The sequence below is a fragment of the Providencia sp. NPDC089933 genome (assembly GCF_049545585.1).
In the GTDB taxonomy this organism is placed as follows: Bacteria; Pseudomonadota; Gammaproteobacteria; order Enterobacterales; family Enterobacteriaceae; genus Providencia; species Providencia huashanensis.
Genome location: NZ_JBMWDT010000018.1, coordinates 46,827 through 88,891 on the forward strand (window position 1 = coordinate 46,827; position 42,065 = coordinate 88,891).

Annotated in this window: 24 protein-coding genes; 16 read left to right on the forward strand and 8 right to left on the reverse strand. The window is 38.5% G+C overall.

All coding sequences use genetic code 11. The features are described from left to right. Positions 1–198: 198 nt before the first annotated feature. Positions 199–1,029 (reverse strand): vitamin B12 ABC transporter substrate-binding protein BtuF, encoded by an 831-nt coding sequence (btuF, locus tag ACPEH5_RS19925; protein WP_131680967.1) that lies wholly within the window; start codon positions 1,027–1,029, stop codon positions 199–201. A 71-nt stretch (positions 1,030–1,100) separates the two neighbouring features. Further along, positions 1,101–1,793: a 5'-methylthioadenosine/S-adenosylhomocysteine nucleosidase gene (gene mtnN / locus ACPEH5_RS19930; RefSeq protein WP_048608086.1), complete on the reverse strand. Its 693-nt coding sequence runs from the start codon at positions 1,791–1,793 to the stop codon at positions 1,101–1,103. 244 nt (positions 1,794–2,037) lie between these two features. Between mtnN and dgt the strand changes: the two genes are divergently transcribed. From dgt to relA, 3 genes are all read left to right on the forward strand, one after another. Next, complete coding sequence (gene dgt, locus ACPEH5_RS19935; protein ID WP_423727143.1) at positions 2,038–3,564, forward strand: dGTPase; 1,527 nt, start codon at positions 2,038–2,040, stop codon at positions 3,562–3,564. 173 nt (positions 3,565–3,737) lie between these two features. Then, a complete protein-coding gene (gene rlmD, locus ACPEH5_RS19940; protein WP_166687295.1) occupies positions 3,738–5,069 on the forward strand; it encodes a 23S rRNA (uracil(1939)-C(5))-methyltransferase RlmD in 1,332 nt (443 codons plus the stop codon). A gap of 16 nt (positions 5,070–5,085) precedes the next feature. Continuing rightward, a complete protein-coding gene (gene relA, locus ACPEH5_RS19945) occupies positions 5,086–7,320 on the forward strand; it encodes a GTP diphosphokinase (protein WP_281110630.1) in 2,235 nt (744 codons plus the stop codon). A gap of 44 nt (positions 7,321–7,364) precedes the next feature. Here the strand turns inward: relA and ACPEH5_RS19950 are convergent, their stop codons facing one another. After that, complete coding sequence (locus ACPEH5_RS19950; RefSeq protein ID WP_129466332.1) at positions 7,365–8,009, reverse strand: hypothetical protein; 645 nt, start codon at positions 8,007–8,009, stop codon at positions 7,365–7,367. Positions 8,010–8,372: 363 nt separating this feature from the next. On the opposite strand from ACPEH5_RS19950, the gene mazG reads away from it, so the two are divergent. The 5 genes from mazG to ACPEH5_RS19975 all read left to right on the forward strand — a co-directional run bounded on the left by mazG (position 8,373) and on the right by ACPEH5_RS19975 (position 20,516). Further along, positions 8,373–9,167 (forward strand): nucleoside triphosphate pyrophosphohydrolase, encoded by a 795-nt coding sequence (gene mazG / locus ACPEH5_RS19955; RefSeq protein ID WP_129466331.1) that lies wholly within the window; start codon positions 8,373–8,375, stop codon positions 9,165–9,167. A 474-nt stretch (positions 9,168–9,641) separates the two neighbouring features. After that, positions 9,642–11,279 carry a glutamine hydrolyzing CTP synthase gene (gene pyrG / locus ACPEH5_RS19960; RefSeq protein WP_042848176.1) on the forward strand — a complete coding sequence of 546 codons (1,638 nt, stop codon included), beginning with the start codon at positions 9,642–9,644 and terminating at the stop codon, positions 11,277–11,279. Between the two features lie 65 nt (positions 11,280–11,344). After that, positions 11,345–12,646, forward strand: a complete 1,302-nt coding sequence (eno, locus tag ACPEH5_RS19965) for a phosphopyruvate hydratase (RefSeq protein ID WP_042848174.1) — start codon at positions 11,345–11,347, stop codon at positions 12,644–12,646. 230 nt (positions 12,647–12,876) lie between these two features. Then, positions 12,877–18,831 (forward strand): TcdA/TcdB pore-forming domain-containing protein, encoded by a 5,955-nt coding sequence (locus ACPEH5_RS19970; protein ID WP_166696574.1) that lies wholly within the window; start codon positions 12,877–12,879, stop codon positions 18,829–18,831. A gap of 299 nt (positions 18,832–19,130) precedes the next feature. Then, entirely contained in the window at positions 19,131–20,516 is a 1,386-nt protein-coding gene (locus tag ACPEH5_RS19975; RefSeq protein ID WP_042848171.1) for an SLC13 family permease, read from the forward strand. Positions 20,517–20,591: 75 nt separating this feature from the next. On the opposite strand, the gene ACPEH5_RS19980 is transcribed toward ACPEH5_RS19975, so the two are convergent. Further along, on the reverse strand, positions 20,592–21,530 hold the full coding sequence (locus ACPEH5_RS19980) for a filamentous hemagglutinin N-terminal domain-containing protein (RefSeq protein WP_042848169.1): 939 nt from the start codon (positions 21,528–21,530) through the stop codon (positions 20,592–20,594). A gap of 837 nt (positions 21,531–22,367) precedes the next feature. On the opposite strand from ACPEH5_RS19980, the gene ACPEH5_RS19985 reads away from it, so the two are divergent. After that, a complete protein-coding gene (locus ACPEH5_RS19985) occupies positions 22,368–28,175 on the forward strand; it encodes a TcdA/TcdB pore-forming domain-containing protein (RefSeq protein ID WP_423727144.1) in 5,808 nt (1,935 codons plus the stop codon). 60 nt (positions 28,176–28,235) lie between these two features. Here ACPEH5_RS19985 and ACPEH5_RS19990 read toward each other — a convergent pair whose 3' ends face one another. Both ACPEH5_RS19990 and ACPEH5_RS19995 read right to left on the reverse strand, forming a co-directional pair. Continuing rightward, on the reverse strand, positions 28,236–31,394 hold the full coding sequence (locus tag ACPEH5_RS19990) for an efflux RND transporter permease subunit (protein ID WP_042848167.1): 3,159 nt from the start codon (positions 31,392–31,394) through the stop codon (positions 28,236–28,238). Between the two features lie 15 nt (positions 31,395–31,409). Then, complete coding sequence (locus ACPEH5_RS19995) at positions 31,410–32,597, reverse strand: efflux RND transporter periplasmic adaptor subunit (RefSeq protein WP_042848165.1); 1,188 nt, start codon at positions 32,595–32,597, stop codon at positions 31,410–31,412. Positions 32,598–32,731: 134 nt separating this feature from the next. Between ACPEH5_RS19995 and acrR the strand changes: the two genes are divergently transcribed. The 3 genes from acrR (at position 32,732) to mscK (ending at position 37,235) form a co-directional block, all read left to right on the forward strand. Then, positions 32,732–33,382 (forward strand): multidrug efflux transporter transcriptional repressor AcrR, encoded by a 651-nt coding sequence (acrR, locus tag ACPEH5_RS20000; RefSeq protein WP_042848164.1) that lies wholly within the window; start codon positions 32,732–32,734, stop codon positions 33,380–33,382. A 12-nt stretch (positions 33,383–33,394) separates the two neighbouring features. Further along, complete coding sequence (locus ACPEH5_RS20005) at positions 33,395–33,748, forward strand: DsrE/DsrF/TusD sulfur relay family protein (protein WP_042848163.1); 354 nt, start codon at positions 33,395–33,397, stop codon at positions 33,746–33,748. A gap of 106 nt (positions 33,749–33,854) precedes the next feature. Then, positions 33,855–37,235 (forward strand): mechanosensitive channel MscK, encoded by a 3,381-nt coding sequence (mscK, locus tag ACPEH5_RS20010; protein WP_131680963.1) that lies wholly within the window; start codon positions 33,855–33,857, stop codon positions 37,233–37,235. On the opposite strand, the gene ACPEH5_RS20015 is transcribed toward mscK, so the two are convergent. Both ACPEH5_RS20015 and priC read right to left on the reverse strand, forming a co-directional pair. Further along, positions 37,232–37,408, reverse strand: a complete 177-nt coding sequence (locus ACPEH5_RS20015) for a DUF2496 domain-containing protein (RefSeq protein ID WP_042848160.1) — start codon at positions 37,406–37,408, stop codon at positions 37,232–37,234. The genes mscK and ACPEH5_RS20015 overlap by 4 nt on opposite strands. Before the next feature lie 27 nt (positions 37,409–37,435). After that, positions 37,436–37,984 (reverse strand): primosomal replication protein PriC, encoded by a 549-nt coding sequence (gene priC, locus ACPEH5_RS20020; protein WP_042848158.1) that lies wholly within the window; start codon positions 37,982–37,984, stop codon positions 37,436–37,438. 143 nt (positions 37,985–38,127) lie between these two features. On the opposite strand from priC, the gene apt reads away from it, so the two are divergent. The 4 genes from apt to recR all read left to right on the forward strand — a co-directional run bounded on the left by apt (position 38,128) and on the right by recR (position 41,690). After that, complete coding sequence (gene apt / locus ACPEH5_RS20025) at positions 38,128–38,679, forward strand: adenine phosphoribosyltransferase (protein ID WP_042848155.1); 552 nt, start codon at positions 38,128–38,130, stop codon at positions 38,677–38,679. A 111-nt stretch (positions 38,680–38,790) separates the two neighbouring features. Then, positions 38,791–40,713 carry a DNA polymerase III subunit gamma/tau gene (dnaX, locus tag ACPEH5_RS20030; RefSeq protein ID WP_281110628.1) on the forward strand — a complete coding sequence of 641 codons (1,923 nt, stop codon included), beginning with the start codon at positions 38,791–38,793 and terminating at the stop codon, positions 40,711–40,713. A 48-nt stretch (positions 40,714–40,761) separates the two neighbouring features. Then, the gene (locus tag ACPEH5_RS20035) at positions 40,762–41,091 is read left to right on the forward strand and encodes a YbaB/EbfC family nucleoid-associated protein (RefSeq protein WP_004260403.1); all 330 of its coding nucleotides are present in this window, start codon (positions 40,762–40,764) and stop codon (positions 41,089–41,091) included. Next, positions 41,091–41,690 (forward strand): recombination mediator RecR, encoded by a 600-nt coding sequence (recR, locus tag ACPEH5_RS20040; protein WP_042848149.1) that lies wholly within the window; start codon positions 41,091–41,093, stop codon positions 41,688–41,690. Before ACPEH5_RS20035 ends, recR begins: the two co-directional genes overlap by 1 nt. Positions 41,691–42,065 lie beyond the last annotated feature (375 nt).

Below are 42,065 nucleotides of genomic sequence, written 5' to 3' on the forward strand. Positions count from 1 at the left end.
CTGTAATCTGTAATCTGTAATCTGTAATCTGTAATCTGTAATCTGTAATCTGTAATCTGTAATCTGTAATCTGTAATCTGTAATCTGTAATCTGTAATCTGTAACCTGTAACCTGTAACCTGTAACCTGTAACCTGTAACCTGTAACCTGTAACCTGTAACCTATAACCTATAATTCTCGGATTTTAGTTACTAATTATCAATTAGATAGTGAGTTTAGCTGTTCGCACAGTTGTTCGGTTGCATTCACAATCCTTGGGCCTGCTCGATGAAACCAATCTTCGTTTAACCGAATAACAGGGACATTGAGTTGGGGATGCCAAAATTCTTTCACTGCTTTTTCCTGTTCTGCTGAACCTGTCATGATAATCACATCTGGTTTGCGGGTAAGTACTTGCTCACGGCTGACTTGCGGCCATTGCACTGTACTATTAGCAAAAATATTTTCACCACCACAAAATTCCACAACATCATTTTGCAATGTCTGATTACCAGTACTAAATAAAGGCTGGATACCTAATTGAATAAACACACGTTTTGGTTTGTTGATTAAGGCTTTTTTATTTTGATAAGAGGCTAAGGTTGCCCGCATCATTTCAATATTGTGTTGTGCAATTTTGGGGTTAGGACTGTATTGTGCTAATTCAGTAACTGAATTAATCACTTCATCGATGCTTTGCGGGTCGAAATAAATAATAGGAATACCAAAAGATGCGAGTTGTTCGAGAGGGCGCTGTGGGTTTCCTCCTCGCCATGCAAGAATTAAATCCGGTTTAAGTGCGATAATACGCTCCACATTTAGCCCTTGCCAATCAGCAACTTGTTCTATTTTTTTTGCTTGTTCTGGATAGTCGGAGTAAGCACTAACTGCAACTAAATTATCACCTAATCCAGCCGCGTAGGCGAGTTCGGTGTTTGCTGGTGATAAACTAATAACCCGTTGTTTGGGGGTAGCTAGAGCAGAAAAAGTAACCAACAAGGTACATAACAAGGTAACAGTGAAGGAATAAAAATGAGGAATTCTTTTCATGACTATCATTTATCTTAGCTGCAATGAAAAAGCATAACGGAATGTTAGTTATGCTTTTTCATAGGAGAAAATTAAGCGAGTTTTGTTAAAATCGCGTTGATCATCAGTGAAGATTGGCGAGCAGCAATAGGTAAAAACTCATCAAAACTGGTATGAGACTCTTTATCGGCTACATCAGAAATGGCGCGAACGACAACAAATGGTACGCCAAACTGGTGGCAAACTTGCCCTATCGCAGTCGCTTCCATCTCAACTGCAGCAACTTGAGGGAACATGGCTTTGATACGAGCTAATGGTTCTGCTCCATTAATAAAAGCATCACCACTACAGACTAAACCACGTACTGCATTCATATCCAATAAATTAATGCACTGTTCCGCAACGTTTATCAGGTTGCTATCCGCGACAAAAGCTGGTGGGCATTGTGCCATTTGGCCTGGCTCATAGCCAAACGCGGTGACGTCGGCATCGTGATAACGAACTTCAGTAGAGACAACAATATCACCAACATTTAAACGAGGATCTAACCCACCTGCGGACCCAGTGTTGATAACTACATCAGGTTGGCAATGTTCTAGTAATAATGTTGTACCGATTGCAGCCGCAACTTTACCAATACCTGATTTTAATAAAGCAACGTCAACACCATTAATTTTTCCGGTATAAATTTCACAGCCTGCGCGGCTGATCGTTTGGCAATTTTCAATTTGTGAGCGCAAAATAGCAACTTCTTGCTCCATTGCACCAATGACCCCAACTTTCATTTTGTCTCCTTCACCATATTCCCCTACTTAGTGTTTACAACACATTATTTAGGGAAAATAGAATTTTGTTGTGTTATTGCTTTGATCTTCGAGCGCTATCGCAACTAATATTGCAATATCTCATGTTTAAGCAATGAAATTACAAAGCTGTACGAAGTGTAGCATTGAAAGTTGAGGCGTGAAGTATTTTTCCTGCACTTTGGTTATATAATGACTAATAAATTTAGATAAGGGAGAGGAAAGAATGGGGGAGATTAACTTTCTTAAAAAGCTAAGCTTTCAGCGTAATTATACGAGTAGCGCAAAGAATCAAAAAGTTTCGGAAAAAGATGAAGACGCCGTTAATCGCTTATTTGAAAGTGATCGGGGGCGTATCATTAATTCTGCTGCCATTCGTCGCTTACAACAAAAAACACAAGTTTTTCCGTTAGAACAAAATTCTGCTGTACGTAGCCGATTGACTCACTCACTAGAGGTTCAGCAAGTGGGGCGTTACATTAGTAAAACCGTTTTGGGTGAATTAAAAAAGAGAAAGTTATTAGAAACCTATGGGTTAGATGAAAGGTGTGACGCCTTTGAAAGCCTCGTTGAAATGGCTTGCTTAATGCATGATATCGGCAACCCACCTTTTGGTCATTTTGGTGAAGCTGCAATACAGCGTTGGTTCAGTAAATTATTGGCTCCCGGCTATCTTTATACACCAGACTCTCCTGATCCATGCCAAATACACGCCTTACAATTGACAGGTAATGAAAAGCAAGACCTTTTTCGTCGTCAATTGAAGTACGATTTGTGTTCATTTGAAGGCAATGCTCAAGGGTTGCGTATGGCTCATCGGTTGCTCAAATTAAATTTGACCTACGCACAGATTGGTTCAATTTTGAAATATACTCGCGGGGCTTATGATTTAGCTCCGATCCCTGCAGAATTTGACTATTTAATGAAAAAACCGGGTTATTATTGGTCTGAATCAGATTTTGTCAGTGAATTGACAAAAAAACTCGATATGGAGAAATATTGTCGCTTCCCTCTCTCTTATATTATGGAAGCGGCTGATGATATTTCATATTGCATTGCTGATCTGGATGACGCTGCTGAAAAAGGTATTTTTACCGTCGAAAAATTAATCGATTATTTAAAGGCAGAATGGGGTCCTATTGAACCAAACGATTTGTTTGACCAAACCATTATGCGTGCTTATAACAATATTAGTGATAATCACACAAGGCGCATTCAACAAGATCAGTTTTTTATGTACTTACGCGTCAATATTACGAGTAAGTTATGCCATTACAGTGCTCAACAGTTTATAAAAAACTTACCTGAAATTTACCATGGTAATTTTAATAGCGCATTACTGGAAGATAAAAGCCCTGAGCATAGGTTATTGAAAGTATTAAAAACAGTGGCATTTAAGCATGTTTTTAACCACCATGAAGTTGAGGAACTAGAACTTCAAGGGTATCGCATTATTAGTGGGTTACTCGATTTCTATAGCCCATTATTAATGATGAGCAGAACAGATTTTGCGGAACTAGTGGACAAAAACTATCATAAGCATTTTTTTATTGAAACTCGTTTATTCCATAAGTTATCTAATAAGCACCGCTTATCTTATACTGAAGCGCTTGAAAAAATTTCTGCGACCAATGAGTCTGACCGCTCAATCCTCGAGTTTTATTACCGGGCACGTTTAATACAAGACTATATTAGTGGGATGACAGATCACTATGCCTATGAAGAATATAGAAAATTTATGGTCAGCAACTAACATTATATTGATGTTATGTAATAAATTCGCAAAGTATTCAATAAAATGATAGGAAAAACAGGTATACTAAGGGGACAGGTTTTTCCTTATTAATAGGCGGAAAAAGCAACGTGTTGAAACGGGAAAAACGGCAATCATTATTTTTATAACTTAATACTCCGTAGTGACTACTTATGGCTCAATTTTACTCTCCGAACCGCCGTACTACTTCACGCCGTCAAATAACGGTTATTGCTGAAAGCCTTGATGCTGCTGGGCAAGGTGTCGCTCGTGTCGATGGCAAAACGATTTTTGTGGCAGGTTTATTGCCTAATGAAGAAGCTCAGATTGAATTAACAGAAGATAAACGTCATTTTGCAAAAGCGAAGGTTATTAGGCGGTTGAGTACCAATCCACAAAGGGTTAAGCCACGCTGCGGTTACTTTGAACAATGCGGTGGTTGCCAACAACAGCATGTTGATATTGAACTACAAAGGGAGAGTAAAGCCCTTGCTTTACAGTATGTAATGTTACGCGAAACGGGGGTAGATAAACCAGCAACCCCGGTTATCAGCGGTGAGTCATATGGCTACCGTCGACGAGCACGCTTGGGTTTGCAATACCATTCTAAAAGCCATCGGTTAGTCATGGGCTTTCGAAAAACTCAATCGAATACTTTGGTTGATATAAAACATTGTCCTGTTTTATCACCCGATCTAGACATATTGCTTGAGCCGCTTTCACAATGTCTCAACCAACTCAGTATTGCCGCGAAACTGGGGCATGTTGAATTAATTTATGCGGATAACTGCAAAGTTGTATTGATCCGGCATTTGGCTCCTTTGCTATCTTCAGATAAACCAAAACTCATTGATTTTGAAAATCAGCACGGAGTGTCTATCTGGTTAGCAGGTAATGATGAAAACTTACATACGCTGACTGAGACTTCCCCATTACCTGAATATCAAGTCGCAGGGGAAAGGTTGAGATTTAATCCGTCAAACTTTATTCAAGTTAATGCGCAAGTTAACCAACAAATGGTCGAGCAGGCGTTAGCATGGTTGGATATCAACAGTGAAGACAGGGTATTAGACCTGTTTTGTGGAATGGGTAATTTTACACTGCCTATTGCTCGGCTTGCGAAATCTGTCGTTGGGGTTGAAGGTGTTGAAAATTTAGTCGAACAAGCACGAAACAACGCTCAGCTCAATACTATTTATAATGTAGCATTCTATAATGAGAACTTAGAAGCACAAATTCATACACAGCCATGGGCAGCTCAAGGGTTTAATAAAGTGTTATTAGACCCTGCAAGGGCCGGAGCTGCTGGTGTAATGGAACATTTAATTAAACTGATGCCAGAAAAAATTGTCTATGTTTCATGTAACCCCACAACATTAGCTAGGGACAGCAAGGTTTTACTTGGTGGGGGTTATCAATTATTACATTTGCGGATGTTGGATATGTTTCCGCACACTAGCCATTTAGAATCAATGGCATTATTTATCCGTCGCCCAGAGGTTTAATCGGTAGGGAGAATATATGGTTGCAGTAAGAAGTGCACATCTTACCCCAGCAGGTGAGTTTGCCCCAGAAAATTGGGTTAATGGTTTAGGTTTGGGCAATAAGCAATCAGAAGAAAAGCTCATCCATACCTGGCAATACTGTCATGACAAATTAGCTGGACAAGAAAAAGCGCCTTTATTGCTATGGCGCGGCATTGAAATGACCGAGATACTCTCTACATTGAGTATGGATATCGGTAGCTTACAAGCAGCTTTGCTTTTCCCTTTAGTCGAAGAAGGGGAGCTAAAAGAGCAAGATGTGATTGATGAGTTTGGTAATTCTATTAACGAACTTGTTAAGGGCGTGTTGGAAATGGACGCAATTCGCCAGCTCAAAGCCACGCAGTCGAGTGAAACAAGCTCGATACAAGTGGATAATATCCGTCGTATGTTACTGTCGATGGTAGAGGATTTCCGCTGTGTTGTCATAAAATTAGCTGAACGCATCGCACATTTACGTGAGGTAAAAGATGCAACAGAAGATGAGCGCGTATTAGCCGCTAAAGAATGTTCAAATATCTATGCGCCTTTAGCAAATCGTTTGGGGATAGGGCAGCTAAAATGGGAACTAGAAGATTTTTGTTTCCGTTATTTACACCCTGATGAGTATAAAAAAATTGCTAAATTACTCCATGAGCGCCGTATCGATCGTGAAGAATACATTGATAACTTCGTAGGGACATTACGAAAGTATATGTTAAAAGAGAGTATTCAAGCTGATATCTACGGTCGCCCTAAGCATATTTACAGTATCTGGCGCAAAATGAAGAAAAAATCTTTAGCGTTTGATGAACTGTTCGATGTGCGTGCAGTGCGTATTGTCGTCGAACGCTTGCAAGATTGTTATGCTGCTCTAGGGATTGTACACACCCACTTTCGTCATTTGCCGGATGAGTTTGACGATTATGTGGCGAATCCAAAACCAAATGGTTATCAATCGATTCATACGGTGGTACTTGGGCCAAATGGTAAAACCCTTGAAATTCAAATACGAACTCGTCAAATGCATGAAGATGCAGAGTTAGGGGTTGCAGCGCACTGGAAGTATAAAGAAGGCGCAACGGGTGTTGGCAAGGGCAGTAGCTATGAAAACCGCATTGCATGGCTGCGTAAGTTAATTGCATGGCAAGAAGAAATGGCCGATTCTGGTGAAATGCTGGATGAGGTGCGTAGCCAAGTATTTGATGACCGAGTCTATGTCTTTACACCTAAAGGTGATGTCGTTGATTTGCCAACGGGTTCGACGCCACTTGATTTTGCATATCATATCCACAGTGATGTGGGTCACCGTTGTATAGGGGCTAAGATTGGTGGTCGCATCGTGCCATTTAGTTACCAACTACAAATGGGGGATCAAATTGAAATTATTACGCAAAAGCATCCAAATCCTAGTCGTGACTGGTTAAACCCTAACCTTGGCTATGTTACCACTAGCCGTGGACGAGCGAAAATACAAAACTGGTTCCGTAAGCAAGATAGAGACAAAAATATCCTTGCGGGTCGCCAAATATTGGATAGCGAGTTATCTCACCTCGATATTAGTCTTAGAGAAGCAGAAAAGCTGTTGATAGCGCGGTATAACGTTCATTCATTAGATGAAGTTTTAGCGGGTATTGGTGGTGGTGATATTCGTATCAACCAATTAGTTAACTTCCTACAAAGTAAGTTTAATAAGGCGACAGCAGAAGAAGAAGAAGACCGTGCAGCGATGAAGACGCTGGAAAGTAAGTCTTCAGTTCCAAGGGCACCATCTCATGGAAGTGGTCGTGTGGTCGTCGAAGGGGTGGGTAACCTGATGCACCATATTGCGCGTTGTTGCCAGCCAATCCCGGGTGATGAAATTGTCGGTTTTATTACCAAAGGGCGAGGGATTTCCATTCACAGTGCGGATTGTGAACAGTTGGCTGAATTGCAAAGCCATGCCCCTGAGCGTGTTATTGATGCCGTATGGGGGGAAAACTATTCAAGTGGTTATTCTTTAGTCGTCAGGGTAGTCGCAAACGATCGTAGTGGGTTATTACGCGATATTACGACAATTTTAGCGAACGAAAAAGTTAATGTCCTTGGTGTCAGTAGTCGTAGTGATGTTAAACAGCAACTAGCGACAATAGATATGACAATTGAGCTTTATAACATTGAGGTACTAAGCAGGGTACTCGCAAAATTAAATCAGTTACCTGATGTGATAGAAGCAAAACGCCATTCATCATAGGTTGTCGTCAGATATTGAGCCGCAGCGTTGTTGGCTGCGGTATTTTACTTTAGCCAAATACTATTTTTTGCGTGAGCAGGGTAATACTTATGAACACTCGCGATCATCGTTTTTTCTTGTGGTGTATTGTGGTCAATGACCGAAAGTAGAGGGTCAACATTGGGATTAGATAAATATTCAGAGGTATCATTACCTCTTAGCACACCTCCATCCCCATATCCTATGACTTCTCTGTTTAATTCATTCGCAAATGATTGATAGACACCATTAGTAACACCAAAGCATGATAGGACATGCAGTGGTTTTTGGGAAACCGTAAGGTCAACATTGTGAACTGATTTTATATGAGATATCGCCTCTTTTACCGTTAAGTATTTTCTATTGGCCGTATTATTCGAATACATTGAAACTTGTCCATTAGGAGTTCCGTGTATGGTTAGAGCCTCTTCCTTCATTCCTTTAAAATCACTGATATAACCGATTTTAAAGTAGATATCTGATCGAGTACTTTTCTCAAGGCTAAAGGCTTTGCAAGTTTCATACCCTTTACCAACTCCTTTCGGATGAAGGTTGATTGAAGAGTTGCTAATTAATTTTACTTTTTTTGAAAACAAAGATTTAAGGCGATTTTTTGGTGTGATATCCGTTGTGTTTAATTCACTGACTGGATACGTAATTTTATTAAACATGCTATTAGCTCTTTAATGTTTTTCTTACCATACTTATTTTTTGGGCAGTATTTTTCATAAATGAAGGTAAAAATGTCGAATTTGTTTTTTTATCGTCATTGATAGTTGATGAAGGGGAGATAGCTTATTGAATTCCCATATTATACTCGTCATACTTCAAGTTGCATGGAACGGGCATTCAGGTAACTGCATTACGCATTGGTGTATGCCTATCAGACTATTTTTGTTTGTCGTCTACATGCAATTTGCATTAATTAAAGTATAAAACTGGCATTGTAAAAATCGTTTCAGTTGGTTCTATCTTGTAATCAGTCAGTGATAAAAAGCCAACGCGTACAAAATCAAAGAAAAAAGGGAATAAAAATGAGTCAGGCCAATCCTCAGATAGAACGCTTATTGTCTATTATGGCACAGCTACGCGACCCTCAAAGCGGTTGTCCATGGGATAAAGTACAGACGTTTAAAACTATCGCACCATACACACTTGAAGAAACTTATGAAGTGTTAGATGCAATAGAGCGTGAAGATTTTGCTGACTTAAAAAGTGAATTAGGGGACTTATTATTTCAGGTGGTTTTCTATGCACAAATGGCGAATGAAAAGTCATTGTTTGATTTTAATGATGTCTGCCAAGCTGTGAGTGATAAGCTTGAGCACCGCCATCCCCATATCTTTGATGCTGATAATACGCTGAGCAGTACAGAGGTGATTGACGGGTGGGAAAAACGTAAATCGAAAGAGAGAGCTGAGAAATCCCAGTTTTCTGTACTGGATGATATTCCAAGCTCATTACCCGCGCTGATGAAAGCGTATAAAATTCAAAAACGATGTGCATCAGTGGGTTTCGATTGGGATACACTGGGTCCTGTAGTTGGTAAAGTTCATGAAGAATTAGAAGAGGTTATGGAGGAAGCAACTCAGGTTGTTGTCGATGAAACGCGCCTTGAAGAAGAAATTGGTGATTTATTATTTGCCACAGTAAATTTATCTCGCCATTTGGGGCATAAACCTGAAATAGCGCTACAAAAAGCATGCAACAAATTTGAATCTCGTTTTCGTCAAATTGAAAAATGTTTAGCTGAAAGTGGTAAATCTACAGAAAGTGCTACACTTGAGGAGATGGAAGCACTTTGGCAGCAGGTTAAGCGCCAAGAATAAAAGAGACATTATATTTTGCATCACAGCATTGTTGGTTATCCCTAGCGGTATTATGAATGATGTAGAGTGATTGCTTGATACAGCTAAAGTCGCATGACTTAGATTTTTATAATGACAAACAAAGCTTCAAAAATAATGAAAGAACTGAAACTTTTGAGGGCTAAATAGCGATAAGCAGAGTAAATAGTTATTCAAAATCAAAGTTAGTGCAGAATCGCATTTTTTACGCCATACAATCAGCTGAAAGGATTTAGCTTTTGCCTTTAAACTGTGTTAATCTATAAAAACAGACATAGATGACTACTTTTAAAGCGATAAATAATTTTCGTTTTTAACTTGCTGATAATATTAGAGTATTGATGAAATTTAGCCTTATTATGCTTAGAACATTTGTAGCGAAATTAAGGTTCGGGTATACTGTTTTCCCGTCCTGTTATATCCATCATCTTTTAAACCTAAACTTTCAGGTTCAGCATGAAAACTAATTATATTTTTGTGACCGGCGGGGTCGTATCCTCTCTGGGTAAAGGCATTGCCGCAGCCTCTTTGGCGGCTATACTCGAAGCCCGTGGACTCAATGTGACGATTATGAAACTGGACCCCTACATCAACGTAGATCCAGGTACAATGAGCCCTACCCAACACGGGGAAGTTTTCGTTACAGAAGACGGCGCTGAAACTGACTTAGATTTAGGTCATTATGAGCGTTTTATCCGTACCAAAATGACACGTCGCAATAACTTTACGACTGGGCGTGTTTATTCCGAAGTTCTGCGCAAAGAGCGCCGTGGTGATTACTTAGGTGCGACAATTCAAGTTATCCCGCATATCACTAATGAAATCAAAGACCGAATTATCCGTGGTGGCGAAGGCCATGATGTCGTTCTTGTCGAGATTGGTGGTACTGTTGGTGATATTGAATCATTGCCATTCTTAGAAGCTATTCGTCAAATGGCGGCAGAAGTAGGTCGTGAGCGTACTTTATACTTACACTTAACTTTAGTGCCATACCTTGCAGCAGCGGGTGAAGTGAAAACTAAGCCAACGCAGCATTCTGTGAAAGAGTTACTATCAATTGGAATTCAGCCTGACGTATTAATTTGTCGTTCAGACCGTGTTATCCCTGCGAATGAGCGTGCAAAAATTGCGTTATTCTGTAATGTACCAGAAAAAGCGGTTATTTCCTTAAAAGACGTTGATTCTATTTATAAAATCCCAGCATTGTTAAAATCACAAGGTTTGGATGAATATATTTGTAACCGTTTCCGTATCGAATGCCCAGAAGCGAATTTATCTGAATGGGAACAAGTTATTTACGAAGAAGCTAATCCTGCAGGTGAAGTCACTATTGGGATGGTAGGTAAATATGTTGAGTTACCAGATGCATATAAGTCAGTTATTGAAGCACTAAAACACGGTGGTTTGAAAAACCGTTTAACAGTGAACATTAAATTAATTGATTCACAAGATATTGAAACTCGTGGTGTTGAATTACTAAAAGGCTTGGATGCTATTTTAGTTCCAGGTGGTTTTGGTGAACGTGGCATTGAAGGGAAAATTCTGACGGCAAAATATGCACGTGAAAATAACATCCCTTATTTAGGTATTTGTTTGGGAATGCAAGTTGCGTTGATTGAATTTGCTCGTAACGTTGCCAATATGGAAGATGCAAACTCAACAGAATTTAAAGCAGATTGTAAATACCCAGTTGTTGCGTTGATTACAGAATGGCGTGACGAAGAGGGTAACCTTGAAGTTCGCTCTGAGGAGAGTGACCTTGGGGGTACCATGCGAGTAGGCGGTCAGCCATGTCACTTAGTGAATGGTAGCTTAGTGCGTGATATGTATGGTTCAGAAACCATTATTGAACGCCACCGCCATCGTTACGAAGTAAATAATTTACTGTTGAAACGCATTGAAAATGCAGGCTTGAAAATTGCAGGTCGTTCAGTAGATAACAAATTGGTGGAAATTATTGAAAATCCAAATCATCCATGGTTTGTGGCATGTCAGTTCCATCCTGAATTTACTTCTACTCCAAGAGATGGTCACCCATTGTTTGCAGGTTTTGTTAAAGCCGCTGGTAAGTACCAGAAAGGTGAGTTGAAATAAGATATGGGGAAGTCGGTGCAGGTGTGCCAGCTTCCCGAAATTTAACTTGTACTGAGGAAAACCTAATGTCCAAAATTGTTAAAGTGATCGGCCGTGAAATCATTGACTCTCGTGGTAACCCAACTGTAGAAGCTGAAGTTCATTTAGAAGGCGGCTTTGTTGGTTTAGCAGCTGCACCATCAGGTGCATCTACAGGTTCTCGTGAAGCACTGGAACTGCGTGACGGTGATAAAGCACGTTTTCTGGGTAAAGGTGTTCTGAAAGCAGTTGCCGCTGTAAATGGCCCAATCGCAGAAGCCCTAACTGGTAAAGATGCAAAAGATCAAGCCAATATCGACCAAATCATGATTGACCTTGATGGCACAGAAAACAAATCTAAATTTGGTGCAAACGCAATTCTGGCTGTTTCTTTAGCAAGCGCAAAAGCAGCAGCAGCAGCAAAAGGCATGCCTCTGTATGAGCATATCTCTGATCTGAATGGTACTCATGGTCAATATTCTATGCCTTTACCTATGATGAACATCATCAATGGTGGTGAGCATGCAGATAACAACGTTGATATCCAAGAATTTATGATCCAGCCTGTTGGTGCACCAACACTGAAAGAAGCGGTTCGTATGGGTTCTGAAATCTTCCATCACTTAGCTAAAGTACTTAAATCTAAAGGTATGAATACAGCAGTTGGTGATGAAGGTGGTTATGCTCCTAACTTGGAATCAAACGCAGCAGCTTTAGCCGCAATTAAAGAAGCCGTTGAACAAGCTGGTTATGTATTAGGTAAAGACGTTACTCTAGCGATGGACTGTGCAGCATCTGAGTTCTATAACGCAGAAACGGGTAACTACGAGTTAAAAGGTGAAGGCAAAACCTTTACTTCACAAGAGTTTACTCACTATTTAGAAGAACTGACTAAACAGTATCCAATCGTTTCTATCGAAGACGGCCTGAACGAATCTGACTGGGACGGTTTCGCATACCAAACTAAAGTACTTGGTGACAAAATCCAATTGGTTGGTGACGACCTATTTGTAACGAACACTAAGATCTTAAAAGAAGGTATCGATAAAGGTATTGCTAACTCTATTCTGATCAAATTCAACCAAATCGGTTCGTTAACTGAAACTTTGGCTGCAATTAAAATGGCGAAAGATGCCGGTTATACTGCGGTTATTTCTCACCGTTCAGGTGAAACTGAAGATGCAACTATTGCAGATTTAGCTGTAGGTACAGCAGCAGGCCAAATCAAAACCGGTTCTATGAGCCGCTCTGACCGTGTTGCTAAATACAACCAGCTGATTCGTATTGAAGAAGCATTAGGCAAAAATGCGCCATTCAATGGCCTGAAAGAAGTGAAAGGCCAAGCTTAATTTAGTTTGACCTTAATAATATTATTACATGGGAAGCTTAGGCTTCCCTTTTTTATCTACTATTCATAGATAATAAATTTAAATAATTAATATATTATTTTCTACCAGCTGAATTAGTTCTTATTTTAGTTCTATTACCTAATGAGTTATTGCTTAAATTTTTTATAACTAATAGTGTTTAACTGTTTTTATATTAATTTTAACCTGTATTCAATAGGGATGGGTATTTAATGATTGTAATAAATGATGCGCAAAAAAAAATAGGAAAAGAACTAATTAAAAGCAATGATATTAATTTAATTACGTCTAATTTTATCGAGTTTACTCAAAGAAATGCCATTAATACTGATAGCATAACACATTTTGAGCAGCCATTTACAGAAGGTCGAATACAATTCATTAAGGTTGCGGATGGCGCTTATAGTATGGAATATGCCAGTGGTTCTGACGTACTTAGGGATGGAGAAAGTATTGAAAGTTATTTTTTAGGGTGTAACAGAATAAACGATAATAATAAGCGACCTATTTATATAGATATCCCTAAAAATGCAAAAGAAATAAAGTTTTTATTTACAGGGACGCTTTCAGGTCACTCAATAATAGTAACTGACTTAAATTCAGAGAGTTATCGGGTTTATCAAGATAGGCGAACTAATAGTTCTATCCTCTATGATAATGTCGTTATGGCTATTGACTATAATGACTATAGAGTAGAAGGGAGTCACGGAGGAATTGCCACAGCATATATGCAATATATTAACGGTAAATGGCAACTTTTATTACAAAAGCAAAAATATAAAATAGAGGGCAATATTGCTATCCCTATTTTTCGAGATGAAAATAAACCATTAGATAGCTATCATGCAAGTGTTAATTTTCTATCATACAAAAAGCGAAAATTTATAGAATATAGGGGTAGGTTACACAAGAGAATATTGAATTTAGCAAAGCTATATAATATTCCTACAAATGATATAAATAAAGATAATTTTGAATTTGACGATTTTTCATTAGATAACTTAGCATCTAATCCTTGGGTGGTAATAATAAATAATATAAGCAATAAAATTAAGTCTGACTCAATCTTACTTAAACAGCTTTTAAAAAAATGGGAATCTGAATTAAAACATTTAGAATCATTAAGTCTTAACAAGGTAAAAGAAAGAAATAGAATTAATGTTTTAAAAACAAAAACAGCCAAAAATAGAATGTATTTATTATTTATAACAGAACAATATGAATCGCTTCTTTTAGAAACTCGGGATGCGGAGCGGAGTTGGCTGTGGTATCAAGTCAAAGAAAAAAAAGGGATGGATTGGGTTATTGAACGTAAGTCAATTAAACGACGAAATATCGAGTCTGATCTTTTAATTACAAACCGTTATCATAACTTGGTTTATATCCACAAAAACTCAGCTAATATAAAATTCAAAATAGATTTTAATAATGGGATGCAAAAATTTAGTGAGATTAGCATAGCTTTAGTTAGGGATGATATGACATCTCTACAAATGAAAGAAATATATGTAAATCAAAATTTAACTGCATTAGATAGAGGGGCGTTATATAAAAAAATAGAAGAGTCTGAGCATAAAGAATATATCGATAATATATTAAATAAAACGGAAAAAATTAGCGAGCTTTTTTATTTAAATGGTAGTATAACAAATCGCCTTGCACCACAAGATTTCTATTTGATGCTAGCTGATGATACATCTAATGGGCGGTGTTATCCATTAGTTAGGGCCATGTCAGTTGCATTATCAAACCGAGGAACAAAGGGCGCTAATTTATTAATTGATAGGTTATTTGTTGCTTCAGCAACCCCCAACGAAACGGATTCTGTTTTGTTTAAATCAGCATTAGCTAAATTACATTCTAATATTAGTGCAGTAGAGGCTTCAATTCCCCATGGATATATGGACTTAAATGACATAAAAAATTTATTAACTTTAAAAGAAAAAAATATGATGTTTGCAGTAAATACAAGAACACATTCCATGTTGATTGGTAAAACAGTTACGGATGGTTATACACTATATTATTTTTATGACCCTAACTTTGGGTTATTCTCTTTTGATAAAAGCAAATCTCTTTTTTCTGCGGTAAATAAGTTTATGATAGATAACCAAATGGCGAAGTATTATTCTGCCTTTGGTACAGATAGTACGCCTACTTTTTCAGTGCTGACAATTGTCAATGATGATATGGCATTAGTTCCTGTTGGTAATTATTTAAATGTTGACAATTTAAGTGATGTAGAGTCTCTCAGTACAGCTTCAGAGCGCCAACAATCGGTTGTTCAACTAATTGAACGACAGGATATAGTCGAAGTAGATATTCAGTTAAAAACATCACTTACTATTTTAGATGCACAGCAGTGGGGGAAATCACTAAGTAAATCGATAGAAAAAATATCATCTGAACATCGGTTAGGAAAAAGTTGGCTTCCTTTATTTTCAAATATCGAGGAAATTGAAGATAACCACTATCGGATTCAATTCATTAATAAAGATGATCCACAATCAACCTATTGGGCTGAAACAACAGACAGCTCATTAATTGCATTTAAAAATTACTATGAAAAAAATATGCTGGCATTTGAGCAATATTATTATATTAATGAAAATAAAGTGGTTCCAAAAGGGGGGGATATCAATACAGTACCTATTGAAGGCTTAAATGCGGGAATAGCAATACAATCTATAATTCAATGGGCTGAAAATAGAACGAAAAAGTTGAGTGAAGATAACGAGAACTCCTCTAATTTATCATTAGCACTTAAATTGCATAGCTATGTTAACTATACGATGACGGCTCATGGGACAATGACCGATGCAGTGAAAATAACGGAATTAGTTAAAACAGTATTAATCGAAGAATCCGATACATCGGCGATGGTAATTAGTGATTTTTCTTTTTCTTTAGCTAATGTAGCAAATGAAGGTGTAGGGCTAATTTTTAATGGTGCAGTTGTTGGCTTTGATATTTATGAACTAGAACATGCAGAAAATGAATCTCAAAAAGTGGTGTTTGGTACTCAATTAGCTTTTGATTCAGTAGGGCTAATTGCAGGGGCTGGTAGTGCGGGGGCAGGTTTTTTAGGTGCAGCGAGTACCTCGATGGCTTTGGGAGGTGCGAGTGTTATATTCGCAGGACTTGGCATTGGGTTTGCGGGGCTAGCACGTAATTTTGCTATTATAGGTGATAATGCAAAAGCAGTTGGTCGTTATTTTTATGCTCTTGATCAAGCTTATAAAGGTAATGGATATGATTATTTAAGTGACAAAAAAGCGTTAGTGCCTCGTTTTGGTGCGGTATTTAGAAAAATTGATTTAAGGTCGAAGCAAATTGAGTTTGATAGCCAATATATTTATCGAACCAGTTCAGTATCAGCCGGTGGTGGAAGGAGAAATTATATTTTTTGGGGTGGCAATTTCCCTACAATGGTAATTGATAAAGATAAAGCGATTAATATTCGTGATGGGATAGGCTATCAAAATAAGGTACATAAATTAGAGACCGAAAATGTAGAAGCGCTAATTTTGCCAGTCATACCTAAATCGTATATTAAATATAATTATAACTTATGGCCAGGAGCAACAATGCGCCATGATTGCGGTTTTGATGTGATTAGGCGCCTAGAAAATGAAGATAACTTTGATTATGATTTTTATATATTCCCGAGTGAGAATACAATTACACAAATTTACCATGAATATGTTGATACACCAATTGAAGTTAGGTTAGATAAACAATATAGGTATTTATTTGTTCCAAAATTAGCCAAGGAATGGCATGGGTATATAAAATATGAAATCCAAGGTGGTGGGGGTGAATATCAAATAAGCATACAAGAAGGCGTTAAAATTAAGTTAATGGATGATGATGGGAAGGCATCTCGTTGGGTGATAAATACAGAGCAACTGAATAACCCAAGCATTAAGGTTCTGGAAAATGGCCTGAATATCGGTGGTGTTGAAATAGAAATTTCATCTTATTTAAATAAAGATAATATTTTTGTATTAGATAAAAATAATGAGTTGAGCAAAGTAAATTTTGAAGCATTAACAGTGAGTGTTGTCAGTGAAGATGCGAGTCAATGGGGAAATAGTCAGCAAACGCTTGTTAGTCATCTTAGACAATTATCTCATGAAAATAAATTATATGAAAAATATATAGTTATAGAAAATTATAAACACAATGAGATAAACGTCGGGCGTGCTTTTTTTGAAATGGATAAAGAACGATTTATATTCATTAATTCAGAAAAATATAAAAATAATAATATGGTTCTTGGAACGGCACTTGACGAAGTGGCATACTTTTATGTATTAAAAAGTAATGTAATGTTGGGGGTTGATATTAGCTCCGGAGATATTCTATCTGAGTATAAAATGACCTATCCGGAAACTGCTTCAATTGAAATTATTGATATATGGCAAGAGGATGAAAGTATTTATATTTCATGTGAAATAATGGTAAAAGGTAATTTAGTTAAAACTACCCACTTATTTTATAATAATAAAATACAGTTGTTGAGTATTACCATTGATGTGATATCACAAGAAAATCCCTCTGAATTATTTGATAAGATATCATCAAATAAAACGGTGTCTTTTTTAGCTGAACATATGGTAGGTATTACAGACAATGGTCGGGTATCAAACTCTACTACTTCTGAATTAGCAAAAGTAGTTATGATATCAGAAGAAAGTGAAGGTAAGGTATCACAGCGTTATTGGTATTTTATAGAAAATGATAAAATAATAATTCCTAATTATAATTCTATAAGAGAAAGAGGTGGTTTATCATTAAATCCGACTAAAGAAGACACATCTCTACTTTCTAATTTATTTTTAGTGGGGGGCTTGTTAGATGAAAAAGGAAATAAAGTATTTTATTTTTATAATGATAAGAATAAAATAATCTATCGCCAAGAAAGTTTTGAAAAACAAAATTTAAACTCAACGTCATCAGTCATGGAGAGTATTGAGATACCTGATTTAAAAAATGTTATTCTTTGGGAAAAAAGTATTTTAGCCATAGATGTTTATGGAATAGTCTATCAAATAAATGCAGATGGGAAATCACATCAAGTCGCACTTAATACTTTTTGGTTTGAGCAACACCCTTTTTGGTGGGATAGTTTGAATGAATTATTCGGTGACTTGCCTATACTGACATTATTCGGTATTAAATCGTCAAATGGTAAGGATACGGTACCTGCATGGTATGTAGATAACAAAGTTGTTATCGCCCAAGAATTGTTAACAGGAAACACACTAAAATTATTAGGTAGAAATAAGGACGACTCCGGTGTACTTATTTTTGATACAGTTAGTCGTAAAATTTACATACAAAAGTACGCAACTCCTGAGCAGTTAAGAGACTCGTTTGGTTCCGGTTACCAAATTAAGGAGGTTTCTAGCTTGCCTTCTATTATTGAATTACATCCTAATACTAAGTTTAAAAGTGTCAAAAGAGTCAATTCAGGGGTGCTTCTTTTTACAGAAAATGATGAAATACTTTATCATGATGTAATTTTAAATGGTGAGAATAAACCTAGCCCTGTGGGGACATCATTAATTATCCAAGCAAAAAAAGAGAATGGAATACTTATTCCTCCAGTCATTTCTAATGTTAAAAATTTAGTATTGAGCGGAGGTGAGGGACTAGGTAGGTATGTATTAATCAGATCTGTTTGGCGGCACTATAAGGTAATTGTTATTGATAATTACGCAAATGACTCTTTAATAGATACAATCTCTTTGCCTGTTGATGATTTAGATTCTTTACTAGTAAATCAGTACAATGATGATCTGCTTTTAACTGACCCCAGTACGGGGACAATATTAATGTTACGCCAAGTTTTCGGAGAACAATCTCAAACTCATAAACATTTACAGATAAACTGTATTAATAAGTTTGCTTCGTACAACGTGGATGAACTGATTCAGAAAGCATCATTTGAAAGTCGATTGAGTACTGAAGTTAGTTTAAGAAAAAAGCTTGAGAGTGCCCCTTATAAAGGGGAGTTTAGTGATCTTAGTATATCTAGGTTAACTGAAGTGATGGCGCCTTTTAGCAGTGAAAAATCATTTTTAACCAGTGACGCAACAAATCAACATCTTCAAAAACATACATCTGAACAGGTTTTTTCTTTATTTAATGAAAAACAGTAATTGTTAATTATGGATTAAAATACAGCCAGTGTTGTTAGGCTGGCTGACATAAGATGCTAAGCTTAGCGAGGCTTGTTTCTATCGGGGACTTAGGGCAGCATATCTAAGCTACTTTAATCGATAAAGTCGATTATTTATTGTCATTACAATGAAAAAATAGCTAAATTACACAACATAGATCGCAATTTTGGAGTATCCACATTTTCATCCTAATAAATTAACTCTATATTTCACTTCTCGTAAATAAATATTAACAATAAAACTCGAAACTGAATTTGCTTCCGAGCTATGGAGTTTACATGGATGCTTCTGAATCTTTAACACCAGCAGTAGGGCCTGGTCCATCAAACAAGCGGGGTTGGATAATCTTAGCGGTTGATATCGTACTATTGCTGTTACTGTTGAAATACTTGCCATTTGATGACAAAGCTAATGCAGGCCTCGCTATGATGGTCTTTATTGGCGTGCTTTGGTTGACCGAAGCTATTCACGTTACAATCACTGCTTTATGTATTCCAATTCTCGCTGTAGTGCTTGGGTTAATGAATACAGGTGATGCGCTGAAATCTTTTGCGAACCCAATTATCTTTTTATTTTTTGGTGGGTTTGCATTAGCAACAGCATTGCACATTCAAGGTCTTGACAGGCTAATTGCTAATCGTTTACTGATGGCAGCTCGCGGTCGCTTGTCTGTTGCTGTTTTATTATTATTTGGCGTTACAGCTTTACTGTCGATGTGGATCAGTAACACTGCAACTGCTGCTATGATGCTACCGTTAGTGTTGGGTATTTTATCTAACCTAGATGTTCGCCATGAACGTAACACTTTTGTATTTGTATTATTGGGTGTTGCGTATAGTGCCAGTATTGGTGGTTTGGGAACCATTGTTGGTAGCCCACCTAATGCGATCGCAGCTGCTGCATTAGGGTTAGATTTCTTATCATGGATGAAATACGGTATTCCTATCATGGTGGTATTACTGCCAATGATGTTTGTATTGATGTATATGATGCTGCGTCCTAATCTTAAACACCGTTTTGAAATTGAATTAGAACACGTGGAATGGAATGGTAAACGCATAACAACAATGGTTATTTTCTTATTAGCTGTTGTATGTTGGATCACTAGTACATTTATCAGTGATGCATTCGGTGGTGTTAAAGACTTAGATACTATTATTGCAGTCAGTGCCGCGATCCTAATTGGTATTTCTGGCGTAGCTAGTTGGGCGCAAATTCAAAAGAATACTGAATGGGGCGTGCTAATGTTATTTGGTGGAGGTTTGACCCTGAGCGCAATTTTAAGCTCTTCAGGTGCGAGCCGCATCATGGCAGATTGGATGCAATTAACATTTGGCCAAAGTCACTGGTTTGTGATTATTATCGCCGTCACAGCCTTTATCATCATTTTAACCGAATTTACCAGTAATACAGCGAGTGCGGCATTATTAGTGCCTATTTTTGCGACAGTTGCTGAGGCATTAGGTATGCCAGTTATTGTATTAACAATGATCATTGGTATTGGTGCATCTTGTGCATTTATGTTACCAGTTGCGACACCACCAAATGCAATTGTGTTCGGTTCTGGCTATATTAGGCAAATCGAAATGGTGCGGGTTGGGGCAGTGTTGAACGTTGCTTGTATCATAGTGATTTCACTGTTTGCATGGTTCGTTTGGATGTAACTTAAGCCCAAATTTGAATTAACACACGGCCTCTTATTCGGAGGCCGTTTTGTTTGTTATTTCGTAAGATTGGTATTACTGGGGTGGCTGAGCGATGAGTATTTGTTGGTTTTTACCTATCTTTATAGCACCTTTATCTGAAAGCATAATATCACCGTCTCCACGTACTGAAAGACTCATTGCACTGATAAGGCCTTTAATATCAATTTTATTTTGTGGGCAAAGGAAGTTATCTTGGCATTGGTACTGATGGCTCTCAAGTGTAATATTTCTCCCAGTTAATTTTGCTTGTTCGTCCAGTTCAAATTGGTTTCCTTGGATGTAAGGAATGTCTGTTTTAAACTTTGAGCTATATTTAATGACTGCTTCACTAGGTGACAGTGTACCGATACCGGATGCACTAATATAATTTTGTATAGCTGCATTGATATTGAGAGTGTTTTGTAGCTTTATTTGGTCAGCGAATACATTTATTTTTGACAATAATATAGGGTTACCTTGTTGTTGAGTAATGGTGACAAGGCTATCTGGCTGGGTTGAAAACTTTAGTTGGCTGTAGTCCTCTAACTTTTTTGGTTCAAGTTGGTTATCTTTTTCTTTATTTTTGATATATTGCCTTTCAAACTTTCCTGCTACTAATGACAAACTATTTATATTATTAGTTATGCCATTCTTCCATGAAATACCATTTGGGTTTGCGATAACTAGGTTAGCCCGTTGGCCTTTTATGCCTAAAACTCCTTGTAATTGGCTTTCTTCATTTCCTGTTACTTCAGCAAATATAAGCTTGGCAGCTTTATTATTAAGATTGCTATTGCTGTTTATATCATTGTTAAAAACTAAACCGTCTTCATTGGAAGATAAACTCTCAAAAGTATTGAATGAAATATGGTTTTTAAGTGGAGCTTCAATGTTAATGACTTTTGCTTTATCGATGTTGGGAGGGGTTGAGTTAGAAATAAAAGGTAGAAATAAACTTAGATATGTGGCGGTTTTTACAATTATTAATTTCATATATAACTTCCTTGCTATTATAATGACTCCTGAACAGTGTTGATTATACTTAAAAGTAAGGTTTTTAAAATAACAAAAAAAACACCATGATAATAAAAAATATCAGTTATTTCCCATGGTGACTGTATGGGGTTTATTTGTTTATTTTTGTTTTTTAGTTGAATTATTTAAATTTATAGTGTTAATTAATAAATGATTATTTAATTAATAGATTATTACATCAAAGGAATGATATAAATGTTGAATGATAAATATAGTTTGCTAGATTTTTTAATTATAAAAAAACATTTTGGGATTAAGCTAATATATGTAGGAAATGTATTAGCACAGAAAATAATGCAAGTTAGCCCCGAATTAATAGCTCAAGTATTGCGGGATAGATCTTTAAAAACGGGCCTTTTGGGGCGAAGGATACAAACAAAAAATGGTCTTGCAAGCCATGATATTCAGCAATTAGCCACAGACCCATTATCCTTTATTAGGCTGAATGCCATTAGTGGCGATAACATGACAAAAATGGGGAAGCTTCCTCCACACGGCCGTGCTCAATTAGTCAAGCTAGCACCAAACAGTTATGCAGCTGAATATCTGTATGAGCCTTCAAGAATGGACCCTAAATTAGCCGTTGAAGCCTATTTTTTAGGCTATAATGGGGCTAATCAGTCAATTAAAACACCTGCTTATGTTGATATACCTATACAAGCAACTGAAAATAGCTTTTTATTTACAGGGTCTTTGACAGGGTGCTCTGTTATTGTCACAAAGTTAAACGAGACAACATACCGTGTTTATCATGATGGCCGAGTAAACAGTTCAGTATTATATGATAACGTAGTAATGGCATTTGATTTTAAAGATTATCAAATATCTGGCACTGAAGAAGGGCTTGCCGTTGCTTATATGCAGTTTAATCATGGTGGGTGGCAATTATTACTACAACGCCAAGAATATGAAGTCATTAATGGCACTCCCACCCCCATATTGCGTAGAAATAGTGCCTCGATTAGTGCTTTATACCCAAATGAGCGGCTTTCTCATGATGTTTTAGATAAATTTAACCTTCATCGTAATGAAATACATAAAAAATTAAAACAAATTGCAAGTGAATTTGGTATTGATACTGATAATATTTTAGATGGCGTGTATTTTGAAGGGGAGTTTTCATTACAGCATCCTGCTATTACGCCTTGGTTAAATTTACGTGATGAGATAAAAATTCAAATTGCTAAAAATATTAATATACTAAATAATAAAATAGAAGAAATAAATTTAGAATTGACAGCGTTAAATAGAAAAGAAACACATAGTAATGAGGATTCGATTAGAATTGCACAATTTAAAAAATCTATTGAGGAACATAAGATTACACGTGGATACTATAGGCAGAAGTATGGTTCTATTTTGGCAGAAGCATTAGTCGTTGAACGCAATTGGTTATGGTTACAAATAAAAAAACAACATGGGGAATCTTCAATTATTCAAATGGAAGACCCGAGTATCCAGAGTGGAATTAATTTTAAAACCCAGCCAATTGAAAAGCTTTATGAGCTGGTGTTATATAATGACATAGTAAAACATAATGTTAAATTTAATGAGGGTATTGAACAATATGATCAGATAGTTATTGATGGTTTTAATGATGATATGTCATCATTAAAAATGAAAGAGTTATATATTAAGAGTGAATTAAGTATTGAAAAGAGGGGGGCTTTATACCAACATATAATTAGAAAGGAGAAAGCAGAGTTTGAAAGTAATATTTTAAGCTTCACTTTGAAATCTAATTCATTGTTTCGAGACGCGGGGGGGATTGACCAACGAATTGCTCCCCAAGATTTTTACTTGCCTTTAATGGGGGATAATTCGGGGGGGCGTTGTTATCCTTTAGTTAGGACGATGTCTGTTGCATTAAAGTCAGAGGGGATGATAGGTGCAAATAAATTTCTAAATAAAATGTTTTTTGCAGCAGCATCACCTGAAGATAAAAACTCAATTTTATTAAAATTTGCACTGGAGAATCTCCATTTAAATATAGAGGCGACTCAGGCATCAACAGTTCTTGGTACATTTGAATTAAATAAGGTAAAAGAAATTCTGGTTGATTCTAAAGGATCAAATATGTATGCACTTAATAGTGTTACACACTCGATGCTATTAGGGAAAACGATAATTAATGATGAAACAAATTATTATTTTTATGATCCTAACTTTGGTATTTATGCTTTTGATGATCCTGATAAATTATTTTCTGCTTTGAATAAATTTATGTTTGAAAATAACATGGCTCAGCACTATTCAGTTGTCGGTGGTCAATTTGAAATGGTATCAATTGATACAGAGCAAATGTCTGATGTTCAAATTGGTAGCCGTTTAACTGTTGCCGATTTAGTTCAGTCGGATGATTTAACGGAGTCTATTCACCAAAGCGAGGAGGTAGCAGAGATAATTGCTCGTCAAGACTTAATCGCAAGAGACAAGCAAATACAGGCTTCCTTAGCCATTTTAGAGTCAGAGCGGTTGGGAGAACGCCTTGAATCGGCTCTTTATGAAGTGATTAATAAACATCAATTAGATGAAAAGTGGTTACCCGTTTTTGAAAATGTTGAGAAATTGAGCGATGACCGATACCGCATTCAATTTATTCACCAAGACGTAGAAGCAAAAACACGGTGGATTGAAACAGAAAACGCAACATTTTTTGAATTTAAAGAATATTTTCATAAACAGATAGCAATACTAAAGAAAAATTATTCTTTTAATGGTAAGGAGTTACAAAGAAAAAGTGGTATTGGGGAAGCGGAACATGTAGATGGCCTCAATATAGCAATGGGTATACAAGCAATAATTCAATGGTCTGCAAATCGAAATCGCAAGGCAGCGGCTTCTTCGGAACAGCCATCAAATCTAGAAACAGCATTACGTATTCATACTTACATTAGTTATTCAATGATGGCACATGGGGTGATCAATGATGCTGCTAAAGTAGGAAAAATAGCTTACTCATTGTGGCGAGAAGGAAGCGTAGCGGCTAAAACAATGATGAACAATTTTTCTTTATCGCTAGTACGTATGGCAAATGAAGGGCTTGGTATTCTTTTCCAAGGAGCAATGGTTGTATTTGATATTTATGAGTTAGCTAATGCACAAAATGAAGCACAAAGAGCCGTGTTCGGAACGCAATTGGCTTTTGACTCAGCGTCACTCGGAGCTGGTCTTGTCGGTATAGGTGCCTCTATACTCGGTGCTGAAACCGTCGCAGGTATTACTGGGCCATTATCTGTACCGATTATGGGGGTAGGGATTGGTTTTACTGCTTTAATCAATATTAATGAACGCCACGCACAAAAAGCAACTGCTGTTGGTCTGGAATTTACGGCTTATCAGCAAAGTTACCAGAATGCGGCAATAGCTTATGATGATGAAAAAAAACTTTTAATCCCAACTTATGGAGTAGTAATAGAAGAAATTAACTTTCAAAGAGGTTTTTTTAAACTGGGGAGTCAATATATCTACCGTGGTGAAAACATGACATGGACTATTCCGCATTGTTGTATGAGTGATTTTCAGTCAGCGCCACGAGCAGATATTGATAGAAAGAATGCCATTAATATTAGGGAAGCGGTTGGCGTTGTAGATAATCAGGTCAGCTTTGATGGGGGACAGTCTCATATTATTGTGTTGCCCGTCGTTCCGCAATCTTATATTCGTTATAACTACAGTGTTCTTTTCGGGGGAACAGTACGTAATGATAATGGCTTTTCAATATTGCGGAAAATGGAGGAAGACTACCAATTTTATTTTGATTTTCTCTATTGTAGTGCCGAGTACATAATCTCAGAATTAATGCATGAGTATGTCAATACTAAAATCCAAGTTACGCTTAACACTGAAAATAAACATTTGGTTGTTCCACTAATGCCTGAACCATGGCGAGGTCATATAGAACATGTTGTTAAAGGGAATGGCGGGGAATATCAAATTACAGTTAACCATGGTGCTTCCTTGCGGCTAATGGAAGACTTAAGCAGTGATAAGCTATCCCAATGGATACTTGATACAAGTCTGATTGATGATGGTAAAGAACTTAATGTTTCATTTTATGATGACCATATTAAAATAAATGGGTTTACGATTGGAATTGATGCTACAGCTAAATCAAGCCTGATAAAAATTATTAATAGTAAGAATGAGCTTAATATAATTAACTTTAGTGCTCAAACAATTGAACCCATTAGTTTAGATGGACACCGATGGAGTGTAAAAGGCCAATCTATTGAACAACACCTTAATGAATTAGCGGATAAACATGAATTACATGGGCAATATGTAGTAGTTAATAGTTATCAGCATAATGGCTTAGATGTTGGGCGTGCTTTTTATGACGTTGCAACAAAACGTATGTTATTTACGAATTCATTATCAGAAGAAAACCAAACAGCAGAATTAATCGGCGTTATTGGTGATGTGGTTTATTTCTATTCGAGAGAAAAAGCGATAGCTTGGCAAGCCAATGTTAAGACCGGCGATATTACCCATAAAATAGAGGCTTCATCAGTTTTAGGTAGTGGAGCAGAAATTGTTCATGCTTCATTAGAATATAATCAATTTAATATTACATTACGTCAAAATTATCTGGGGCAGAAAATAGATAGCACTTATCGAGTGCTTAGAGATAAATTAGAGCTAACAAAGGTATTTAATAATAGAAAGTTAATTAATATGCTTCATAATACCCCGACTATATTATCTCAAGAACAACGTCAAAAACTGTTACAACATGACTACTTAGTTTTTTCTGATGAAGTAATAAACTCTAGTTCAGATTTATACATGCCTATTGAGCCAAATGTTAGGAAAGTCGTCATACTCACAGAACAGGAGCAAAACCACGAAAGGGAACAAGGTTTTACTTATCATCCTGAACATATTGGAAACCCTAGTTCACAGACCGAAACTTCCGTTGGGAAAATCGTAAAGCTAATAGGGACAGACAAAGGTTTTACTTACCGTTATTGGTTACGAAGTGAGAGTGGGACATTAATTAAGTGTAATTTAGCCAGACCTGATAATTATGATAGCCAGCTAAGTTCACAGTTATTACGGCGATATTCCATAACGGCAGAAAAACAAGTCGAAATTGATTTGCTATTAGCTAAACCAGGTATACCACTAAAAACAATTATGGAAAGTTCTCATTTTGGTATATCACAAGAACACTTAATACGAGCTGAGAATTTATTTAAAATTAGTGGAAAGAAAGCAACCTTAGCCAAGGTTTTGGGGGTAGTTCATGATCTCTATGACTTGAGAAGCGACCAGTGGGTATGGCAATCACCTGAAGATTTAATATTGGTTGGTAGCCTGTTTAATCAAAGTGGACAGGAAGTATTCTTTTTTTATAGTCGAAAAGAAGATGTAGTTTTTTACCAAGAGGGGCTTGGGCAAGATATTATTGAACCAAATAACCCAACGGCTTTACGTTTAAATTTCCGCCAGATAGAGAATGTTATTAACTGGCAGAATAATATTTTAATTATTCAAGATGATGGCACAGTAAAGCAACTTAATGCTGATGGCACTGCTGATACAGTTGCCCTTAATAAAAATTGGTTTAATAAGTCAATTTTTAAGTGGAGTAATTTCAATCAATTTTCAAATGAAAAACACCCTATTGCGTTATTTGGGTTAAAAGGTGCTGATGGGAAACGTATATTACCTGCATGGTATTTAAAAGGTAAAATTATCATATCACCATCATTTTCACCGGAGAGTGAATTACAAATCATGGGGTTTGATGATGCTAAACAGCAGGGCATAATTTTTGATACAAAATCAAAGAAATTATATCAAGTAAAGGCAATTGACTCTGCTCAATTTGACCGCATTTTTGATCAGAATAGGGTTATGATACACCCTGAGAACCTACCTGAATATATGGATTTATACCCAAACCTCAGCTTTAAGTCCGTAAAAAAAATAGCGGGTGGTTTAATGCTACAAATAGATAGTGATGAAATTATATATCACCCAATTTTGCAGAATAATAAACAGCTAAGTTCATCGTTAATTATAAAAGGAACAAGGGGTGATGATAATTTAAAGTTAGAGGAATTCAGAAATACATTTGTTTTGATTATTAGCTTAGGTGAAGGCTCAGATACGTATAATTTCGAGAAAGCAGATTGGCAGTATTATAAAGCGATTATTATCAATAATTACTCGGCAGATCGGGTTGTTGATCGGCTAGTTCTCCCCATAGAAGCTCAACTGGGGGATATATATGCTAGTCGCCAAGGGGAGGATTTAATCATTACGGACCCAATAAACAATACATCGTTATGTATATATAAAGCTTATAGCTCACAGGCTGACTCCTACCGTCACCTACAAATTCAAATTGGTGAAACTGAACAATTTATTGATATTAGTATTCTTGCTGAACGTCCTCAGGTTCGTCATGGCTTAATGTATTTATCCGCTTATTTTAATGAGCAGCTAAGAATAAATGACGAAATCGCGCTATTAGGGGGATTTACAACTCAAATGGCTGTGGATGATGGAGTCAATACGTTGCAGAAATTAGCCTTAGGGCAAGGGCAACGTTATTCCGATACATTATTATTCGATACAGTGAATCAACATTAAATAGTGATCAGGTTGAAAAAAAGAGCCACGTAAGTGGCTCTTTTTAAGTCTTATAGGTAATTAATGCGAAGCTGGTGGATGGCTGTGTTCAATATCTTCAGACTTCTTAGAGAAACGGCGACGGATCACCACGAAGAAGACTGGGACAAAGAAAATAGCCAGTGAAGTTGCTGCGAACATACCACCCAGAACACCCGTACCTACTGAGTTCTGAGATGCAGAACCTGCACCATTACTAAATACCAGTGGAATAACACCTAGCATAAATGCCAGTGATGTCATCAGGATTGGTCGTAAACGCATCTTAACTGCGTCAAGTGTTGCCTCGACTAACCCTTTCCCTTCTTTTTCCATTAAGTCTTTGGCGAATTCAACAATCAATATTGCGTTTTTCGCCGAGAGCCCAATGGTTGTTAGTAGACCTACTTTAAAGTAAACGTCATTATCTAAGCCTCGAACTGAGGTGAAGATTAATGCTCCGATAATACCTAGCGGAACGACTAACATAACAGAGAACGGAACTGACCAACTTTCATACAGTGCTGCCAAGCATAGGAAGACGACTATCAAGGAAATCGCATATAGAGCAGGGGCTTGGTTACCTGCTAAACGTTCTTGATAAGACATCCCCGTCCACTCATAACCAATTCCTTTTGGCAGGTTTTCAGTCGTGAGTTTTTCCATTAGCAGCATAGCATCCCCGGTACTTTTACCTGGGGCAGCCTGACCTTGAATGTTCATTGATGGGACACCGTTATAACGCTCTAAACGTGGTGAACCAAACTTCCAAGGGTCTTGGGATGTGTCCAAAAATGCAGAGAATGGAACCATTTTACCTTGGTTGTTACGAACATACAGGTTACTGATATTTTTTGGCAGCATGCGGCTTTCTGCGTCACCTTGTACGTAAACTTTCTTCACACGACCGCGGTCGATAAAGTCATTCACGTAGGCTCCACCGAAGATCGAGCTTAATGTTGCGTTAATATCACTAATCGCAACACCTTGTGCCTGTGCTTTTTGTTGGTCGATATAAATACGGTACTGTGAGGTATCATCCTGACCATTTGGACGGACACCTTGCAGCATTTCTGGGTGCTGAGCTGCTAATCCAAGTAACTGATTACGGGCTTCCATTAATTTTTCATGCCCTAAGTTAGCTTTATCTACAAGCTCGAAGTCGAACCCGTCGGCGGTACCTAACTCAACAATTGCCGGTAGGTTAAATGCGTAGATTAGCGCTTCTTGTTTTTGTGACAGCGCGATATTAGCGCGTTGTACAATCGCATCGACGTGGTTTTCATCACCTTTACGCTCGCTCCAGTTTTTCAGAACGATAAAGGCTAGACCCATATTTTGTCCTTGACCTGCGAAGCTAAAGCCCCCAACGGTAAAGACTGACTCAACGTTTGCTTTTTCTTCGGTAAGGTAGTAGTTGTTAACTTCATCCAATACCGCTTGCGTTTGTTCTTGGGTTGATCCAGGTGGTAATTGGATCATTGACAGGAATACCCCTTGGTCTTCTGCTGGTAAGAAAGAAGACGGCAAACGCACAAACATAAAGGCCATGCCCGCCACTAATATCAGGTAGATGACAAGATAACGGCCTGTACCGTTAAGCATGCGGCTTACACTGTCAGTATAATGGTGAGCTTGCTTTTCAAACATTCGGTTAAACCAACCGAAGAACCCTTTCTGGCTACCGTGACTGCCTTTTTCAATCGGCTTCAACATGGTTGCGCACAGTGCTGGCGTTAAAATCATTGCCACCAGAACTGAGAATACCATTGATGATACAATCGTGATTGAGAACTGACGATAAATAGCCCCCGTAGACCCTCCAAAGAAAGCCATTGGGATAAATACTGCCGAAAGTACCATTGCGATACCGACTAATGCACCTTGGATTTGACCCATTGATTTTTTGGTCGCTTCTTTTGGTGACAAGCCTTCTTCTTGCATTACCCGCTCAACGTTTTCAACAACAACGATGGCATCATCGACCAGAAGACCGATGGCAAGAACCATGGCGAACATCGTCAGGGTATTTATCGAGTATCCGAATGCCGATAAAATAGCAAAAGTACCCAATAATACGACTGGAACGGCAATTGTAGGTATTAAGGTTGCACGAATGTTTTGTAGGAACAAATACATTACCACAACAACTAGCATGATTGCTTCAACCAACGTTTTAACCACTTCGTTAATCGAAATTTTAACGAATGGGGTTGTATCGTATGGATAAACAATTTCTAACCCTTGAGGGAAGAAAGGTTTCATATCTTCAAGAGCTGCGCGCACGTTATTAGAGGTATCTAATGCGTTTGCACCTGTCGCCAACTTAATACCAATACCAGCAGCAGGTTTACCATTAAAACGGGCAATCGTGCTGTAGTTTTCTGCACCTAATTCGACATCAGCAACATCTTTAATGCGTACTTGTGAACCATCTTGGTTTACACGCAGCAAAATATTGCTAAATTCTTCAGCATTATTTAAACGTGTTTGTGCAATGATAGAAACGTTTAAACGCTGGTTAGCAATTGAAGGTGAACCACCGAGTTGCCCTGCTGCTACTTGGTTGTTTTGAACCTTGATAGCATTAATGACATCCGTTGTGGTCATGTTGTATTTAACGAGCTGTTCTGGTTTTAACCAGATACGCATCGCATATTGCGTACCAAATAGTTGCGTTTCACCGACACCATTTACTCGGCTAAGTGGGTCTTTAATATTTGACCCAACATAGTCAGCAATGTCGTATTGCCCCATTGAGCCATCATTAGAAACGAAACCGGCAACCATTAAGAAGGAACTAGTTGATTTATCAACACTAATACCTTGCTGCTGAACCTCTTGTGGCAGCAATGGCATTGCCAGTTGCAATTTATTTTGTACCTGTACTTGCGCTATATCACCATCAGTACCTGCTTCAAACGTTATTGTGATGCTAGCAGAACCTGATGAATCACTGCTCGATGACATATATACCAAGTTATCGATACCGTTCATATTTTGTTCGATAACCTGAGTTACGGTGTTCTGTACAGTCTCAGCATCCGCTCCCGGATAGTTAGCTGAAATAGAAACAGCCGGTGGCGCGATGGTTGGGTACTGTGAAACAGGTAACTGGATAATTGCCAACAGACCAGCAAGCATGGTGATAATTGCAATTACCCACGCAAAAATTGGTCTTTCTATAAAAAACTTAGGCATTAATCAGCCGCTCCCTTATTTAGACTTTTCTTCAGGTTTTGCCTGATTGTCTATGGATTGCGTTTCTAAGTTAGCTTCCTTAGGATTCACAACAATTCCTGGTTTGATTTTTTGTAAGCCGATGACAATGATGCGATCACCTTCTTGTAAGCCATCAGTTATCAGCCATTTATTGCCAATAGCTTGACCAGCTTTAACCGCCCTGACTTCAACTTTATTCTCAGCGTTGACGACCATAACTTGAGAAGTCCCTTGAGCTGTACGGGATAACCCTTGTTGTGGCACCAAAATCGCTTTTTCAATTATGCCATCTTCTAATACCGCACGAACAAACATACCTGGAAGTAACTCTTTGTTCGGATTAGGGAAAACGGCTCTCATTGTGATAGAACCTGTTGTTTCATCAACAGTCACATCAGAGAACTCGAGAACACCTTTTTGTGCGTATTCTAGGCCATCATTACTGATTAAGCTTACAGGGGCTTGACCAGATTCTCTTTGGACAGCACCTTTGGCTATCTCATTTTTTAGACGTAAAAAATCATCGCTTGATTGAGTGACGTCTACATAGATAGGGTCTAGTTGCTGAACACGCATTAACTCAGTTGCTTGACCAGTAGAAACTAATGCCCCTTCAGTGACATTCGATTTACCAGTACGACCACTGATTGGCGCAGTTACTTTGGTATAGTTCAGGTTAATACGTGCAGTTTCAACTGCGGCTTCAGCCGCTTTAACAGCAGCAAGAGCTTGTGCATAAGTTGATGTTGCTTGGTCGTATTCCTGACGGCTAATGTAATTAGTGCCTAACAGTGGTTTATAACGTTTAACTGTCAATCCTGCTAAATTTGCATTTGCTTGCGCTTTCGCTAATTCAGCTTTTGCACTGTCATAGGTTGCTTGGAATGGTGCAGGGTCAATCTGGTACAAAGATGTGCCAGCTTCGACATCGCTACCTTCTTTATAGTTGCGCTTCAAAATGATGCCACTAACTTGAGGACGAACCTCAGCAACACGAAATGCAGATGTACGGCCTGGTAACTCGGTTTTGAGCGTCAGAGGTTCGGCTTTAAGCGTAACAATTCCTACTTCAGGCGCCGGGCGTTCTCCGCCACCTTGTTGTTCGTCGTTACAACCGGATAAAGCTAAGCCACCTGAAAGAACCAACAGAGCCAGAGGTAACACCCCTCTGTTTTTTCGCATAAGTTAACCTCAATTAATCAATATGAGTTCAAAACAAAAATAAGAAAAATGGTAAACAATATGATTTATCACTGTGCTATAGTACAAACATACACGATTGTATGTAAATCAGCTTTCGATAGAAACGGGTCACAATGGCACGAAAAACTAAACAACAGGCTGAAGAAACTCGCCAGGAAATATTAGATGCTGCTATCAAAACATTCTCTGAACGAGGCGTTTCTGCCACATCATTAGCCGATATTGCAAAAGCCGCCGGGGTTACCCGTGGGGCGATATATTGGCATTTCAAAAATAAAGTTGATCTTTTTTATCAAGCCTGTGAGTTTGGTGATAACCAAATTGTACAAGCTGAAGAATATTATCGTTCTAAATATACCAATGATCCACTTTCAATACTAAGAGAATTGTTAGTTTTTATTTTAACTGATTTCATTGAAAGCCCTAAAAACCGCGCTCTGATGGAAATATTTTTTTTGAAGTGCGAATTAGTCGGTGAAATGGCGGCGCTAGTTGATTTTAAACGGGCTAATTATGTTGCTAGCCAATGTCGAATTGTTGAAAACTTACACTCGTGTATTGCGGCAGGGCAATTACCGGCAGACCTAAATGTCGACTGCGCTGCTATTATGATCCGTTCTTTGATGTCAGGTTTATTGGAAAACTGGCTACTCCAGACAGAAAACTTCAATATAAATCAACACACCATTACATTGGTTGATACACTATTAGAGACTTTAAAAAGTAATGCCGCAATACGGCTTAAACCAATTCAAACTGAATAATTGGAGTGTAAAATGTCATCTATCCTGATTATTGCCAATGGCGCACCTTACGGCAGTGAAACATTATTTAACTCATTGCGTTTGGCGATCACCTTAAAAGAGCAAAATTCACAGTTGGATTTAAAAGTTTTCTTAATGTCAGATGCAGTGGCTGCGGGCTTGGCTGCGCAAAAACCCAAAGAAGGTTATAATCTTCAACAGATGTTAGAAATTTTAACCGCACAAAATGTTCCCGTGAAATTGTGTAAAACATGTACGGATGCACGAGGAATTAGCGAACTTGCTTTAGCGGACGGTGTTGAAGTTGGGACGCTTGTTGAACTCGCCAGTTGGACATTAAGTGCTGAGAAAGTATTAACGTTCTAGTCTGGGGTCGTGCAATATTTACCTAGTGTGCTGATAGTTGTTTATCAGCACTTTGTGTAATAAAACAATATGTGAAAGCTTATTATGAGTATATAGGGATGTTGTTATGATGAAACAACAACGGAATTGGCTACATTTAATTAGCATAATCTTATTATTTGCCACAGTGCTTTTTTCCTATCCTGTTAACGCATTAACCACGAGTCATTTACCGAGTAAAAATGAGATTAAAAGTGCACTCGATGCATTGAATAAAAAAAGTGCCTTGAATGAAGATGATAAATTAGCGTTAGCGGATTTAGAAAAAACATCTGATTTTTATGAGGAACTGAGTAAATTAGAACAACGAACTGAAGAACTACAAGAAAAACTCAACAATACCAGTGAAGATTCGAGAAAAGCGGTTCAAGGTTTACAGCAAATAAAAAAAGAAAATAAACAAGTTGCAGCAAACTTCGCTGAACAAATTCAAAAAAGCACACTTTCCCAATTAGAAGCATTGAAATCATCTTACCTAGAAAACCTTCAAGTTGAACACAGTGACCTCGCTACCTACAGTAGTCAATTGATAGGGTTACAAACTCAACCTGAACGAGCCCAAGCGCTGATGCTAGAAAATGCGAAGCGTTTGCAAGATATTCGTAATGAATTAAATAATACACAAGACGATGTGGTGAGCTTAAGGCCAACCCAAATCAATATGCTACTGGTAGAACAATATCTATTACAGCAGCAAAATGAGTATCAAAAACGCATTCTACAAAGCAATACCCAATTGCAAGATGTATTGCAAAAACAACGCGATTATACCGCGGCTTATATTGAACAGCTCGAAGTCTACATTCAACAGATCCAAGCTGAAATTAGCCACCGTCGGCTTAATGATTCCCAATCGACGGTACGTGAAGCATTGAGTACCTCTGAAACAGATATTAACGTTCAACAAAACCCGATTATTCAAAAAGAAATTGCGATTAATAATACATTAAGTGATCGGCTTATTGCGGTGACAGAAGACAGTAATAAATTAGTACAAAATGGTATACGAGTTAAAACGTGGCTTGAAAGAGCGACACAATCAGAGCGAAACTTAAAAGAACAGATCAATGTATTACGAGGTAGTTTGTTGTTATCTCGAATTTTATTTCAACAACAAATTGATTTACCCGCTAATATTTTAACTAAAAACTTACCTACGACAATTGCTGATTTGCGCCTTGAACAATTTGATATTAATCAGCAGCGTGATGAACTATACCAACCCAGTGATTACATCACTAAATTAGAACAGCAATTAGAGGTTAAAACGGGGGATGACCCAGAAGCGTCAACCTTATTATCAGAGGAAGACAAAGCGGTTTTAATAAAACTGTTGGAAGTTCGCCGAGGGTTGTTAGATGAGCTGAATCAACAACTCGGAGGGCAAATTTCACAAGCAATTAATTTAGAGTTAGATCAAAACCAATTATTGAGTGTTGTGAGTTCTCTTGAAAACATATTGGCACAGCAAATATTTTGGGTGAACAGTAATAAACCGATTGATTTAGAATGGCTGAAAGCCTTTCCCGAAGCGGCGACTGCACAATTCGACAATGTTGATTTATCCATTTCAAGCCGTAGCATTATGAAGGGCGTCAGTAACTCTTTGCTGGTGGTTATTCCGTTAGTGTTAGTCGCGCTAATTTTTATTTGGTTTAACCGTAAGATTAATCGACGATTACAGGATATCGACCAGCACCTTTCAAGTTTACGTAGTGACAGCGTATTAAGTACACCATTTGCCTTATTATTAACGTTAATGCAGACCTTGCCAGTATCATTGTTTTTATTAGCTATTGGTTATTGGTTTTTGAAAACAGGTAATGCTCAAGGGCCCTTTGTTTGGAAATTTTGTCAGCAATTAGCCATCTTCTGGGTGTTATTTGAGCTAACTTATCGGGTACTTAAACCCCAAGGTATCGCGCAAAAACACTTTGCTATCGAAAAAGAGAAAATAACACTTGCTCGACGTGGTCTGTTCAGATTATCTATCCCTTTGTTACCGCTTATTTTCTTTTCGACTTACGGAATTAGCAATCCATTAAAAGTGTCAGAAGATGTGATTGGTCAGCTAGTAGTGTTAATTTCCTTAGTGCTACTGTGTATTTTTACCACTCCATTTTGTAAGCGGGTTTGGCAAGAAAGGGGCAGTCATTTAACTCGGAGTATTGTTGTGGCACTACTGACATTTTCACCATTGATTTTAGTGGGGTTGATGATGGCGGGGTACTACTACACCACATTACGTTTGACGAATCGTTGGATAGACAGCTTATATTTATTGTTGCTGTGGCATATCACTTATAATGCCTGCTTGAGGGGGTTGACATTAGTCGCTCGAAAGCTTGCGTATCAACGAGCTATTGAACGACGTGCGATGTCTAAGCAAGAAGAGACAGAAAATGAGCCAATTAAAGAGCCCCCTATGGCCATTGATTTAATTAGCCAACAGTCGTTGCGCTTAATGACAATGGTCTTATTTATTATCTTTGCACTAGCGTTCTATGCTATTTGGTCTGACTTTATTACGATTTTTTCCTTCTTAGACAGCGTGAATTTGTGGGGCTACACGGCGACTTCGGCGGAAGGTGGCAATATTTTACAATACGTGACGCTTGCCAATTTAATTTTAGCGTTAGTGATTATTGTTGTGTCATGGGTGATGACGCATAACTTACCTGGGTTATTGGAAGTTCTGGTATTATCTCGTTTGAAGTTGCGTCAGGGCTCAACCTACGCCATTAAAGCCATATTAACTTACAGTATTATTGGTATAGGAGCGATTGCTTCGCTGGGGATGATTGGCGTAACTTGGAATAAATTACAGTGGTTAGCCGCTGCTTTAACCGTTGGCTTAGGGTTTGGTTTACAAGAAATTTTTGCTAACTTTGTTTCTGGGATCATCTTATTATTTGAAAGGCCAATTCGTATTGGTGATACGGTGACGATCGGCGAATATTCAGGGACGGTGAGTAAGATCCGCATCCGAGCGACTACTATTGTTGATTTCGATCGTAAAGAGGTCATTATTCCCAATAAGGCTTTTGTGACTGAAAGGTTGATCAACTGGTCGCTTTCAGACACCGTCACACGGGTAACGATAGCAATTGGTGTTGCTTATGGGTCAGATCTCGACAAAGTTAAGCAAGTTTTATTATCTGCGGCGACCAGTAACAGCAAAGTAATGACAGAACCTGCACCTAATGTTTATTTTACTAGTTTTGGCGCGAGTACTTTAGATCACGAATTGCGTTTTTACGTACGCCAAATTGGTGATCGGTCTGTAACGAATGATGAAATAAACCGAGCGATAGACAAACTATGTAGAGAAAATGATATTGATATTGCCTTCAACCAACTAGAAGTTCATTTGCATAATAGCCAAGGGGATGAAGTGCAAGAAGTCAAGCGTACATTAAAAGACGGTGATGGCAACTTAGCTAATTAGCGGTCTTTCGTGCAGGTGGCTTGGGCCGCCTGCATTTGCTTCGAAATATAGTCATTTCTAACAATATCAAGGGCTTTTAGTACGATATCTGTGTCTATTTCTGAGGTTTCTAATAAATAAATCAAATCAACGGCAAGCTGTATTTCTAGCGGTGCATCTTTAAGCGAAGACATGGCAATTCCTTTTGTCGTTAATGTTGATTAATCAAAATATTGGTTTTCTTGGTGCTCAATAGCTTTTTCTATCCGTAACAGTGCTTGTCGGCAACGGTATAAACGGCCTGCCAATACGGCAAGTTCTTTTTGGCATTGGTGCTGTAAACGATGATCCGTTAGTTGGCTTAGGTGAAGTTCTTTTTCACTGACCATTGACTGCAAACGGCGTTCGTAGTCTTGATGTTGTGATAAACGTTCATATAAATCAATCTGCTCTTTCTTCTTGGTAAATGTTGATTCTTTCTCCCGCAAGGGTTGTGTCGAAATCTCACGAGAAATTGCCTGTATCTGGTGAACGATTTTTTCTGTGAGGAAATTGACCTGCTCTGCATGGTTTAGCGTGACACTATGGCAAAGCTGTAGATAAAGCGCTTTTAACTCGTTTTGGCAATCACCAAGGCGCGTCGACTTACGATTAAATAATTGCACATCAAAGCGGGAATGCGAAAACTCAAGGTCCTTTATTGGGCTCACTCGCGTCTCTAATTCATCAATCTGCTTTTTTAACGCATCTAAAAGAGCGGGGATTTTCATTTTTTATTCTCATTAAATGTGAAAAATAGCGTAATATTGATATTCAGCAACAAAAGCAACTGCAAATAGTCGGCTTCTTGTTGCATTTTTATGGTACTTTACATAAATTCTACACTTTCGTGTTTACTATATTGGCTTTTATTATGACCGCTAAAGAGCAACAACTGCAATTGATTAAAGAAAGTATCGCATCTATTCAAGATTATCCAATCGAAGGTGTGATTTTTCGTGATATCACGACTTTGTTAAACACCCCAGCAGCATACCAAGCAACCATTGATATGTTAGTTGAGCATTACCAAAATAAAGGGGTTACTAAAATTGTAGGGACTGAAGCACGTGGTTTTCTATTCGGTGCACCTGTCGCATTACGTTTAGGTGTTGGTTTTGTTCCTGTACGTAAAAAAGGGAAACTACCGCGTGAAGTATTAAGTATGACTTATGACCTTGAATACGGTACCGATACCCTTGAAATCCACAAAGACAGCATTACCCCAAATGATAATGTATTGGTTGTTGATGACCTATTAGCAACTGGTGGCACTGTCGAAGCAACAGTTAAAATGATCAAGCAGCTCGGTGCTAATGTGGTTGAAGCCGCATTTATCATTAGCTTACCTGACCTTGGTGGTGTGGAGCGGCTACAAAAAGAAGGCGTATCTTCTTACAGCTTAGTTGAATTCCCTGGGCACTAATCTTTATTTTCCCTCTATTTTTATCACAACCTCGCCGTAAGGGTTGAGGCTGTGGTAGCATGTACTAAGATTATATTTATTCACGTATCATGTTAAATTACTGTGGGAACCATGAGCTATCAGGTACTTGCCCGTAAGTGGCGACCTCAAAAATTTTCAGACGTTGTTGGCCAACAACACGTCTTGACTGCACTTGCTAATGGGCTGGAGCACCAGCGGCTTCATCACGCCTATCTTTTCTCGGGCACACGAGGCGTAGGGAAAACGACGATTGCTCGCCTTTTTGCCAAAGGTCTTAATTGCGAAAAAGGGATCACGGCATCCCCTTGTGGTCAATGTGTCAACTGCTTGGAAATTGAACAGGGCAGGTTTGTCGACCTAATTGAGATTGACGCAGCTTCACGAACTAAAGTGGAAGATACCCGCGAATTACTCGATAACGTCCAATACGCACCAGCACGCGGTCGCTTCAAAGTCTACTTGATTGATGAAGTCCACATGCTGTCACGTCATAGCTTTAATGCCTTGTTGAAAACCCTTGAAGAGCCGCCAGAACACGTAAAATTTCTTTTGGCGACGACTGACCCACAAAAACTTCCCGTGACTATTTTGTCACGTTGCTTGCAGTTCCATCTAAAAGCGTTAGATGTCACTCAAATTAGCGAACAACTTGAATTAATTCTTAATGCTGAAAATATTGAACATAACCTGCGTGCTCGCCAGCTGATAGCGAGAGCCGCTGATGGTAGTTTACGTGATGCATTAAGTTTAACAGACCAAGCCATCGCGATGGGGCAAGGCAAGGTAACTGCTGACATAGTGAGCCAAATGCTTGGCACACTGGATGATGAGCAACCATTAGCTATCATTGAGGCATTAGTCCGTGCTGATAGCATCGCCGTGATGACCCAAGTGGAGCAAGCGGCTAGCCGAGGTGCGGACTGGGAGAATTTACTGGTTGAAATTTTAACCCAGTTACACCGCATCGCGATGATCCAACTTCTTCCTGCGGAGCAAGAAACAGACCCATCTTCGATAGACGGGCGCTTGCGGCAAGTTGCAAGGGTTATTTCTCCAGCAGATTTACAGCTTTTCTACCAAACCTTGTTGGTAGGAAGAAAAGAATTGCCCTATGCACCTGAGCGGCGTATGGGGGTAGAAATGGCCTTATTGCGAGCACTGGCATTTCACCCTAAAAGTGTAATCGAAGAAATTGAAGCGCCTCCTCGGGTGATCACACAAACGGTAACACAGAGTGCACCTCAAAGGGGAGCGCCGCCACAAACTCGTGCAGAGAATTTGCCAGAAAATAGCCCAACCTTGCAGTTATTAAAAGCTAGGCAGACCCTGCAATCACCCCAAAGCGAGGACCCTGGCCTAAAAAAGGCTAAACCGGCGACGTCTGAAAAGGCTAAGCCGGCGGTATCAGCACTAGAAAGGCTGGCCGCCGTGACCAGCAAACACCAACAAAATGTGGAAAACAAAGCTTCACAAGGGGTGAAAGCTCAGAAACCAAAGCCGTATCAGTGGAAAGCTCAGAACAAAGAAACAATGGCTCAAAAAGATGCCGTTACGACGCCAAGTGAGATCAAAGAAGCGTTAGAATATGAGAAAACCCCTGAATTAGCAGTAAAAATTATTGAAGAAGGGCGGGAGCGAGACAGCTGGTCCGGGACAATAGCAAAATTAAATATTCCTAAGCTGGTTGAACAATTAGCTTTGAATTCATATATAGAAGAATTAAGTGAGTCGCAAATTGTTTTACATTTGCGTTCATCTCAGAAGCACCTCGATAAGCCCCAAGCGCATAAAGCGCTAGAGGAAGCTCTGAGCGAGCAGTATGGTCGTTCTGTTGAACTGAAAATCGTTCATGATGATAATAGTGATGTGAAAACACCACTAGAATGGCGACAGGCGATTTATGAAGAGAAACTGGCGCAAGCTCGTCAGTCAATTATTGCGGATAAGACGATTCAAAAACTTCGCTCTATGTTTGATGCGCAGTTGGATGAAGAAAGTATTCGCCCCGTTTAACGCTACAGTATATTGGTTAATCTGTAGCCTCAGTTGTGAGAGAAAACTATGTTTGGTAAAGGTGGATTGGGTAACCTGATGAAACAGGCCCAGCAAATGCAAGATAAAATGCAAAAAGTTCAGGAAGAAATCGCTCAACTTGAAGCTACAGGCGAGTCTGGTGCTGGCTTAGTGAAAGTGACAATTAATGGTTCGCATAATTGCCGCCGTGTTGAGATCGACCCTAGCTTGTTAGAAGATGACAAAGAAATGTTAGAAGACTTGATTGCAGCGGCATTTAACGATGCGGCTCGACGCATTGAAGAGACACAAAAAGAGAAAATGGCGAGCGTTTCTAGTGGTATGCAATTACCACCAGGCTTTAAGATGCCATTCTAATGCAAACAAGTCCGCTTCTTGAATCATTAATGGAAGCGTTGCGCTGTCTTCCCGGCGTTGGGCCAAAGTCAGCGCAGCGTATGGCTTTCCATCTTCTACAGCGTGACCGGAGCGGTGGGATGCGTTTAGCGCAATCTCTCACAAGTGCAATGTCTGAAATTGGTCATTGCCGTGATTGCAGAACGTTTACCGAACAAGAGGTTTGTAATATTTGTGCGAATCCGCGTCGTCAGCAAAATGGTTTAGTTTGTGTTGTCGAAAGCCCAGCAGATATCTATGCCATTGAACAAACAGGGCAATTTTCAGGGCGCTATTTTGTTCTTATGGGGCATTTATCGCCATTGGACGGTATTGGTCCGATAGATATTGGCCTTGATAGGTTAGAAGAACGCTTAGCGGTAGAGACGATCACAGAAGTGATTTTAGCGACAAACCCGACGGTAGAAGGTGAAGCAACAGCAAACTATATTGGGGAAATGTGCGCACAATATGGGGTGGCAGCGAGCCGAATTGCTCATGGGGTGCCTGTGGGTGGGGAATTAGAGTTAGTCGATAGTACGACGCTGTCTCATTCGCTCTCCGGCCGCTCTCGACTGTAATATCCTCGTCATATTTCAAGCTGTAGGGGTGTTGGCTGCACTCGGCGACTCGGGTCACATACTGATGTATGCTCCCCGAGATCTCCTCATTTGCCGCCTACCTACAACTTGAACTATTTAGAGGATAGTATTGATTTCGTTTTTCTAAAATCACCCTACAGAATTCAGTTACTAATTTGAGTCGTGGGGGCTACACTCGGCGACTCGGGTCACATACTGATGTATGCTCCCCGAGATCTCCTCATTTGCCGCCTACCTACAACTTGAACTATTTAGAGGGTAGTATTGATTTCGTTTTTCTAAAATCACCCTACAGAATTCAGTTACTAATTTGAGTCGTGGGGGCTACACTCGGCGACTCGGGTCACATACTGA

What these genes read in the sequence shown, in the direction of transcription:
- btuF (WP_131680967.1), bottom strand. Translation starts at nt 1,029, where the DNA reads ATGAAAAGAATTCCTCATTTTTATTCCTTCACTGTTACCTTGTTATGT.
- mtnN (WP_048608086.1), bottom strand. Translation starts at nt 1,793, where the DNA reads ATGAAAGTTGGGGTCATTGGTGCAATGGAGCAAGAAGTTGCTATTTTG.
- dgt (WP_423727143.1), top strand. Translation starts at nt 2,038, where the DNA reads ATGGGGGAGATTAACTTTCTTAAAAAGCTAAGCTTTCAGCGTAATTAT.
- rlmD (WP_166687295.1), top strand. Translation starts at nt 3,738, where the DNA reads ATGGCTCAATTTTACTCTCCGAACCGCCGTACTACTTCACGCCGTCAA.
- relA (WP_281110630.1), top strand. Translation starts at nt 5,086, where the DNA reads ATGGTTGCAGTAAGAAGTGCACATCTTACCCCAGCAGGTGAGTTTGCC.
- ACPEH5_RS19950 (WP_129466332.1), bottom strand. Translation starts at nt 8,009, where the DNA reads ATGTTTAATAAAATTACGTATCCAGTCAGTGAATTAAACACAACGGAT.
- mazG (WP_129466331.1), top strand. Translation starts at nt 8,373, where the DNA reads ATGAGTCAGGCCAATCCTCAGATAGAACGCTTATTGTCTATTATGGCA.
- pyrG (WP_042848176.1), top strand. Translation starts at nt 9,642, where the DNA reads ATGAAAACTAATTATATTTTTGTGACCGGCGGGGTCGTATCCTCTCTG.
- eno (WP_042848174.1), top strand. Translation starts at nt 11,345, where the DNA reads ATGTCCAAAATTGTTAAAGTGATCGGCCGTGAAATCATTGACTCTCGT.
- ACPEH5_RS19970 (WP_166696574.1), top strand. Translation starts at nt 12,877, where the DNA reads ATGATTGTAATAAATGATGCGCAAAAAAAAATAGGAAAAGAACTAATT.
- ACPEH5_RS19975 (WP_042848171.1), top strand. Translation starts at nt 19,131, where the DNA reads ATGGATGCTTCTGAATCTTTAACACCAGCAGTAGGGCCTGGTCCATCA.
- ACPEH5_RS19980 (WP_042848169.1), bottom strand. Translation starts at nt 21,530, where the DNA reads ATGAAATTAATAATTGTAAAAACCGCCACATATCTAAGTTTATTTCTA.
- ACPEH5_RS19985 (WP_423727144.1), top strand. Translation starts at nt 22,368, where the DNA reads ATGGCATTTGATTTTAAAGATTATCAAATATCTGGCACTGAAGAAGGG.
- ACPEH5_RS19990 (WP_042848167.1), bottom strand. Translation starts at nt 31,394, where the DNA reads ATGCCTAAGTTTTTTATAGAAAGACCAATTTTTGCGTGGGTAATTGCA.
- ACPEH5_RS19995 (WP_042848165.1), bottom strand. Translation starts at nt 32,597, where the DNA reads ATGCGAAAAAACAGAGGGGTGTTACCTCTGGCTCTGTTGGTTCTTTCA.
- acrR (WP_042848164.1), top strand. Translation starts at nt 32,732, where the DNA reads ATGGCACGAAAAACTAAACAACAGGCTGAAGAAACTCGCCAGGAAATA.
- ACPEH5_RS20005 (WP_042848163.1), top strand. Translation starts at nt 33,395, where the DNA reads ATGTCATCTATCCTGATTATTGCCAATGGCGCACCTTACGGCAGTGAA.
- mscK (WP_131680963.1), top strand. Translation starts at nt 33,855, where the DNA reads ATGATGAAACAACAACGGAATTGGCTACATTTAATTAGCATAATCTTA.
- ACPEH5_RS20015 (WP_042848160.1), bottom strand. Translation starts at nt 37,408, where the DNA reads ATGTCTTCGCTTAAAGATGCACCGCTAGAAATACAGCTTGCCGTTGAT.
- priC (WP_042848158.1), bottom strand. Translation starts at nt 37,984, where the DNA reads ATGAAAATCCCCGCTCTTTTAGATGCGTTAAAAAAGCAGATTGATGAA.
- apt (WP_042848155.1), top strand. Translation starts at nt 38,128, where the DNA reads ATGACCGCTAAAGAGCAACAACTGCAATTGATTAAAGAAAGTATCGCA.
- dnaX (WP_281110628.1), top strand. Translation starts at nt 38,791, where the DNA reads ATGAGCTATCAGGTACTTGCCCGTAAGTGGCGACCTCAAAAATTTTCA.
- ACPEH5_RS20035 (WP_004260403.1), top strand. Translation starts at nt 40,762, where the DNA reads ATGTTTGGTAAAGGTGGATTGGGTAACCTGATGAAACAGGCCCAGCAA.
- recR (WP_042848149.1), top strand. Translation starts at nt 41,091, where the DNA reads ATGCAAACAAGTCCGCTTCTTGAATCATTAATGGAAGCGTTGCGCTGT.